The sequence below is a fragment of the Microtetraspora glauca genome, from assembly GCF_040656155.1.
Taxonomy (GTDB): Bacteria; Actinomycetota; Actinomycetes; order Streptosporangiales; family Streptosporangiaceae; genus Microtetraspora; species Microtetraspora glauca.
The window spans coordinates 204,991-262,661 of sequence record NZ_JBFALK010000001.1 but is presented as its reverse complement, the minus strand read 5'-3'; the positions used below and the strand labels follow the sequence as shown (position 1 = coordinate 262,661).

The following is a 57,671-nucleotide window of genomic DNA, read 5'->3' as shown; positions in this document are numbered from 1 at the left end:
CTGCGGCGGGTCAGGAGCAGGCCGAGCGAGCGGCCGACCGTGATGCCGCGCCCGACCACGACGACCTCCGCCCCCTTGAGCGGCACGCCGTACTCCTGCAGCAGGTGCACGATGCCGCGCGGCGTGCACGGCAGCGGGGCGTCGACCATGTGCACGAGGCGGCCGAGGTTGACCGGGTGCAGGCCGTCGGCGTCCTTGGCCGGGTCCATCCGCTCCAGCAGCGCCATCGTGTCGAGGTGACGCGGCAGCGGCAACTGCACGATGTAGCCGGTGCACTCCGCCGAGGCGTTGAGCTCGTCGATCGCGGCCTCCACCTCGGCCTGGGTCGCCGTCTCGGGAAGGTCCACGCGGATCGAGGCGATGCCGACCTCGGCACAGTCCCGGTGCTTGCCCGCGACATAGATCTGGCTGCCGGGGTCGTCGCCGACGAGGATCGTGCCCAGTCCGGGCCTGACCCCCTTGGCGGCCAGAGCCGACACCCGCTCGGCGAGATCGGCCTTGATCTTGGCGGCGGTCGCCTTGCCGTCCAGAGTCTGCGCGCTCATTGGTCTCCTAACGTGCCGATAACCGTGCCGATAACCGTGGCGGTCAGTGGAAGAAGTGGCGGGTGCCGGTGAAGTAGAGGCTGATGCCGGCCGCCTCGGCGGCCGCGACGACCTCCTCGTCCCGGATCGAACCGCCCGGCTCGACGATCGCCTTCACGCCCGCGTCCGCCAGCACCTGGAGGCCGTCGGCGAACGGGAAGAACGCGTCGGACGCGCCGACCGATCCCGCGGCGCGCTCGCCCGCGCGGGACACCGCGAGGCGGGCCGAGTCCACCCGGTTGACCTGGCCCATGCCGACGCCCACGGTGGCCCCTTCCGAGGCCAGCAGGATCGCGTTGGACTTCACCGAGCGGCACGCCTTCCAGGCGAAGGCGAGGTCCGCCAGCACCTCATCCGTCGCGGCGGCGCCCGCCTTGAGCTCCCACGTCGCCGGGTCGTCGCCGGGGGCGTTCACCCGGTCGACCGTCTGCACGAGCAGGCCGCCGTCGATCCGGCGGAACTCGGCCGCGTTGCCGGGGCCGGCCGGGCAGGCGAGCAGCCGGATGTTCTTCTTCCCCTTGAGGATGTCGAGCGCCTCGGGAGCGAAGGACGGCGCCACCACGACCTCGGTGAAGATCGGAGCGATCTGTTCGGCGAGTTCCCGCGTGACCTCGCCGTTCACCGCGATCACGCCGCCGTACGCCGAGACGGGGTCGCACGCGTGGGCCTTGCGGTGGGCCTCGGCGACGTCCGCGCCGATCGCCACGCCGCAGGGATTGGCGTGCTTGATGATCGCGACGCAGGGCTCGGCGAAGTCCCATGCCGCACGCCACGCCGCGTCGGCGTCCACGTAGTTGTTGTAGGACATCTCCTTGCCGTGCAGCTGCTCGGCGTTCGCCAGACCGGCCTCCTGGCCGGAGTAGAGCGCGGCCCCCTGATGCGGGTTCTCGCCGTAGCGCAGCGGCGTCTTCAGCTTCCAGGCGGCGCCCATGAAGGACGGCCACTCGCCGTCGGGCGCGTACACGCCCGCGAACCAGGAGGCCACCGCCACGTCATAGGCCGCGGTGTGCGCGTACGCCGCGGCGGCGAGCCGCCTCCGCTCGGTGACGGTGAAACCGCCCTCGGCCACGGCCGCGAGCACGCTGTCGTACGCGCGGGGGTCGACGACGACCGCGACCGTGCCGTGGTTCTTGGCCGCCGCGCGGATCATGGCGGGGCCGCCGATGTCGATCTGCTCGACGCACTCGGCGTCGGACGCGCCGGAGGCGACCGTCTCGGCGAACGGGTAGAGGTTGACCACCGCGAGCTGGAACGGCTCGATCTCCAGCTCGTCGAGCTGCTTGACGTGCGAGGGGTTCGCGCCGTCGGCCAGCAGCCCCGCGTGGACCCTCGGGTGCAGCGTCTTGACCCGGCCGTCCAGGCACTCCGGGAAGCCGGTCAGCGACTCGACCTTCGTCACGGGCACGCCGTACGACGCGATGGCGGCGGCGGTGCCGCCGGTTGAGACGATCTCGACGCCCGCCGCCTCCAGGCCCCGGGCCAGCTCTTCGAGCCCGGACTTGTCGTATACCGCGATCAGCGCGCGCCGGATGGCGATGCGGGTCACTTCGTGATCCTCTCTGTTCCGTTTTCGCCCAGCTCATCCACTGGGTCGTCGTGCCCGGAAACCGGTCAGGCACGCCCCAGGCGTACCCGCCGGCCGGAGACCGTCCAGCCCTCGCGTGCCATGCGCCCGACGATCTCGACGAGCAGCCTGCGCTCGACGGTCTTGATCCGCTCGTGCAGCGTGTCCTCGTCGTCCCCGTCGCGTACGGCCACCGCCTCCTGCGCGATCACGGGGCCGGTGTCGACTCCCGCGTCGACCAGGTGGACCGTGCAGCCGGTGACGCGGACGCCGTACGCGAGGGCGTCCCGTACGGCGTGGGCGCCCGGGAAGGAGGGCAGCAGCGCCGGATGCGTGTTGACCACCGGGAAGGAGCCGAGGACACGACGGCCGAGGATCTTCATGAAACCGGCGGAGACCACGAGGTCGGGCTTGTACGCGGCGATCTTCCCGGCGAGTGCCTCGTCCCACTCGTCGCGTGTGGCGTGGTCGCCCACCCGCTCGACGAACACGGGGATCCCGGCGCGCTCGGCACGGGCCAGTCCTTCGATGCCGTCACGGTCCGCGCCGACCGCGACGATCGCGGCGCCGAACGACGGGGCCGCCGCGGCGTCGAGAAGGGCTTGTAGGTTGGTCCCGGAACCGGAGACGAGAACCACGAGCCGGGCGGCCTCTGTCGGATGGTGCGGTCCGGATGGCACCGGGCGGACTCCTTCGGGAAGGCTGTGAGAGGGCGCAGGCAGCAGTCCCTCGCCGGTAGAAAGGTTATCGGGCTCCGGTCACCGGATTCGAAGGCGGCCCGGCGAAATGCCGGGGCGCGGTGGCGGGGAAAAGCGCGGAAGGCAAAGGTGGAGATCGTGACGGCACCACTGCAGACGCCGGCATCCGACCTGGGGGGCCGCCGGGCGTTGTTGCTCGCCCTCGCGGCGCTGATCTGCACGTTCATGCTGCCCGCCGCCGGATTGGCACTGTCGATCTTCGGTCTCGCGGTCGCGTTCCGTGACGTCAGGACGCTGAGCCGGGCACGCCGTCCCGTGGGCGCGGCGGCCTCCGGCCTCGTCATCGCGGTCGTCTCGTTCCTGTTCGGAGGGCTGCTGATGGCCACCCAGCTCTTCTTCTCCGCCGAGCTCAACGCGTACGTGGAGTGCGGGAAGGGCGCGGGGACGGTCACCGCGGCACACGACTGCCTGAACGAGCTCAAGAGCGCCGTGGAACGACGGCTCGGCGTCGCCTGGCCGGCGAACCTTCCCTTCCCGAACTAGGCCGCCCCTCCCGGCTCCTAGGAGTCGCGTTCCCAGGCGTAGGGGTCGACATAGATCACGTGGCCGCCGCGATCGTCGGACTCGTCCACGATGTCGTTGCGCGGCGGCCGTACCGGCTCTGAGCGGGCGGCCCGGATCGCGGCGAACGTCTCCGCCGCCGCGGCGGCGTGCTCGTCGGTCCAGTCATCCTTGATCACCGGGATGGGCTGGGTGTCGGCCTCGGTCGCGTCCAGCCAGTGGCCGGGAAGGGCGCGGGCCGCCTTGCCCTTCTCGGCGCGCCTGACCTTCCCCGCCGCCTTGGCGATCACGGCCCCCGCCTTGCGTACCGGCTCCGGGGTCGCCGGCCGGCGGGAGATCAGCCACCAGTTGGCGATGCCGGCGGAGATGCCCGCCGCCACGCCGACCTCGAGCGCCACCGACAGCGCCACCTCCCACGGTGACGGCCCGACGGCGGACAGCCGGGCGCCGCCGAGGGGGCCGCCGGAGAGCGCCGCGAGCAGCCCCGCCATCGCGCCCGAGGTCAGACCGCAGCCGAATCCCCAGAGCGGGGCGGCCTCGATCGTCGGCGTCGGGGCGACGCGGGCCACGACCACGCCGGCGACCGCCCCGGCCAGGAACGGCAGCGCGATCACCCCCATGATCCACGGCGGGGCGACGCCCGGCTCCGGCAGCGCGCCGAGCAGCGGCACGGTGGGGACGGCGCTCAGCTTCACTCCGGTCGGCGCGACGAGCGTGCCCGTGCCGATGGCGAACCCCGGCCCCGCGATGTACGACATGCCCCAGATCGCGGCGTTGACCAGGTAGAGCCCCTCGACCAGCAGCAGCAGGAGGCCGCCGACGAACCCGGGGCTGAGCATCTCCGACAGCCGCTGGATCTCCCCGAAGTTCACCGCGATGGCCCCGAGGACCAGCAGCATCCCGGTCACCAGCATGATCGACAGTGCGACGGCCGTACCGGCGACGACCGAGCGGGTGCGGTCGGGGAGCAGGCGCAGCATCGACTTCCACGGCCCGATCGTGCGGGCGGTGGCCAGCGAACCGGCCAGGAACGCGAGCACGAGGTGGCTGGCCAGCGCCTCTCCGAGGAACGGCTGGGTGACCTCGTTCTGGGCGACGAGCGCGATCATCCCGGCGAGCAGCGCGTACGGCGCGGCCAGCGAGATCCCGGCCTGGGCGACGAGCGCGAGCTGGGCCCGGCGCCTGGCGTTCTCGACGTCGCGCGGCGTCCCCTTGGGCAGCCGGGCCGGCATTCGCAGCCGGAGGTCGGCGTCACGGGCCATCCACAGCCCCGCCCGGTAGAGCAGCGCGCCGGGCAGGATCGTCAGGCCGAGCGGCAGCAGGCCGACCCGTCCCCCGGGGATCGCGAACCCGGCGTGGTGGGCGGCGAGCCAGAGCTGGCACGCGGCGCGGAAGACGCCGGGCAGCCCTTGTCCGAACGCGCCGCGCGGGGCGGCCGCCCAGCCGATCAGGGTGAGGGTGGTCAGTACGGCCAGGCCGACGCCGAGAGTGCCCGCTCCGGCGAGCATGCCCGACACGGGGAGCGGCCGGCGGGTCTCGTCGTCGTCGCCTTTGGGGAAGCGGCTGAGGACGGCACGGGGGGCTGTCCGTAGCTGGTCGAGAAAGGCCGTCACGCTACCCCATGGTCCCAGCCGGTACGGCTTTCGCCACGTCGCCACGCCCAGTCCCGCCCGATTTGGCATGATCATCCCCAGGCGGGCGATGCCCGGCCGCGAATCGGGGCGCGCGCCCATCCGGGCCCGTAAACGATCGTGACCTCGCACTCACGGCGGAGTACGAGGTCACGAATCGCGAGCCGGGATCGGCCCCCGCGAGGGACGCGCGGGCGATCCGGCGATCGGGCGATCGGGCGGAGGATCAGCGGGACTGCATGATCTCGCGCATGAGGCGTGCGGTCTCGCTGGGGGTCTTGCCGACGCGGACGCCGACCTTCTCCAGCGCTTCCTTCTTGGCCTGGGCCGTACCGGCGGAACCGGAGACGATCGCGCCCGCGTGGCCCATGGTCTTGCCCTCGGGGGCGGTGAAGCCCGCGACGTAGGCGACGACCGGCTTGGTGACGTGCTCCTCGATGTAGGCCGCGGCCCGCTCCTCGGCGTCGCCGCCGATCTCGCCGATCATCACGATCGCCTCGGTGGCGGGGTCGTCCTGGAACGCCTGGAGGGCGTCGATGTGCGTGGTGCCGATGACCGGGTCGCCGCCGATGCCCACGCACGTGGAGAAGCCGAAGTCACGCAGCTCGTACATGAGCTGGTAGGTCAGCGTGCCGGACTTCGAGACCAGGCCGACGCGGCCCGGGGTGGTGATGTCCGCCGGGATGATGCCCGCGTTGGACGCGCCGGGCGAGGCGATGCCGGGGCAGTTCGGCCCGATGATGCGGGTCTTGTTGCCCTTGGCGCCAGCGTAGGCCCAGAACTCGGTGGTGTCGTGGACCGGCACACCCTCGGTGATGACCACGCAGAGCGGGATCTCGGCGTCGATGGCCTCCTTGACGGCGTCCTTGGTGAACGCCGGGGGCACGAAGACGACCGACACGTCGGCGCCGGTCTGCTCCATGGCCTCCTTGACCGTGCCGAACACGGGCAGGCCCTCGTGGACGGTGCCGGCCTTGCGGGCGTTGACCCCGCCGACGACCTTGGCGCCGGAGGCGAGCATGCGGCGGGTGTGCTTGGTGCCCTCCCCGCCGGTCATGCCCTGCACGATGATCTTGCTGTTCTCGGTCAGCCAGATAGCCATTACGCACCTACCGCAGCGAGCTCGGCGGCGCGCTTGGCCGCGTCGTCCATGGTGTCCACCAGCTCGACGCGGGGCAGCCCGGCGTCGGCCAGAATCTGCCGCCCCAGAGCGGCGTTGTTGCCGTCCAGGCGCACCACCAGCGGGTGCGTCACTGCCTCGCCCCGGCTCTCCAGGAGCTGGAACGCGGAGACGATGCCGTTGGCGACCGCGTCGCACGCGGTGATGCCGCCGAAGACGTTCACGAAGACCGACTTCACCGACGGGTCGGAGAGGATGATCTCCAGACCGTTGGCCATGACCTCGGCCGAGGCGCCGCCGCCGATGTCGAGGAAGTTGGCGGGCTTGGGCGTGCCGGGGAACGCCTCGCCGGCGTAGGCGACCACGTCGAGCGTGGACATGACCAGGCCCGCGCCGTTGCCGATGATGCCGACGGTGCCGTCGAGCTTGACGTAGTTGAGGTGCTTCTCCTTGGCCCGCGCCTCGAGCGGGTCCTCGGCGGCCTTGTCGACGTAGGACGCGTGCTCCGCCTGGCGGAAGTTCGCGTTCTCATCGAGGGTGACCTTGCCGTCGAGGGCCTTGACCTGGCCGTCGGCCGACAGGATCATCGGGTTGACCTCGACGAGTGTGGCGTCCTCGTCGACGAATACGGCCCAGAGCTTCTCGATGAGAGCGGCCGCGCCGTCCAGCGACTGCTCGGGCAGGCCGCCGGCCTGCGCGATCTCGCGTGCCCTGGCGAGATCGACACCCTCGATGGGGTTGACCGGAACCTTGGCCACCTTCTCGGGTGCGGTGTGCGCGACCTCTTCGATGTCCATGCCGCCCGCCGCCGAGCAGATGGCCAGGAACGTACGGTTCGCACGGTCGAGGAGGAAGGAGAAGTAGTACTCCTCGGCGATCTGGCTGGCTTCCTCGATCAGGACCTTGTGGACCGTGTGGCCCTTGATGTCCATCCCGAGGATCTGCGTCGCCTTGTCGTGAGCGTCGCCCGCGTCATCCGCCACCTTGACGCCGCCGGCCTTGCCGCGGCCCCCGGTCTTGACCTGGGCCTTGACGACGACACGGCCGGTCAGCTGCTCGGCAGCCGCGCGCGCCTCGTCCGCGGTGTGCGCGACGACGCCGCGCGGCACCGGGATGCCGTACTCCGCGAAGAGCTCCTTCGCCTGATGTTCGAACAGGTCCACGAGGGTCCGTCCTTCGGCTGATCTTCTAAATGTCGAGGGCCAGGCCGGTTGACCTGCCTGGCATTTCCGCGCATGAAGCCTAGCCCTAGCGAGGACGTGAACACGTCATGGGGTCCCGGTAAGCCCTTGCCAAGGACCGGTGGATACGGCAAAGTTACGCAAAAGATCCTAAATCCCTGTAGGGATGGCGGAACGCACCCAATCCACAATCTCTTCCGTCGTCGCACCGGGTGTGAAGATCCCGGCGACGCCCATCTTCCGCAGCTCGGGAATGTCGGCCTCGGGGATGATCCCTCCGCCGAAAACCACGATGTCCTCGGCCTCCTGCTCCTTGAGGATCTCCATGAGCCGGGCGAAGAGGGTCATGTGCGCGCCCGACAGGATCGACAGGCCGATCGCCCCGGCATCCTCCTGGATCGCGGTCTGCACGATCTGCTCGGGAGTCTGGTGCAGGCCGGTGTAGACCACCTCCATGCCCGCGTCACGCAACGCCCGCGCGACGACCTTGACGCCACGGTCATGCCCGTCCAGCCCCGGCTTAGCAAGAACAACCCGAATTGCACCCATGCGACCTCCCCGCAACGCGACCGGTTTCACATCCTTGCCGACTCGGCCCCGTCGTCCAAGAGGCGGGGCCTCCGAGATGGCGTGCGGACCCCCCTCCCGCCGCCCCGGCGTTCCCCCGTACGGCTCTCCCGTGACGCTGCGACCAGGGAGCGGCGGACTCGACCGCGCAGCGGAACGGTCCACGACGCCACGGGAAAACCCTCAGGAAATCCACAGGAAATGTGGAATTTCGTGACTTCACCGTGATCATTACGCGGCAGGATGCACCATGATCACCTTATCTTGATCACCTTCTCCGCGAGAGGGGAAGGCACTTAACGGGAGGAACCCCCCTATGAGGCGAATTATCGCCACTTTGGCTTCCGTGGGCACCGCAGCACTTCTGGCTCCCGCGCTCGCCGCCCCCGCGCAGGCGCAGGCGCAGCCGCGCCCGGCCGACCCGGTCTCGGCGCTCACGAAGCAGTTCAAGGTCAAGCGCGGCGTCCACGTGACGTCGGCGGGGAAGGTCGCCATCGCCGGCACCACCGCGTTCAAGCTCCGGGCGGAGGGCGGCGTCCAGTTCGGGCGCTCGGGCGTCGCGGCGTCCGACATCACGACCAAGAACGACTTCGGCTCCCTCTTCGAGGACGAGGAGTCCCTCCAGGGGCTGAACGAGCCGACGCGGACGATCACCGTCGGCAGGACCGCCTACGTCAGCGGCGGTATCTACGACGACCTCATGCCCGCGGGCAAGAGCTGGCTCCGGGTGCCCGGCACCAACTCGCCGTCGGCGTTCGGCGGCGGCACGTTCATCGACGCGTTCGACGCGCGCAACCTGCGGGCCGTGCTCGCGACCACCAAGGCCAAGGGCAACGGCGGCACGGTCGACGGAACGCGGACCACCCTCTACCGCGGTTCCATCACGCTCAAGCAGCTCGCCGCGTCCTCGCCCCAGCTGAAGAAGCAGCTCGGGAACATGGACGCGAGCTACGGCAAGACCGTGGTCAACTGGAAGCTGTGGGTCGGCGCGGACCAGCTCATCCGCCGCGTGACCTCCTCGGCGACCTACACGATGAAGAGCAAGAAGATGTCCATCGCCATGGACATGACCAGCGACACCAAGTTCACCAAGTGGGGTTCGAAGGTCTCCATCACCGCTCCCCCGGCGAGCGAGGTCGCCACGACGGCCGACATCGACGGCTCCATGCCGGAGGTGCCCACCATCATCACGCCCGGCATGATGGCGGCCAGGAAGTAACCGCCGCCCAGCGGACGTAGCAGCAGGCAGGCGAGGGCCCCGCGGGACCGGAGACGGTTCCGCGGGGCCCTCCCGCGTCACGCCCGAGATCCGAGGGAGACGCGAGCGCTCGCGGGAGAACGCGCGCAGGAGGGCTCAGATCAAGGGACCCGGACCGGAGGTCGCCCGGCGCGGGCCCGCGTCAGAGCTTCTCGACCTTGGCGTAGGCCAGCATCAGGGTCTTCTCGCCGCCGGAGCCGAAGTCGATCTTGGCCCGGGTCTTCTCGGCCTCGCCCTCCACCGCCACGACCGTGCCCAGGCCGAAGCTGTCGTGGGTGACCCGGTCGCCGGGCGCCAGATGCGGGATGGCCCGCCCGCCCGCCTTGGCGGGAGCCGCGGTACGGCGGGGCTCGCGCGAGGTGGCCGCGCCCCATGCGGTCTTGGCCGGGTCGCTGCGCCACTCGACGAGGTCATTCGGCACTTCAGACAGGAACCGTGACGCCGGGTTGAACGCCGGCGACCCCCACGAGGACCGTACGGCCGCGCGGGACAGGTAGAGCCGGCGCTGGGCGCGGGTGATGCCGACGTAGGCGAGGCGCCGCTCCTCCTCCAGCTCCTTGGGGTCGCCCATGGACCGCATGTGCGGGAAGACGCCGTCCTCCATCGCGGTGAGGAACACCACGGGGAACTCCAGGCCCTTCGCGGTGTGCAGGGTCATCAGCGTGACGACGCCGCCGTGGTCCTCGCCCTCGGGGATCTGGTCGGCGTCGGCGACCAGCGAGACCTGCTCCAGGAAGTCGACCAGCGTGCCGTCCGGGTTGGCCTCCTCGAACTCCGCGGCCACCGCGATCAGCTCGTTGAGGTTCTCCAGGCGGCTCTCGTCCTGCGGGTCGCCCGAGGTCTCCAGCTCGGTGCGGTAGCCGGTGGCGCCCAGCACCTCCTCGGCGAGCTCGGACAGCGACAACTCCTTGGCCCGGAGATCGTCGAGCAGGGCGGTGAACTCCCTGATCGCGTTCAGCGAGCGGGTGGCCAGCCCGTGCGCCTCGTCGGCCCGCCGCAGGCCCTCCCAGAAGCTGATCCGCTCGCGGCTCGCGAACGCCTCGATCATCGCCTCGGCCCGGTCGCCGATGCCGCGCTTGGGCACGTTCAGCACCCGGCGCAGCGAGACGGTGTCGTACGGGTTGGCCAGCACGCGCAGATAGGCGAGCAGGTCCTTGACCTCCTTGCGCTCGTAGAAGCGCACCCCGCCCACCACTTTGTACGGCAGGCCGGTCCGGATGAAGACCTCCTCGAAGACGCGCGAGGCGGCGTTGGTCCGGTAGAAGACGGCCACCTGGCCCGGGGTGACGTCGTCCTCGTCGGAGAGCCGGTCGACCTCCTGGGCGACGAACATGGCCTCGTCGTGCTCGTTGTCCGCGACGTATCCGATGATCTTGGGGCCGGCGCCCTGGTCGGACCAGAGGTTCTTGGGCTTGCGGCTCTCGTTGCGCGCGATCACCGCGTTCGCGGCGTTGAGGATCGTCTGGGTGGAGCGGTAGTTCTGCTCCAGCAGGATCGTCTTCGCGTCCGGATAGTCGCGCTCGAACTCCAGGATGTTGCGGATCGACGCGCCGCGGAAGGCGTAGATCGACTGGTCGGCGTCGCCCACCACGACCAGCTCGGCGGGCTCGACCCGCTCCTCGCCCGAGTCCGACGGGCGGACCAGGTCGCCGTCGGCCGTCCTCAGCTCGGGCCGCCCGACCAGCTCGCGGACGAGGGCGTACTGCGCGTGGTTGGTGTCCTGGTACTCGTCGACCATCACGTGCCGGAAGCGGCGGCGGTAGTGCTCGGCCACCTCGGGGAAGAGCTGGAACAGCGTGACGGTGAGCATGATCAGGTCGTCGAAGTCCATCGCGCCGGCCTCGGTGAGCCGCGCCTGGTAGGTGCGGTACGCCTCGGCGAGCGTGCGCTCCAGATGCGTCTTCGCGTTGTCGGCCGCCGTCTCGTAGTCGATCAGCTCGTTCTTGAAGTTGCTGACCTGGGCGGAGAACGACTTGGGCGGGTATCGCTTGGGATCGAGGTCCAGCTCGCGGCAGACCATCGCCATGAGCCGCTGCGCGTCGGCCTGGTCGTAGATCGAGAAGCTGCTCGTGAAGCCGAGCCGCTTGGCCTCCCGGCGCAGGATGCGCACGCACGCGCTGTGGAAGGTCATCACCCACATGGCCTTGGACCGGGGACCGATGAGCCGGTCGACCCGCTCCTTCATCTCCTTGGCGGCCTTGTTGGTGAAGGTGATCGCCAGGATCTCGCCCGGCTGGACGCCCCGCTCCGACAGCAGGTACGCGATGCGATGGGTGAGCACCCGGGTCTTGCCCGAGCCGGCCCCGGCGACGATGAGCAGGGGGCTGCCCTGGTGGACGACGGCCTCCCGCTGGTGCGGGTTGAGACCGTCGAGCAAAGGATGGGTGATGGCTCGGGTGGACACGTCCCTAGGGTATGGCCGCCCACCGACATCCAGCACCCCGATCACGGGCCGTACCCGTACCTGTGTGCGAGCGTGAACCCGGGAACGGCAGGATCGGTCGGGTGAACACGCTGCTGCCGGTCACCCCCCAGCTCGGCGTCGTGATGGCGCTTCTCGCCCTCGCCGCCGCCGGGGTCGCCGTACTCGGGCGGCTCGGGCACTCGCGCGCGATCCTGACCGCGTCCGTCCGCGCCGCGGTCCAGCTCGCCGTGGTGTCCTTCGCCATCGTGTGGGCGATCATCTACCTGCCCGCCGTGGCGGCGTTCCTCGTCGTCATGTACCTCGTGGCGAGCGTCACCGCCGGTCGGCGGATCACCCGGGGAAGGGCCGTGTGGTGGGCCGCGCTGCCCGTCGCCGCGGGGACGGCGCCGGTGCTCGTTCTGATGATCGTCACCGGCGTGCTGCCGGTGCGGGGGATCGTGCTCGTGCCGGTCACCGGGATCCTGCTCGGCGGCTGCCTCACCGCGACGGCCCTGTCCGGGCGCAGGGCGCTCGACGAGTTGCGGCAGCGGCACGGCGAGGTGGAGGCCGCGCTGTCGCTGGGTTTCTCCGTCCGTGACGCGGCGCTGGAGATCTGCCGTCCCGCCGCCGCCCAGGCGCTCGTGCCCGCGCTGGACCAGACCAGGACCGTGGGCCTGGTGACCCTGCCCGGCGCGTTCGTCGGCATGATGCTGGCCGGATCGGGGCCGGTCCAGGCGGGAGCCGTACAGCTCGCGGTGCTGATCGCCCTTCTGGCCGCCGAGTCCCTGGCCGTCGTCGTGACGATCGAGCTCGCCGCGCGCGGGCGGTTCCCGGTCTGACCGTCTCCACCCGGGGGTGGAGATCGCGGTCTCCACCCGTGCGCCGATCCGGCGGTGACCCGCTTCTTCCTACCTTTGGCGCATGGAACCCCAGCAGATCGCCCTGATGAGCGTCGCCGTCGTCGTTTTCGTCGTCTACCGCCAGATGATGACGCGCCCCACCGAGAGGCGCGGGATCCTCTATTTCTCCGGGCTCATGATCCTGGCCGGACTGTCCGGTGGCGGCCTCGTCGACACCCGGCACCTCGCCCTCGGCGTGCTCATACTGATCGCGGAACTCGCCTTCGCCGTGGGCTTCGGCGTGCTCCGCGCCTCGACGGTGCGGGTGTGGCGGGACCCGGCGGGGACGGCCTGGTCCAAGGGCACCGGCTGGACACTGGTGGCCTGGCTGGCCTCGCTCGCCTCGCGGATCGCCCTGTTCGGCGCCGGATACGCCCTGGGGCTCGCCTCGGCCCCCACGACCGTACTTCTCTTCGTCGGCGTGACCATCGCCGTCCAGTCCCTCCTGGTGACCCGGCGGGGCCGCGCCCTGCCCGGCAGCGCCGTACGATCCTCGGCTGAGGCGCCGATAACGTCATGACGTGACGACCGGCAGGCAGACGACGATCAGCCCCATCGCCCTGCGCGGAGGACTCATCGTGCTGTTCGTGGTCGGGCAGGCCGCGACGCCGCCCGGTTTCGGCCTCTCCGGAGACGGGCTCGCCGTCACCGGCCTGACCCTGGCCGTCGCCGCCGCGCTGGTCTCCGCGATCCTGCTTCCCGCGCGGGAAGCAGGATCACCCGGGCCGGTGTTCCTGGGGATCCCTCTGAAGATCGCCGCCCTGTGCCTCTCCGCCATCGCGTCGATCGCCCTGATCGAGACGACGGACGCGGGCGGCCCGGCCATCGCCGCCCTGCTCTTCACCGTCGGGGCCGCCGCGGCGAGACACCCGCTGAGCCGCTCGTCGCCGGTCGGGATCGTCGCCCTGGCGGGGCTGCTCCTCGCCGGAGCGGCGGGCGGCGACATGCAGCGGGACCTGAGCCTCTGCTTCAGCGTCTGCGTCGCCTTCCTGATCACCTACTCGATCGCGCAGCGCCGGGCCACCAGGAAGGCCGAGGCGCGCGAGGCGGTGCTGGCCGAGCGCGCCCGCATCGCCAGGGAGATCCACGACATCCTCGCCCACTCGTTGTCCGCGCAGATCGTGCATCTGGAGGGCGCCCGACTGCTGCTGCGCGCCGACCGGACCCAGGACGCGCTGGAACGGGTCGAACGCGCCAGAGAGCTGGCCAAGAACGGCCTCGAAGAGGCCCGCAGAGCCGTGTCCGCCCTGCGCGAGGACCTGCCGCCGCTGCCCGTCGCGCTGCGTGCCCTGGCCGACGAGTTCCGTACGGCCACCGGCAGGGACTGCGCGGTCCTCGTGTCCGGCGCCGAACGCCGCCTCCCTCCGGAGACCGAGCTCGCGATGATCCGTACCGCCCAGGAGGCGATCACGAACGTGCGCCGCCACGCGCCCGGCTCACCCGCGAGCGTACGGCTCGGCTTCCACGACGGCGCGTGCGAGCTTGAGGTGAGCAACCCCGCCGCCGAGGCGCCGGGCACGCCTGGGGGAGGATACGGACTCGTGGGCATGCGGGAACGGGCCGAACTCCTCGGCGGAACACTGGACGCGGGCGAGACGGACGACGGTTTCCGCGTGCGGCTGCGGGTCCCGGCGTGACCGCCCGGGTGCTGGTCGCGGACGACCAGTCGGTGGTCCGCGAGGGGCTGGTGCTCCTGCTCGGCCTCCTCCCCGGGATCGAGGTCGTCGGGTCGGCGGGCGACGGCGCGGCCGCACTGCGCCTGGTCGCCTCCGAGCGGCCGGATGTGGTGCTGATGGACCTGCGGATGCCCCGGATGGACGGCGTCGAGGCCACCCGCCGGATCCGCGCGGAGTTCCCTGACACCCAGGTCGTCGTTCTCACCACGTACGCGGACGACGAGTCGGTCTTCGCCGCGCTCCGGGCCGGGGCGCGCGGGTTCCTCACCAAGAGCGCCGACGCCGACGAGATCGCGAGGGCCGTGGCGGCGGTCATGAACGGCGACGCCCAGCTCGACCCCGGCGTGCAACGCCGCTTGATCAGCACCGTGACGGCCCTTCCCGACGCCCCCGTGCCGTCCGCGCCGTCCCCCTCCGTGCCGTCCCCCTCCGGGTCGGCACCGCCCGCGCCCGTGTTCCCGTCACCGGCCCCGGAGCCCTCCCCGGCCGCCCCCGGGACGGCGGCTCACGACGGCCTGACCCCGCGCGAGCTGGAGGTCCTGCGGCTCATCGCCCACGGCCTGTCGAACGCGGAGATCTCCGCCCGGCTGTTCATCAGCGAGGCGACTGTGAAGACGCACATCAACAATCTCTTCGCCAAGGCCGGCCTGCGGGATCGGGCCCAGGCGGTCGCGTACGCGTACCGCAACGGGGTCGCCCACCCGAACGCCGCCCCCTGACAACCACCGTTCGCGGCCGGGCCGCGGACCTCGGAGGCCACCGCGTCCCCGGCCGTGTACCGCGGAACGCGGGGAGGGTGGAGAAGCGGGCCGATGCCGGCCCGATCTGCGGAGTTGCCGCCGATATCCTGCACGGCGTGATCAACTCATCCGCGAGCCCTGACGATGCCGAGGTCGCGATAGCCGCGGCACACGCCGGCGCGGACGTGGTGCGCACCATGTACGGCCGGCGGCTCCCCCGCATCGACAAGGGAGCGGGGGACTTCGCCACCGCCGCCGATGTCGAGGCCGAGAAGACGATCCTCGGCGTCATCCGTACCGCTCGACCCGAGGACGCGGTACTCGGCGAGGAGGGCGGGCAGCAGGGGGCCGCCGAGGCTGTGCGCCGGTGGCTGGTGGATCCCTTGTGCGGCACGCTGAACTACGCCGTCGGCAACATGCTGGTGGCCGTCAACGTGGCGCTGCGTGACGGGGCGGCGGCGGTGGCCGACCCGTTCAGTGGCGAGGTCTTCTTCACTGACGGTGAGGCCGCCTGGGTGCGGCAGGGCGGGGCCGACGCGCGGTTGGCACCCACGTCCGCCACCCGACTGGTGGACGTCAACCTGGACCCGCCGTTTCCGAACGCGCCTGGCTTCCGGGCCGTGGATCTGCTGGCCCACCCCAGGTTCGTCGAGCGATTCCGGCCGCGGGTCGTGTCCACGACGCTGGCGTTGGCCTGGGTCGCCGCCGGCAAGCGCGCCGCGTACGTCACCGATGGCGGCGACCTGTCCGGGAGCGTGCATTTCGCCGCCGGCATCGCTCTCTGCCGGGCCGCCGGCTGCGTGGTCACCGGGATCGACGGAGCCCCGATCGGGCAAGCGGGCCGCGGACTCGTTGTGGCCGCCGACGCCGAAACCCACGGGCTGCTGATGTCGATGATCCGCGATCGGAGTGAGAACCGCACCTGAAGGGCCGTCCTCGCGTCGGCCTTGACGGGACCGCGCTCCGCGGGGTGGAGAGCCGGAGTGGAAGCTGCGGCCCACCCCTGAGCGGCCGGTGGGAGATCCAAGGTGCTGAGTGGCGGGTTCAGCGGGCGATCGAACGTGGGCAGGACCCGTTCGTGGCATCAACGGGACCCAGGTACCGGGGACGCGCGCGGCGGCGCTACGACGTCTCGGCGGCGAGTCGGCGGGCCTGGTCACGGCCCGCTTCGGCGGCCTGGTGGAGAGCGAGGAGCGCGGGCCGGTCAGCAGCTCGCGACGCCCTTGTCGAAGCCCGTCGCGAAGGCCTCCTGGCGCTTCTCGGGAGTGCCGTGGGCGTCGGGCTCCCACCAGGCGTCGGTGGGGTCTCCCGCCGCTTCGAGGTTCGTGAGAAGCTCGGCGTCGTCGCCCTCCTCGGCCTGGATCAGGTCGGCGTTGATCAGCCCGCCGAGCGTGGCGCCGGCGTAGCAGTCGGCCTGGAGCTCCTGCTCCACGTTGTAGCTGAAGTCGTTCTCCAGCTGGGCCTGTACGGCATGGCCGAACTCATGCGGGATGACGACATAGACCGCCCCGTCCCCCATCTGGTCGTACATCGCCCGCAACCACGTCGCGTCATAGGCGATGAAGTGCCCGTCCGGGCAGTAGAAGGCGTTCTCCGGAAGGGCCTTCTCACCGCCGCAGACCGGCCCGCTCTTCGCGTCGTACGCGATGAAGTCCTGGACGGGTTGGTACGTTCCACCGGCGGCCTGGAACTCCTTCGCCCAGAACGACTCGGTGAGGCATCTGGCCAGTTCGACGTCACCCGCGAAGTCGTCGCCGGCGACGTCGCAGGCGGACGCGGACGTCGAGGCGGGCTTCTCCGGCTTCTTCGACGGCACCTCGGAGAGATCGCCGACCGCGCCGCAGGCAGCGGTCAGAATCATGGAAAACGTGAGGGCAAGCAACATACGGGGGGAAATCACTGCTTATCCGCCTATCAACTGAATGATCGGATAGCTGGATCATCGCGCACGTTGTCGTGGGTTCCAACCAGGGGGTGGGCCCGCAGGCGGCTTTCAACGATTCCCGGCGGGTTCCCGCGCCCTGGCGTCGAGCTTCCGTGCCGCACGGGCGGCGAGATAGCCGAACGAGTTCGTGGCCAGGTGCGTCAGCGAGGGGGCGAGCAGCCCGCCACGGCGACGCAACTCCTGGAAGGCCGTTCCGGCCAGCGCGGTCGAGGCCACAGTGCCCGCCACGAGACGAGCCGTCCCCCGCACCTCGTCCAGAGGCTCTCCGGCCGTCAGGCGGCCCAGCGCGGGGTTCGCCCGGGCCATGTCCACGGCGGGCAGAACGTGCCACAACCCGAACAGCGCGGCCGTCGCGGCGGTCGCCGTACGGGACGGGAACGGACCGGACGGGAGCGCACGGGACGGGAACGGACCGGACGGGAGCGCACGGGCGAGCAGCGCGGGCAGGACACCGCGGAAGGCGACCTCCTCGAGCAGGACCGTCCCCAGCGGCACCTGGAGCAGCACCTCCTCCAGCAGCCGGGCGCGGGACAGGGAGAGCGCGCGCTCGTCGAGGAACAGCGGGCGGGTCCGGGACGAGGCGACCCCGGCGGCGTAGACGGCGGCCACCCCGGCGGCGAGCGCCCCTCCGACGCGCGCTCCACGTTCCGCGCGTTGGAAGCCCAGATCAGCCCAGGTCAACCCGTCACGGCGGGCGATTCCGAGCAGGGCGGCGGTGGCCACGACCGACGTCGCGGGCGCCCAGCGCCTGGCGATCCGGTTGTTCGACACGTTCGCCAGAACCAGCACTCCCAGCGCGCACACCAGCGGCGCGACCCGCGCTTTTACACGTTCCGCCACGGATTCTCCCGTCGAGCCCCTCGCCCGGACACTCCCGCGCCGAACCTAACGCGAACGACGTCCTTTCGCGGTCCCTCGTACGACGGCATCCGGGCGCTGACATCCGGTCGACGTCCGGAAGCGGGCCACTAGCGGTCCCAGAGATGGACCGGCTCGTTGGCGCGCATGCGCTCGATGTAGCGCAGCGTCATCTCGCGCAGCGCCTCATAGTCCCCGCCGAGCGCCCGCGCGGTCTCCACCTGCCAGGTCGCGCCGTTCCGCGACGTCAGGCAGCGCTGCTCGATGATCCCGAGAAGCCGGTCACGGTACGACGCGCCGACGCCGCAGAGTTCGAGCCCCTGCTCGGCGAGCGGCAGCAGCCGCCGGCAGATGAGCTCGGCGGCGGGCACCTCGCCGAGGTCCGGCCAGTACAGGCGGGCGTCCAGGCCGTACTTGGCGGCGTTGCGGAAGTTCTCCTCGGCCGCGGCGAAGGACATCCGCGTCCAGACCGGGCGTTCCGCCGTGGGCAGCACCCGCATCAACCCGTAGAAGAAGGCGGCGTTGGCCGTGATGTCCGCGACCGACGGTCCCGCCGGCAGCACCCTGTTCTCCACCCGCAGGTGCGGCGTGCCGTCCACGACGGCGTAGACGGGCCGGTTCCAACGGTAGATCGTGCCGTTGTGCAGGGTCAGCTCGCCGAGCTCGGGCACGCCTCCCCTGTCGAGCACCTCACGCGGATCCTCCTCGTCGCACACCGGCAGCAGCGCGGGAAAGTAGCGGACGTTCTCCTCGAACAGGTCGAAGACCGAGGTGATCCATCGCTCGCCGAACCACACCCGAGGGCGTACGCCCTGGGCCTTGAGCTCCTCGGAGCGGGTGTCCGTCGCCTGCTCGAACAGGTTGATCCGCGTCTCCCGCCACAACTCCCTGCCGAAGAGGAACGGCGAGTTGGCCGCGACGGCGACCTGCGGCCCGGCGATGGCCTGCGCCGCGTTCCAGTGGTCGGCGAACGCGGACGGGCTGACCTGCAGATGGCATTGGAGGCTGGTGCAGGCCGCCTCCGGCGTGATGCTGTCGGCGTACGTGTCGAGCCGCTCGACGCCCTCGATCACGATGTGCAGATCCTCACCGCGAGCGGCGAAGATCTGCTCGTTCAGCAGCTGGTAGCGGGGATTCGACGACAGGGTCGCCTCGCAGACGTCGGTCTCCCGCAGCGTGGGCAGGATGCCGACGAGCATCAGGTGCCCGCCCACGGTTTCGGCCCGCTCCTGTGCCCGCTCCAGGCGCCGCAGGATGGTCTCCTCCAGCCGGAGCGACCCGTCGCGGTACAGGCCCTGCGGCTGGATGTTCATCTCCACGTTGAACCGGCCCAGCTCGGGGCCCCAGCCGGGCTCGGCGATGGCGGCGAGGACCTCGTTGTTCTTCATCGCCGGCTCTCCCCTGGAGTCGACGAGGTTGAGCTCTATCTCCAGGCCCGCGCGCGGCCGGTGCAGCTCGAAGCCCGACTCGCGCAACATCTGGGCGAGGACGTCGAGCGACCGCCGGATCTTGTCGCGGTACCGGCGGCGGTCGTCCCTGGTGAACGCCATGGCGGGTACGTCACGCCCCATTGACCCAGCGTACGCACCCCGAAGCGGGTCAGACCAGACGTCGGGCGGTGGCCCAGCGAGACAGTTCGTGCCGGTTGGAGAGCTGGAGCTTGCGCAGCACGCTCGACACGTGGGTCTCGACGGTCTTCACCGAGATGAACAGCTCCTTGGCGATCTCCTTGTACGCGTACCCTCGCGCGATCAGCCGAAGCACCTCGCGTTCGCGCTGGGTGAGCGAGTCGAGCTCGGGATCGATGGGCGGGGCCTCGGTGGAGGCGAACGCGTCCAGGACGAAGCCGGCGAGCCGCGGCGAGAAGACCGCGTCGCCGTCCGACACCCGGACGATCGCGTCGGTGAGCTCGGCGCCGCTGATCGTCTTGGTGACGTAGCCGCGGGCGCCGCCCCGGATGACGCCGATCACGTCCTCCGCCGCGTCGGACACCGACAGCGCGAGGAACCGCACCTGGGAACCCGCCCCGAGGACCCGCCTGAGGACCTCCTGGCCACCGCCGCCGGGCATGTGCACGTCGAGCAGCACGACGTCCGGCTGCAGCTCGGCGATCGACGCGACCGCGGTCTCGACGTCCTCGGCCTCCCCGATCACCTGGATGGACGGCCCCAGCTCCGCGCGGACGCCGGACCGGAACAACCGATGGTCATCGACGATCAGCACGCGTACGGTCTTCATCTGTTCTCCACCACTCCTCGCTCGTTCCGGGCGGCCGGACACCGCGCGGGTTCGTTCGCCGTTCCCGGCGGCCTCGTCACGACGTCCTCTTCATCGTCAGCATGACCTCGGTCCCGTCGCCGGGCGTCGTCCTGACCCGGGCGCTGCCGCCGTTGCGCTCCATCCTGCCGATGATCGACTGGCGGATGCCCATGCGGTCGGCGGGGACGCCGTCGAGGTCGAAACCCTGGCCCCGGTCCCGGACGAACACGGTGACCTCGTCGGGCTCCACCTCGGCGTACACCGAGATCACCGGGGCCCCAGAATATTTGGCCGCGTTCACCATCGCCTGCCGGGCCGCCTGCAACAGGGCTCCCAGCCTCTCGTCCAGCTCGCAGTCGCCCACGCAGACGATCTCGATCGGAACGCCGTGGGCGTCCTCCTCCTCGGCGGCGACCCTGCGTACGGCGGCGGCCAGGGTGGCGTCGGCGTCCTGCTTCGGCTGGTAGAGCCAGTTGCGCAGCTCACGCTCCTGGGAGCGGGCCAGCCGCGTCACCTCGCGGGAGTCGTGCGCGTTCCGCTGGATCAGCGTCAGCGTGTGGAGCACGGAGTCGTGGACGTGCGCGGCGACCTCGGCCCGCTCCTCCTGCCGGATGCGCTCGGTGCGCTCGCGCTGGAGCTCCTTGACCAGGGTGGCCAGCCACGGGGCGGCGATCATCAGCATGCCGCCCACGACGACGGCGGTGAACACCAGGCCGGTCTTCGCCTTGGCCAGTTCGCCGCTGGCGGCCAGGAAGCCGATGGCGCCGACGACGATGAGGAGCGCGCCGACGATGGTCCTGACCCAGCTCGCGTTGAACTTGCTGACCGCGCCGGACATCCAGCGCTGCCGCCTGCCGGGGTCGGCCTGCTGCCAGAGGATCAGCGCCCCGATGCCTCCCGCGGCGATCGGCCACGTGCCGATGCCGCCGTCGGAGGCGCCGGTGATCCAGCCGAACCCGGCGATGGCCATCCACAGCACGCCGTACGCGGCGAACTGCCCCCAGTCGCGGGCCGGCTGCGGGCCCTTGACCTGCTCTTTCGGTGTGAACATCCACAATGCCGCATAGGCGACGACGCCCAGCCCGTTGACGACGGTGAGCAGCACGAACCCCAGACGCAACACGGCGGGATCGAGCCGCAACTGGGCGGCGGCACCCTGCGCCACCCCGGCGACGACGCGGCCGGAGGCGGGCCGGACGAGGCGGGGTGCGGCGGCGGGGACAGTAGGCGTTTCAGACATCTCGCGCAGCATCGTCACATGACACGCGCCATGGTCGCATCAGGGCGTGCCCTGATGCGACCCCTGAGGGGTCGGGGGTGAGTCAGGGGTTCCCCCGATGGCCGCCGGGGCCGGTGACCCGCCACGATGGGACCATGACCGAAGCACCGCCCACCTCCACCGAGGAATCCGCACCCACCGACGAGCGGGTGCTGCACCGATCCGGCGAAGGCCGGATGATCACTGGAGTGTGCGCGGGCCTCGGACGGTACACCGGCATGGATCCCGTCCTGTTCCGCGTGGGTTTCGCGGTTCTCGTCCTTGGATCCGGCATCGGCATCATGCTGTACATCGCGGCCTTCCTGCTCATGAAGGACACCGAGGGCAGGCCCGGATACGTCGAGCAGTGGACCCGCCGCATCTTCGATACCGAGACGGTGCTGGCGCTGCTGGCCGCGGTCTTCGCGTTCGGCCTGATCATCAACGTCGCGTCCGGCGGGATCGGCATGGGCACGATCGTCGTCGGCACGCTCCTCGCCATCGCGCTGCTGGCCGCCCACGCCCGCGGCGTCGACCTGCTCGCACTGGCCAAGTCGCTCCCCGAGCGGATCCTCGGCCGTCGCGGCATGACCCCCGCCCAGGAGAGCGCCTTCTCCTCCTGGCCCGGCACCCGCCCCACCATGTCGAGCCCGTACGGCATGCCGCCGCAGGGGCCGGGCGGGCCGTACGGGGGTGGCCCGTATACGCAGAATCCGCACGCCCAGCCGTTCGGCACGCCCCCGTACGGCCAGGCGCCGGGGCAGTCGCCCTACGGCCAGGCGCAGGGCCAGGCGCCGTACGGGCAGACACAGTACGCGCAGGCGCCGCACGGGCAGGCTCCGTACGGCCCCGGCACGACCGGGACCACCGCGAGCCGGACTCCCGACCTCACCGAAACGCCCGGGAACGGGGGCACCGAGCCCGCCAAGGCCGCAGGCGAGACCGCTCAGGCTGCTCAGGCTGCCGCTGAGGCTGCTGAGAAGACCGATGGCGGGACGATCGAGCCCACCGCGAACGAGACGCGCGCGGAGAACGCCGCACAGCCGCAGAACGCCGGGCAGGCGGAGAACGACGAGCACGCCGGGAAGTCCGGGCAGGCCGTCGCGGCCGAGACGCCGGCGACCGGACGGGCGGGGGTCACGATGCCGCTGACCCCGCCGATGACCGCGACCGCCCCGGTTCCCCCGGTTCCCCCGGTCGCCGATGCGCCCCAAGCCGCGGAGGCGCCTCCGGCTCCCCCTGTGCCCCCCGTGACCGCCACACCGGCGGAGTCCGCGGAGCCGGGTTTCCGGCGGCTGTCCGACCTGGCCAGGGAAGCCCGCGGCAGCGCGTACGACTACGCGTCGGGCGAGCCGTTCGCCCCGCGCGGCCCCTACGCCGGGTATGGGCGCACGCCCTACCCGCCCGTGCGGCCCCCGTACCTCCAGGACGCGGAGGACGCGAAATCCCGCAAGCCGGCCCGGCAACCCAAGTCCAGGTCGTTCATCGGCGGATTGACCATCTGCCTCGCCCTGATCGTTGGAGGGATCATGGTCGCGGTGCAGCAGAGCACCGGTTCTGTCAGCATGCCGGTGATCGGCGGGGCGGTCCTCGTCACGATCGGTGCGGGCCTGCTCATCGCGACGTGGTGGGGACGGGGCGCGGGACTGGTCGCGGCCGGGATCATCGTGTCGGTCGCCCTCGTCGCGGGATCGACGTTGAACGGCCTCCCCAAGAACATCGGCAATTTCGCCTGGCACCCGAGCGACGTCTCCCAGGCGACCAGGGAGTACGCCGTGGGAATCGGCGAGGGCAAGCTCGACCTGAGCGACGTCAATCTGGCTCCCGGCTCGCGCACCCGCTTCGACGCGTCGGTGTCGATCGGGCAGATCACGGTGATCCTGCCGCCCACGGCGCGGGTCGAGGTCCACGGCTACGCCCGGGTGGGCGAGGTCAAGATCGACCACAAGGTCGAGGACGGCATGGACGTCCAGTTCAGCAAGGTCCTGGACCCCGAGGTCACCGGCACGGGTGACGCGCCCACGATCGAGCTGCACGTGAAGGCCGGCATCGGCGACGTGGCGGTGCGCCGTGGCGCGTGACCCGGAGCGGCGCCCCCGCCAGATCCATCGGACCGACTGGCTGGCCCTCCTGTGCGGCCTGTTGTTCGTCGGCGTCGGCATCCGCTATCTGATCCCGCCCACCCCCGACCCGGTGAGCATCCTGCTGATCCTGGTCATCGGCCTCGGCTTCTCCGCGTTCGTCGCCATCATCGCGAAGGCCGTGCGCCACCGCTGAGACGGCAGGACCGTCTCACGGGAACACACGTAACACCCCGTTAGACTGGAACGATGTTGGCCCTGGACCTCGTCAGCACCATCCGTGCGAGCCGTACGGGCCTGACGGACAGCCTGGCCGACGTCACGGGCATGACGGAGTGGGGGCGGGCGCACGCGGATCCGCTCGGACTCGACGCGACCGCCTTCGTCGCCACCGAAGCACTGCGGAACGAGGTCGTCGAGCTGCGCCAGGCGGTGCGCGCCCTCTTCGCCCGCGCGGTCTCACCCGGCCCGCCGAGCGGCGCGGACGCGCACCGGCTCCCCGGGTTCGCCGAGTCGCTCGACCTGGTGAACGCGACGGCGATGGCGGTGCCCCTCGCACCGCGGCTCGACTGGCCCTCCGACGGCCTCCCCGTCCGCACGACCGTTCCGGCGGAGCCGGTGAGCGAGTCCGCGCGCATCCGCGCCGCCCTCGCCGTCTCCGCGATCGAACTGCTCACCGGTCCACACCGGGAGCAGCTGCGCACCTGCCTCGCCCCGCGCTGCGTGCTCTATTTCGTCAAGGAGCACGCCCGGCAGGAGTGGTGCTCCGTCGCCTGCGGCAACCGCGCGCGGGCCGCGCGGCACTACCGGCAGCACAAGGCGCACTGACGTCCCGCGTCGCACGAAGGCGGCGTTCCCGCGGCCTCCCATGACGCGATGGTGCCGTGTACGCCGTGTACGCCGTGCCGCCGCCGCGGTCTGATCGTCCCCGGGCAGTGGACCCGGCCCAAGAAGCAACGGACATGGCCCAGGAAGACCGCGCGCGCATCCTCCTCAAATCACCCGATTGTGTGATTCATGCCATGCATTTATAACGGGATCAAGTCACAAAACCCGTTATAGTCTTCTAACGGAAGCATCCGTTAGAAGTGGTGAGGAGCAATCCCATGACCTTCAAGACCGGCCACGTCGGGCTCAACGTCTCCGACCTCGACGCGTCCACGGCCTTCTACGTGAAGGTGTTCGGCTTCGACGTCGTCGGTGAGTCCCAGGAGGAGGGGCGCCGCTTCGCCTTCCTCGGGCTCGACGGCACGCTGGTGCTGACCCTCTGGGAGCAGAGCGAGGGCAGGTTCGGCACCGGAACGCCCGGCCTGCACCACCTGGCCTTCGAGGTCCCGGACATCGAGGCGGTGCGCCGGGCCGAAGCCGCCGTCCGGGAGACCGGCGTCACCGTCTACCACGACGGCGTCGTACCGCACGGCGAGGGCGCCTCGTCGGGTGGCGTGTTCTTCGAGGACCCCGACGGCATCCGCCTGGAGATCTACGCCGCCGCGGGCGCCGACGAGCGGCCCGCCCCCACGCCCGGCGCCCCGACCTGCGGATTCTTCTAAACGGCAGCTGAACGACCGACGGAGAAGGAGACGAGGATGCGGCACACCGGGGAGGCCGCGGTCCAGCGCCGCGCGGGCGTGCGCGCGGAGAACTGGGGGTCGGCGGGCACCCGGCCGGACATCCCCGACGTCGCGGCAGGTTTCCTGGCCGATCAGCGCATGCTCGTCATCGGTACGGCCGGCCCCGGCGGGCGCGTCTGGGCCGGCCCGCTGACCGGGCCCGCCGGTTTCGCCACGGCGCGGGGACCGCGCACAGTGGTGATCGACGCGCTGCCCGGCGCGAACGACCCGCTGTCCGGCGTCTTCGACAGCGAACCGGCCACCGAACCGGCCACCGGGCGCGACACCGGACAGAGCACCGGGCAGAGCACCGGGCACGACATCGGCATGCTCGCCATCGAGCCCAGCACCCGGCGGCGCATGCGGATCAACGGCCGGGCCCGCCGAGAGGGGAACAGCCTGATCGTCACCACAGAACAGGTCTACGCGAACTGCCCGAAGTACCTCCAGACCCGCGATGTCGCGGAGGACCCGGCCACCTCGACGGCGGGCACGTACAGGACGGCGGTGCTCGCCCCCCGGCACCGGGAGTGGATCGAGGGCGCGGACACGTTCTTCGTCGCCACGCACGCGGACGGGTTTGGCTCGGACGTGTCCCACCGGGGCGGCAACCCCGGCTTCGTCCGGGTCGTGGACGAGCGCCGGCTCGTCTGGCCCGACTACGTCGGCAACTCCATGTACATGACGCTCGGCAACCTGGAGCTGAACCCCGCCGCCGGGCTGCTCTTCCTCGACTGGACCACCGGCGACGCGCTGCACCTGACCGGCCGGGCCCGGGTCGACTGGGATCCCGGCGACGTGCCGGGCGCGCAGCGGCTGGTCGGGTTCGACGTCGAGGAGGTGGTCCAGGTCGGCGGGGCGAGCCCGCTGCGCTGGACCTTCGAGAAGTACTCCCGTTTCAACCCCCCGGTGAGGAGCCGATGATGCGCGTCGACGTCGACAGGGAACTCTGCAGGGTGCACGCCCAGTGCGTCTTCGCGGCGCCCGACGTGTTCGAACTCGACGAGGACGACGAGCTGCGCTACGTGACCGAGCCTGACGGGTCGCTGCTGCCGGCCGTCGAGGAGGCCGCCCTGCTCTGCCCGGTGCAGGCGATCTCCTTCCAGAACTGAGACGACACGCCGGCGCCCACACAGGAAGGACATCACGATGAAGCCACCGGTTCCTCCGTTCACCGAGGAGACCGCCCGCACCAAGGTCCAGGCCGCCGAGGACGCCTGGAACACCCGCGATCCGAAGGTCGTCGCCCTCGCGTACACACCCGACTCGGTGTGGCGCAACCGCGACGAGTTCGTCACGGGCCGCGAGGAGATCGAGCGGTTCCTGGCCCGCAAATGGGACAGGGAGCTGGACTACGCGCTCCGCAAGGACCTGTGGTCGTTCAGCGGCGACCGGATCGCGGTGCGCTTCCAGTACGAGTGCCACGACGCCGGCGGCCAATGGTGGCGGAGTTACGGCAACGAACTGTGGGAATTCGACGCGGACGGGCTCATGCGCCGGAGGGAGGCGAGCATCAACGACCTGCGGATCGACGAGCGCGACCGGCGGATCTTCGGCTCCCGGCCCGCCGAGGAGCGGGGCCAAACTTTCCCCCTGGCCTGAGATTGGGGGGTTGACCGGGGCAAACAGCGGCGTACGTTCGCAAATATCCGGTCTCACTTCCTGTCCGGGAGGGATTTATGCCCCGAATCTCCGTCACCGTCGACGGCATCCGATACGACGAGGAGGTGGAACCGCGCCTTCTCCTCGTCCACCTCCTGAGAGATCGACTGGGGAAGACGGGCACACCCATCGGCTGCGACACGAGCAACTGCGGCGCCTGCACGGTGCTCCTCGACGGAAGGAGCGTCAAGAGCTGCTCGGTGCTCGCCGTCCAGGCGGACGGCGGCGACGTCGTCACGATCGAGGGCCTGGCCACCGGCGGCACGTGGCACCCCATGCAGAAGGCGTTCCACGAGGAGCACGCGCTCCAGTGCGGCTACTGCACCCCGGGCATGATCATGGCCGCGATCGACCTGCTGCACGACGACCCCGACCCCTCAGAAGAGGCCGTACGCGAAGGGCTGGAGGGCAACCTCTGCCGGTGCACCGGCTACTGCACCATCGTCCGCGCCGTACGGCGGGGCGCGCGGGAGATGTCGCAGGAGATGCCGCGGGAAGGGATGGCGACGCCATGACCGAGCAACTCGACGCCGGCGTGGTGGCGCGGCAGATCAAGGAGGGCGACCTGCTCGGCGGCCCCGGCGGCGGCCGCGAGGTCGGCCGGGCCCGGCGGCGCAAGGAAGACGCCCGCCTGGTCACGGGACGCACCCAGTGGACCGACAACATCCAGCTTCCCGGCATGCTGTACGTGGCGTTCCTGCGCAGCCCGATGGCGCACGCGCGGATCACCCGCGTCGACACGTCGGCGGCGCGCACCCAGCCGGGCGTGGTGGCGGTCTACAGCGGCCAGGACTTCGCCGCCGAGCAGGGCAGCCTGCCCTGCGCGTGGCCGGTCAGCGAGGACATCGTCATCCCCGACCACCCGCCGATGGCGGTGACGGAGGTCCGCTACGTCGGTGAGGCCGTCGCCTGCGTGGTCGCCACGGACCGCTACAAGGCGGCCGACGCCCTGGACGCCATCGAGATCGACTACGAGCCACTCGACGCGGTGACCGACATGACGGCGGCGCTCGACGAGGGCAGCCCCAAGGTCCATGAGGCCGGCAACAAGGCGTTCACCTGGAAGTTCGCCCAAGGCGACATCGACGCGGCGTTCCGCGACGCCGCGGTGGTGATCGACCGCACCTACGTCCAGCAGCGGCTGATCCCGTCGGCGATGGAGCCTCGGGCGGTCGTGGCGCAGACCGACGGCGACTCCTTCACCCTGCACTCGGCGACCCAGATCCCGCATGTGCTGCGGGTGATGCTGGCGCTGACCACCGGGATCCCCGAGCACAAGCTGCGCGTCATCGCCCCCGACGTGGGCGGCGGCTTCGGCTCCAAGCTCCAGGTGACCGCCGAGGAGGTGCTCTGCCTGCTGATCACCCGTCGCCTCGGCAAACCGGTCAAGTGGACGGAGTCCCGTTCCGAGGGCAACCTGACCGTCCACCACGGCCGCGACCAGCTCCAGCGGATCAGCGTCGCCGCCGACGCCGACGGCCGGATCCGGGGCGTCAAGGTGGACCTGCTGGCCGACATGGGCGCCTACCTCATGCTGGTCACGCCCGGCGTTCCACTGCTCGGCGCGTTCATGTACTCCGGCATCTACAAGATGGACGCCTACGACTTCACCTGTACGGGCGTCTTCACCACCAAGATGCCGACCGACGCGTACCGCGGGGCGGGCCGGCCGGAGGCCACGTTCGCGATCGAGCGGGCCGTGGACGAGCTCGCGGCCGAGCTGGGCATGGACCCGATCGAGCTCAGACGGCGCAACTGGATCCGGCACTCCGAGTTCCCGTACACCACGATCTGCGGGCTGACCTACGACTCGGGCAACTACGAGGCGGCCACCGACCGGGCGCTCGCGCTGTTCGGCTACGACAAGCTGCGCGCCGAACAGGCCGACCGGCGGGAGCGCGACGACCCCGTCCAGCTCGGCATCGGCGTCTCGACGTACACCGAGATGTGCGGGCTCGCGCCGAGCCGCGTCCTCGGCAGCCTCGCGTACGGCGCGGGCGGCTGGGAGCACGCCGGAGTGCGCGTGCTGCCCACCGGCAAGGTCGAGGTGGTCACCGGGACCAGCCCGCACGGCCAGGGCCACGAGACGGCGTGGAGCCAGATCGTCGCCGACGCCCTGGGGGTGCCGTTCGAGGACGTCGCGGTGATCCACGGCGACACGTCCTCCTCGCACAAGGGCATGGACACCTACGGCTCGCGCTCGCTCGTCGTGGGCGGCGTCGCGGTCGTCCAGGCGTGCGAGAAGGTCAAGGAGAACGCCAAGCAGGTCGCGGCGCACCTGATGGAGGCGTCGCCCGACGACATCGAGTTCTCCCGGGGCGAGTTCCGGGTGCGCGGAACGGGCGCCTCGCGGACGATCCAGGAGATCGCGCTCGCCACGTTCGCGGCGCACAACCTCCCGGACGGCTTCGAGCCGCGCCTGGACGCGGACGCGACCTTCGACCCGGACAACTTCTCGTTCCCGCACGGGACGCACCTGTGCGCGGTCGAGGTGGACACCGAGACGGGCGCGACGAAGATCCGCTCCTATGTGGCGGTGGACGACGTCGGCAGCGTCGTCAACCCGCTCATCGTCGAAGGCCAGGTCCACGGAGGCATCGCGCAGGGCATCGCCCAGGCGCTGTTCGAGGAGGCGGTGCACGACGCGGACGGCAACCTGCTGACCACGACCATGGCCGACTACCTGCTGCCGTCGGCGGCCGACCTGCCCGACTACATCACCGACCGCACCGAGACGCCGGCCACCACCAACCCGCTCGGCGTCAAGGGCGTCGGCGAGGCCGGAACGATCGCCTCGACCCCCGCCGTCGTCAACGCGATCGTCGACGCGCTTCGGCCGCGCGGCGTACAGGACGTGGCGATGCCCTGCACCCCGGAACGCGTCTGGCGGGTGCTCGACCAGGCCGGTACGGCTCCCCGGGCGGGAGCGCAGACCACGGAAGGAGGTCCGGCGTGATCCCCGCGTCGTTCGACTACGTGCGGCCGTCGTCGCTGGACGAGGCCCTGGAGACGCTCCACGACCAGGGCGAGGAGGCCAAGGTCCTCGCCGGGGGCCAGTCGTTGCTGCCGCTGCTGCGGCTGCGGCTCGCCTATCCCGGCACGCTCGTCGACCTGGGCCGCGTCGAGGAGCTGCGGGGCGTCGCCGACCGGGGCGACCACGTCCTGATCGGCGCCATGACGACGCACTACGACGTCGTCACCTCGCCGATCGTGCGGGAGCACTGCCCGCTGGTCGCGCTCGCGACGGCGACCGTCGCCGACCCCGCCGTACGGCATCGCGGCACGCTCGGCGGCTCGCTGGCGCACGCCGATCCGGCCGGGGACCTCCCGGCCGTGGCGCGTGCGCTGGACATGGAGTTCGTGGCCAGGTCGGCCGGCGGGGAACGCGTGATCCCCGCGGCGGACTTCTTCCTCGACTATCTGGAGACCGCGCTCGACCCCGGGGAGATCCTCACCGGGATCAGGGTGCCCAAGCTCGGCCCGGGATGGGGCTTCCACTACGAGAAGTTCCACCGTACGGCCCAGGCGTGGGCGATCGTCGGCGTCGCGGCGGCGGTACGCCGGTCGAACGGCACCATCGAGGAGGCGCGGGTCGCGCTGACCAACATGGGGGCGACACCCGTCCGCGCGACCGGGGTGGAGGAGTCCGCGCGCGGCGCCGAAGTCGGCGCGAACGGAGCACTTCGCGCGGCGGCCTCGCGGGCGGACGAGGACACCGAGCCGCCGGCCGATCTCCACGCGCGGCCGGACTACCGCAGGCACCTGGCCCGGGTGCTCACCCACCGGGCGCTCCTCGCCGCGGCGGGCACCGGCTGACCCGGCGCGGTGCCCGCGCGAGCGGGCCGGGGGCGCCGCGTGCCGACGCCCCCGGGTGCCCCGGCACCGCCGTCCCGTTCATCCTGTGGCGGCGACGGGCACCCGGGTCGTACTGTCGCAGATGGAAGGGCTGGCGCAGCCGACGGAACGGAGTCGTCCCATGGCAATGCGGTTCGAGCACGAGTTCACGGTGCCGGTCCCGGTCGAGCGGGCGTGGCCGGTGCTGCTGGACGTCGAGCGGGTCGCGCCGTGCCTGCCGGGAGCGACGCTCCAGTCCGTCGAGGGCGACAGTTTCACCGGCGGCATGCGGGTCAAGGTCGGCCCGATAACCGTGACCTACCAGGGCAGGGCGTCGTTCGAGGACGTCGACCAGGACGCGCGCACGCTGACGCTCAAGGCGTCCGGCAAGGAGGCTCGCGGAGCCGGTACGGCGGGAGCCACGGTCCACGCGAAGCTGATCCCCGAGGGCGACCACACCCGGGTGCGGGTGGAGACGTCGTTCAACGTCACCGGGCGGCCCGCCCAGTTCGGCCGGGGTGTCATGGCGGAGGTCGGCGCCAAGCTGATCGACCGCTTCGCCGGGAACCTCGCCGCCCTCCTGGAGGAGGGAGCTGGAGCCCGGGGGGTGGTCGCGGCCGTTCCCGTCGCGTCCACCAGACCCGCGCCTGTCCAGGGCGACGGCGGCGCGGCGCGGCCCGAGGAGACCGGTTCCGAGGAGACCGGCGCTCCCGAGGCGGCTCTGGAAGCGGAAGGCGCCACCCTTGAGGAAACCGGTGAACCCGGCAGGAGCGGCGAGCCCGGCGGGCGCGGCGAGCCCGCCCCGGCCGCCGCGCCGACGCCGCACCGGCACCTGGCGGCGGTGCCGTCCCCGCCCGAGCCTCCGGCCGGGACGCGTACGGCGCGGGCGGCGAAGGCGTCGAGGACGGCCGATGAGGAGGCACTCGACCTGCTGCGTGTCGCCGGAGCACCGCTGCTCAAGCGGCTGGTCCCCGTGGTGGGCGCGCTGGCCGGCGTCGCACTCGTGATCTATCTGATCCGCCGCCGCTTCTCCCGCTAAACCAGCAAAAATCCCGTCATCTTCTCTCGAGCCGGGACAAGCCACTAAGACGTGAGGGAACACCCCGAGTGTCAGAACCGGCGTTCGGGGGGTTCGCATGGCGGTGCGGCCGGATGTGACCGTGGTCGTGATCACCTACAACGACGCCGCCAGGCTCCCCAGAGCGGTCGACTCGCTCGTCCACCAGTCGCTGCGCAACCTTGAGATCATCGTCGTGGACGACGCGAGCACCGACGGCACCGACCGGGCGGTCCGCGACATGCCCCGGGTCAGGTACATCCGCCGCAGGTCCAACAGCGGCGGCTGCGGGGCTCCGCGCAACGCCGGAATGGCCGCGGCCCGCGCGCCGTACATCATGTTCCTGGACAGCGACGACGAGCTGCCGCGGCACGCCTGCAAGAGCCTGCTCGCCGAGATCGAGCGGACCGGCGCCGACTTCGTCACCGGCCAGATCTCGCGCCTGTTCGAGGAGACCGGGAGGACGGCGCCCTACTATCCCTCGCTCTTCCGCAGGCGGCGGGTCGTCCCCGGGATCGCCGCCGACCCCGCGATGTTCTTCGACGGGTTCTCCACCAACAAGCTCTACCGGCTCGACTTCCTGCGCGAGCACGGCCTGCGGTTCCGCGAGGACGTGCTCTACGAGGACCACATCTTCACTGCCGCCCTCTACCGCGCGGCGAGGCTGTTCGCCGTCGTACCGTGGCCGGTCTATCTGTGGCACCGCGCGCCCGGCGGCGACGCGTCCATCTCGCTCCGCCTCGGCGCGATCGAGAACGCGCGGCATCGGGTGGTCGCGGCGGAGGCCGCCGACCGGATACTCCGGCGCGGCGGCCTGGACTGTCTCGTGCCCGAGCGGCAGCACCGGTTCGTCACCCAGGACCTCCGGGTCTACCTCAACGCGCTGCCGAGGTTCGACGCGGTGTGGGCCAAGGAGTTCGCCGCCGTGGTCCGTCCGTACCTCGCGGCACTCGAACCCGGGGTCCTGGACCGGGCGGAACCGATGGTCCGGGTGTGCGCCGCGCTCATCCTCGCGGACCGGGTCGACGACCTGCGCGTGGCGGCGCGCTCGCTCACCGGCGCGCGGGCCGCCCCCCGCGAGGCGCTCACGCGGGACGGCCGGACCTACTGGGGACGCGAGGCCGACCCCGCCCTCGACATCACGGCCATGCGGCTCGCCGAACTGCCGTTCACCGCCACCCGGATCAGGCACGAGGTCACCGAGGCGTCCGTGAAGGGTTCCGTCCTCTCCCTCACGATCCGCACCTACGACCCGTTCTCGGTGCTCGACCGCCACCCGTCGGTGGCCCACCTCGTCTTCGGCCCCCATCGTGTACGGCTCTCGCCACACGAGCACGCGGACGGCGGGTACCTCATCCGGGCCGACGTGGATCTGTCGGGGGCGAACCCCCGCGCGTTCTGGTGGGCCGGTGCCCATGACCCGAAGGTGTCCTTCACCAGGGCGGACGGGCACACCACCGGCGACCCCCTCCTCGCCGACCCCTCGATGCCGCCGCTCACGGCGTCCACGGCGACGCACCGCGTGACCGTACGGCCGGCGGGCGACAGCGCCCTGCTGCGCACGGTGTGGGAGCGGCGCGGCCCGCTCCGGCACGTGGTGCCGCGGCTGCTCGCCCTGCGCAGAAGGATCATCGGGCATCCGGGGTACCGGAACCTCAAGCTGCGGATCTACAGGGGACTGATCCGGGTCGTCCCCCGGCGGCGTGACCTCGTGCTGTTCGAGTCCGACTGCGGCAGGGGCTACACCGGGCATCCCCGGTACGTCCACGAGGAGGTCCGCCGCAGGAAGCTGCCGCTCAAGGCGGTCTGGTCGGTGTCCGCGAACCGGCGCAACTTCCCCGGCGACGTGACCAAGGTCCGGCGGATGAGCTGGCGTTACCTGTGGACGATGGCGCGGGCCGGCTGGTGGGTGGACAGCCACGGCATGCCGCTGGGCTTCCCCAAGCCGCCCGGCACCCGCTACCTGCAGACCTGGCACGGTCAGGGCTCCAAGTCGGTCGGGCTGAACTCGCCGGACCTCAGGGGAGACTTCCCCGGCCCGCGCGAGGAGTGGCGGGCGAACGTAGCCCGCTGGGACGCCCTGGTCGCCCCCAGCGCGGAGTTCGAGCGGATCTTCCTGCCCGCCAACGAGTACTCCGGCCCGCTGCTGCGGTACGGCTCGCCGCGCTGCGACGTGCTGGTACGCGGGGACGCCGCGGCGGCGGCGCGGGCCAGGAAACGACTGGAGATCGGTGAGGGGGCCCGGATCCTGCTGTACGCGCCGACCTACCGGGACCGCGCGAAGCTCTCCGGCCGGTCGGTCCGGGCGGACCTCGACCGGCTGGCGGCCGAGCTGTACCCGGAATGGGTGCTGGTCCTGCGTACCCACCCGGTGGAGCGGTTCGCGGTGCCCGAGCGGCTGCGCCATTTCGTCCGGCCCGCGGGCGGCTATCCCGAGATCAACGATCTGATCCTGGCCGCGGACGTGCTGCTGACGGACTACTCGTCGGTGATGTGCGATTTCGCGGTCACCGGCAAGCCGATCGTGCTCTTCGCCGACGACTGGGAGGAGTACCGCCGGGCCGAGCGCGGTGTCCACCACGACCTGCCCGAGATCGCCCCCGGCCCGTGCGTCACCACCACGGATGAGCTCGTCCGCGTGCTGCGCGACCTCGGGCCGCCACCACACGCGGCACCACACGGCGCACAGCACGCGGCGCCACACGCGGCCTGGCACGCCCGGTACGCGGAGCGATACGCGGCCTTCCGCCGGATGTGGTGCGCCCGGGAGACGGGAGAGGCGGCGGCCCGCGTCGTCGACGCGTTCTTCGCCGGGGCCGTGGTCCCGCGGCCGTCGTTCGCCCGGTCCCTCGTCGCGGCGATCCTGGCCCCGGCCTTCCCCGACCGCAGGCGCCGGAAGCGGCCGGTCCGGAAATGGGCGGCCCGGTGAGAACCGTCCTGTTCACCTGCATGGACGCCGACACCCTGGGCGGGATCCAGCGTGTCACGCACACCGTCGCGCAGGGCCTGGCCGAGCGCGGCTACGAGGTCCACGTGGCCGGCCTGCACCGGTCAGCCGACCCCGTCCGCTACGTGGAGCGGCCCGCGTACGACCACCACGTGATCGGCGCCACGCCGCCAGAACGGGCCTGGCGCCGGTCCGACCGGCGCGCCGTCACGCGGCTCCTGTCCGGCGTCGGCCCCTGCTACGTCGTGATGACCTCACCCGCGGTGGTCACCAGGATGCGGGACCTGCTGGCGCCGCACCGCCACCTCGGCATCGGGCAGTATCACGGCTCGTTCGACCACGCCCTCGGCTCGTGGCACTTCCGCTCGGTCCGGGCGCACTACGGCGCGCTCGACCAGGCGGTCTTCCTCAGCGCCGACGACGCCAGGCGCTTCTCCGAGGCGGCGCTGCTGCCCAACACCTGCCACCTGCCGAACCCGCTCCCCGGCTGGCCGCAGACGGTGGCGTCCGTCGGCGGCCGTCGGATCCTGGGCGTGGGGAGGCTGGCCGGGGTCAAGCGGTTCGACCGGCTGATCTCGGCCTTCGCGGCGGCACGCCGTACAGGAGGGGCCCCGGGCTGGGAGCTGCACCTGATCGGGGACGGGCCCGAGGAGGAGCGGCTCCGGCTGCACGCGACGGCGGAGGGTGTCGCGAGCAGCGTCGTCTTCAGGGGGCGGATACCGGCGGCGGGGATGCCGGCCGAATACCTCAAGGCGTCGGTGGTGGGGCTGTCGAGCGAGCACGAGGGGCTGCCGCTGGTCATCGGGGAGGCGGCGTCGTACGGGGTGCCGTGCGCCGCGTTCGACGTGTCCGGAGGCGTACGCGCGCTGGTGGTGCCGGGACGCACCGGCCTGCTCGTCCCCCCGGCGGACGTCCCGGCCCTCGCCGCGGCGCTGTCACGGCTGATGGGCTCGGCGGACGAGCGGCGGCGGCTGGGTGCCGCCGCCCGCCTGCACGCGGAGCGGTTCCGGCTGGAACACGTGCTCGACCGCTGGACGTCGCTGTTCGAGCACGTCAGCCGTTGACGAGCTCGCGGGGACGCTGCGCGGGGAGGCCGGCGCGGGTGCGCTGACCGTCGGTCAGGAGGGCCGCGATCGGGCCGGGCTCACGCAGCCGGACCAGCAGGTCGCGGTTGCCCTTGCGCCAGCGCGCGGCCTTCCGCTTGCCCGCGGCGGCCTTGTACGCGGAGAGGTGCCGGCGCTCCGCCTTGGGGGCGCCGCTCAGCTCGTACCCGCAGGCCGCGAGCCGCTCACCGAGCACGTCCTCGCAGAGAGAGATCTCCCATGGCTCCAGCCGGGAGGACCAGCTGCCCGAGCGCGCGGTGGTGACGTCGCCGTGCGTGTTGCTGTGCCAGACCTTGTGCGCGGGCACCGCCACGCGGGCCACGTGCCTGGGCTCGCACATCGCCGGGTCGTACTCCTCGCCGATGAACGTGCACAGCTTCCTGAGCTCGTGCTCGGGGTCGGCCGTCAGGTCCTCGTACCGGAGCTGGTAGAAGGTGTCCGCGGGGAGCTTGCGGGCGTTGCGCCGGCCGAAGTCGATGGCCTCGGCCCAGTTGGACACGGCGTGGAAGCTGTCCAGGGTGTACCAGGGCATCTCCTTCAGGGAGGCGACGCAGTCACGCCCGTCCCTGACCAGATGGATGAACTGGGCGTCGGGGAACATGCGCGTCAGCATGTCCACGTGCTTGAAGTAGCTGGGCCGCTTGTCGCCCCAGCGGGGCTTGCCGAAACGCTCGGCGTAGCTCTTGAAGACCGTCCCGATGACCGAGCCGAAGCTGCCCGGTCCCATCATCGCCGTCTGGATGAACTCGGCCTTGTCCAGGCCCAGCTCGCGGAACTTGGTGTTCCTGCCGTTCGCGATCCACTCGGCGAGCCTGCGGCGGTTCTCCGCCTGCCGCATGTCCCCGTACGACTTGCGCGAGAAGTAGGCCGGGACCAGGAACCGCGTCTCCGGCGGAACCGCGATGCGCGGGTGGGAGTGCAACATGAGCTGCAGCATCGTCGTGCCCGAGCGCGGGCAGCCGACGACGAAGATCGGCCTGTCCGACTGCATGTGAATCAATCCCCCTGTGTTGGTAACTCAGCGTGCGGCGACTCGGTGCGCCGGCCGATGGCTCGGCCGCTCCGGAAGTCCCGCGATCGCGCGCTGCCCTTCGGTCAGCAGCGCCGCCACGGGGCCGGGCTCGCGCATCCGGTCGAACCGCTCGGTGACGCCCTTCTGCCACCGCTTCCTGCGGAAACGCGACGCCACCTTCCGGTAGGCCGCCAGGTGCTCGCGGGCCGGCTGCGGCGCCCCGCTGAGCGTGTAACCCTGGTCGAGAAGGCGCTCCCCAAGCACCGCCTCGCACAGTCCGATCTCCCACGGCTCCAGCCGCTCCGCCCAGGTGCCCGACCGTTCGGTCGTCACCTCCGAGCGGGTGTTGACGTGCCAGGTCTTGCGCTCCGGCACGACGTCCGCGACCCGGTACGGCTCCCGCATCGCGGGGTGGTACTCCTCGCCGATGAACGCGCACAGCCGGGTCAGCTCGTGCTCGGGGTCGGCGGTCAGGTCCTCGTACCGCAGCTCGTGGTAGCTGTCGGGCGAGAACTTGCGTGCCGCGCGCCGGCCCAGGTCGATCGCCTCGGCCCAGCGGTGCGCCGCGTGGTAGATGTCCTCGCCGAACCACGGCATCTCCTTGAGCGAGGACACGCAGTCCCGGCCGTCCCTGATCAGATGGATGATCTGGGCGTCGGGGAACATGGCCAGGATCTCGTCGAGATGGCGGATGTACGGCGGCCGCTTGTCGCCCCATCGGGGCTTGTCGAACCGCTCGGCGAACATCTGGTAGACGAGGCCGACGACGGAGCCGAGGCTGCCCGGTCCCTCGACGGCCCTCGTGACGTAGTCGTCGCGGTCGACGCCGAGGTCGGCGAACTGGGTGCGGCTGCCGTCGGCGATCCATTCGGCGAGCCTGCGCCTGTTCGCCGCCTGCCGCATGTCGCCGTACTTGTGCCGCTTGTTGTACGCGTGCACGACGATGCGGGTCTCCGGCGGCACGGCCAGCCGCGGATGGGCGTGCAACATGAGCTGGAGGAGGGTGGTACCCGAGCGCGGGCACCCCACGACGAAGATCGGCCGTTCAGACAAGAACCTTCTCCCTTTCCCTTACCGGCACGGCGCGGGTCACCTCTCTGGTCGCCAGCCAGGCCCGGTAGACGAGGACGCACTCGAACGCGAGCAGCAACGCGCCCGTCACCGCGGAACTCCAGAGCCAGCCCACGGCACCGAGGACCGGTCCGATCACGAAGACCGCGGCGTGGAACTCGATGCCGCTGATCACGTGCGAGCGGACGCGGTGCGCCACGAGGAACATGCGGACGCGGTCGTACCAGGGGAACTGCGCCCGGAAGCCCCTCTGCAGGTCCACCAGCGCACGGCCGTCCTCGTCGCCGACGCGCTCGAAGTCGCGCCGTACCTGCTCGGTGCTGCTCCCGGGGGCGGCGCCGAGCAGCTCGTCCATGAAGACGCACTCGGCTCCCGCGCTCTCCCTGGCGGCCGCCCTCGTGCTGTCCCGGACCCGCTTGAGCTGCGGGCCGTTGATGTAGCGGAACAGGTCGAGCACGACGATCGCGGCGCCGGCCACCACGTAGACGAGGTCACCGGTCCGCGCGTACAGCGCGGAGGCGATGCCGAACGCGCAGCACAGGACTCGGATGCGGTCGCCCACATAGTCCAGCCAGAGACCGAACGGCGTCCCGTTGCCCTTGAGTCGCGCGATCTTCCCGTCCATGCAGTCGACGGTGAAGCTCACGAAGAACAGAACCGCTCCCGCGATCAGCAACTCCTGGGCGAAGCACACGGCCGAGGTGAGGCCGAGCACCATGGACAACCGGGTCAGCCCGTTGGGGGTGATCGAGGTGTGATTGGCCACCAGCAGCGCGAGTCGGCAGGCGATCGGATCGACCAGGAAGACGGTCCACCACGAGTCCCTGGGCTTTCGCACCGCCAGAACATCGTCCAGCGTGAAGCTTCCCATGCACGCCAGCATGACTACGTTGAGTAGCCATCTACATGCGAATCGGTGCTAGGAAGGTCAACTCGTTGCCAGTTCTTGACTCTCCCCCCGACCTCGTCAAAGCGTCCCGCGAGCGTGACGGTCATCGGTTACAGTCCTGTCCCGGGGGGAGATCATGCCGGTTGGAACGTTGTATCGACGGCTGCGAACGCGCCTGCTCGCCGGGGGGACCACGCCGGGCACCGCACTGATCAGGAAAGACGCGAGCCCGTTGCAGGCGCAACGGGAGACCTTCGGGCTGGTGTGCTCGGCGCTCGCGAGCGCCGGCGTGCCGTACTTCTGCGTCCGTCCACCGCGGGGCAGGCCGCCCGCCGTGGCGGTCGCGACGACCCACCGGTCAGAGGCGTTGTCAGCTCTGGCCCAATGCGGACAACCGTTCCTCGCCGGGCGGCAGCCGTACGGCAGGCGGGGCGAGCGGTCGACGGAGGTGGGCGAGATGCTCCCGCTCCGGCGCGCGGGAACGCTGGAGAACGCCCGCGTGGTGCGGGTCGCGCTCTACTTCACCAGCCCGTCGCACACCCTCACCCTGGGCGCCGAGCACGGCTGCGACCTGGAGTTCTGGGCGCCCGAGGGAGACATGCTGGTGGCGCCGCGCCCCAACCGGTCCTGCGACATCGTGCCCGCGCACGGGGAGACCGTCCAGGGCGGCGAGGAGCTGTTCAACAACCTGGTGTCGCCGTCGCGGAGCATCGGCGGCTATCCCACACGGCCCGAGTTCACCCGCCGCCTGATCGACGACATCGACTTCCCGATCGACGCGGTCTACACCTGGGTCGACGGCTCCGATCCGGCCTGGCGCGCCCGCAGGGACCTGGCGCTGACCGGCGGGCTCAGCGAGCTCGCCACGACCGACGCCCGTTTCGTCAGCAGGGACGAGTTGCGTTACTCGCTGCGATCGCTCCTGACGTACGCGCCCTGGGTCAATCGGGTGTGGGTGGTCACCGACGGTCAGCGGCCTCCGTGGCTGGACACCTCCGACCCGCTCGTCTCGGTCGTGGACCACAAGGAGATCTTCGGCGACCCGTCCGTGCTGCCGGTGTTCAACTCGCACGCGATCGAGACGCAGTTGCACCACATCGACGGGCTGTCCGAGCAGTTCCTTTACCTCAACGACGACTTCTTCCTCGGACGGCCGCTGCCCGCGCACACGTTCTTCGAGGGGAACGGGATGCCGCACTTCTTCCCGAGCATCGTGCACGTGCCGTTCGGCTCCCCCGCGGACGAGGAGTCGCCGGTCCACGCGGCCGGCATGAACAACCGGCGGATACTCGAAGCCCTGGCCGGGCGGACGCTCACCCAGAAGATGAAGCATGTCCCCTACGCCCTGCGCCGGTCCCTCCTGTACGAGGTCGAGGAGCGGTTCGCCGAGGACTTCGCGGCGACGGCGCGCGGCGCCTTCCGCGAGTCCAGCGACATCTCGGTGGTGTCGTCGCTGGTCCACTACTACGCGTATCTGACCGGGCGCGCGGCGCCCGGCATGATCGACTACACGTACGTCGATCTGGCGCTGGAGGAGACTCCGGCCAAGCTGCGCCGTATGCTGGCCAAACGCAAGCACGACGCCTTCTGCCTGAACGACACGGCGCCGACGACCGAGGAGCAGGACGCGCTGCTGATGCGCTTCCTGGAGGCCTACTATCCGACGCCCAACGCGTTCGAGCTGTCCTGATTCGTGCCGTCTTGATGCGTGCTGTTCTGATTCGTGCAGCGGGCCATCGCGAAGCCGCCGGAGATCCAGTGTCCGGTGCATTCGAAGGATTCGGGGAACAGGTCGTCTCCCCAGTCGGTGGCCCGCATCTTCCTCGCGTAGCCGACCACCCACAGCGTCCGCACGTCGTCCAGGCGCCTCGCCTGGGCGCGGCGGCGCACGTCCCGCCCGGAGAAGCTGCCGTCCCGCTCGGGTGACCTGCGCAGCAGCACGTCGTCCAGGCGGTCGAAGATCCCGGGATAGACAACGGCGTACTTCCTGGTCAGCCCGGGGGCGAAGGCGACCGCGTCGCCGGGCCGCGCCGCGCTCGCCAGCACCGACATGAGCGGCTCGGGGTTGTCCTGCCGTCCGTCCGGTCCCCGCGTCGCGAGATGACCGGGGACGGCCAGCCCGATCCCGACCGCGAGCAGCGGAACCGCGAGCCGGCAGGGCAGCGCCGCGAGCCCCGCCCCCGCCAGCAGAGCGGCCGCGGGCACGCAACACAGCACATAGCGGAAGACGAAGACCGGGTGGACCGCCCACGACACGGCCAGCAGCGCGAGCGGGGCCACCAGCAGCCACGGCAGCGCCGGCCGGGCGACCGCCCCGCACCGGGTGAGACCGTACAGCGCGAGCGCGAGGACCAGCGGCGCGATGCCCGCCCACGCCGAGTTCGTCGTGCCGAGGTCACCGAAGATCCGGATGGCGAGCAGCCGCAGTTCTTCCGGGCCGGGAGACCGGATCCAGCCGACCTGCCCGCTCTGACCCGACGAGATCCACGCCAGCGGCAGGACGGCCGCCATCGCCAGTGCCGCGGCTCCGCACCAGCGTGTGACCGTGCGCCGCGTATCCGGGTGCGAGGACCCGCGCCCCCGCCACGCCTCCGCCAGGACGTACACGCCGTGCCCGCCGGCGACCAGGAAGGCGAACAGGTTCAGGTAGGCGAGCCCCGCCACGGCCGCGCCGTACAGGAGGAAGCGCCGCCAGGAGGGCGCGCGGAGCGCGCGCACGAGCAGGAGGGCCACCCCGACTGCTCCGGCCATCGTGATCCCGTACGGCCGGCCTTCCTGGACGTAGCGCGAGAAGATCGGCATCACGGCCAGGAGCAGCCCGCCGTACAGGCCGGCGCGGGCGTTGCCCAGGGCGCGCCCGAGTGCGGCGAGCCCGCTCGCGGCCAGCACGCCGGCGAGCACCGAGGGCAGGCGCAGCGCCATGTCACCCGTGCCGAACACACCGGCCACGACGTGCATGAACGCGTAGTAGACGCCGTGGACGGCGTCCACCCGGCTCAGCAGGTCCAGCAGCTCGGACGGCGTACGGACGACCGCGCTGACGGTGGCGGCCTCGTCCCGCCAGATGGGCGGGCCGTCCAGGCCCCACAGTCCGGCGGCCAGGGCGACCAGACCGGGCGGCAGGAGCGTCGCGCCGCTCCTCCGGCGGGGAAGCGCGAGAGGCCACGCGAGCGCGCCGGCCGGGAAATGGCTCATCGAGACTCCTGAAGCGAGGAACCCCGGGTTTCGGCCGCGGGGAGAGGTCAGGACAACATGCGATCGACGACGCGTTCGGAGGCGTGGCCGTCGTCGAAGGGGCAGAACCGCACCGCGAAGTCCCGGTAGCGCGCCGCACGGCCGAGTCGCTCTCCGTGCCGCAACGCCTCGCCGACCGCGTCGGCGACCTCGTCCGACGTACGGACGATCGGGCCGGGGGCCTCCTTCTCGAAGTCGAAGTAGAAGCCCCGGATCTGGTCGCGGTACCGCTCCAGGTCGTAGGCGAAGAAGACCATCGGCCGTCCCGTGCAGGCGAAGTCGAACATCGCCGACGAGTAGTCGGTGACGAGGACGTCGGTGACGGCCAGCAGGTCCGCCATGTCGGGAAATCTCGATACATCGAGGGCGAGTCCGCCGGGTGATCCCCCGCCGGCCCCGGGGACGACCGTGGGCATCGCTGTCCGCCCGGCCATCAGATAGTGGGCGCGGACCAGCAGGACGGTGTCCTCACCGAGCGCCTTGGCGACCCGGCCGGCCTCCAGCTCCAGGTCGACGCGCCCCCGGCGGGAGTGCTCGTCGTCGCGCCAGGTCGGCGCGTAGAGGACCACGCGCGTCCCGTCCGGAAGGCCGAGATCCCCGCGCACCCGGTGCGCCCGTCCAGGCCGCAGCAGCACGTCGTTGCGGGGGTACCCGGACTCCAGGACCTCGCCCTCGTAGCCGAAGGCGCGCCGCAGGATCGGCGTGGAGAACGGGTTGGGCGACACGAGCACGTCCCACATGGTGGAGTAGCGGTCGAGTCCCTCGTAGATGTCGCGGCTGGCCAGCGGCTTGCCCCTGACGTCGCGGCCCAGGCACTTGAGCGGGGTGCCGTGCCAGGTCTGCACGAACGTCTGGTCCGGCCGATCGACGTACCAGGACGGCTGGGTGCGCCGGTTCGCGACGACGAAGCGGCTGGTCCCGAGCGCCTCCTCGTGCTCGCGGGAGCCGTACAGGACGGTGCGGACCCCCTCGGGGACCGCGAACTGGCCGTCCCTGGTGACCCAGATCAGGTCGGTGCCGAGATCGCGACGCTGGAACTCCTCCGAGATCGCCCGGGGGTTGCACGAGTACTGGCTCCCGCCGTAGCTGTCGAAGAGCACCGCGTCCCTGATCCGCGCGCGATGGTGGCGCCGCGTGCCGCGGAGCCTGCGCAGGGCGTACCTGCCGCGCTCGTCCGGGCGCAGCGCCGGCCTGACCAGGAGCGCGAGCTCGCCGCCGAGGCCGGGCAGGAAGGAGATCCGGTGCACGGACGTCGTGTGCGGCTCCGGCGGGGCGGCGAGCAGTTCCGGGCCGAGCGCGAGCGGGCCGTCCCCGAGAAGGACACGCCATCGCCCGCCGCGCACGGGCAACCCGTCCGCGGTCGCGCCGATCGTCGCGGTGAAGCGCCCGCCCGACCACCTGACCGGCCATTCGTGCCGCTCTCCCGGATTGTCCGGGTCCCCCGCGTCCGTTGAGCCCCCGGAGCCCCCGGAGCTCCCGAGCAGGAGGGCGATCCGGTCCGTACGGCTCTCGCCCTCCCCGGTCAGGACCAGCTCGTGGTCCTCCGTCCACCGGACGCCGGTGATCCTGCCCGCCACGGGGACGGCGGCGGGGTGGAGCACGGCGGTGTCCCCGGAGCCGCGGGCCGCGAGGACCAGCCCGCCTTCACGGGTGAGGGACACCTCGACGCCGCCCACGTGGAAGCCCCGTCGGCCCGCGTCCCGGTGGCCGGCCGCGCGTGCGTCGCGGGTGATGCCGCGCGTGGACACGCGGGTATGCAGCGTCCACGTCCCTTCGGTGATCCGAACTGGGTCGAGCTGGACGACAAAGCCGGATCTGTCGTGAGAGACGGCGGACTGCCGGGACTCGGCGGTCACGTCCGGCCGCTCAGCGCGGCCCGCCTTCAGCGGCATCCGCCGGTCACCGGATTCGAGCCAGACCTCGACGTCGCAGAGCTTGCTGTCCACGCGGCAGAGGTAGGCGTGCCCGGTGATCCGCAGCAGCCGGCCCGTCCACCGTACGTCGTCGACCATGGCGTGGGCCCGCAGTTCCGGCCCCGCCTCGTAGATCGCGTCGGGGACGCGGGGATCACCGCGGAAGGGATAGTCGAAGTACCAGCGCGGGTCGCGCAGACCGCTCCGCACCACGCCGTGATCGTCGATCTCCGTACGCGCGAACCGCTGGACGACCGCCAGTTCCTTGACCATGCCTTCGCGCAGGAGGTGGATCTGGAGGCGCTGGAGCGCCGGCAACTCGTCGGCCGCGGCGGGGTGGAGCGCTTGGAGGGACGCCCGCGCGCGGTCGGACAGCCTCCTCGCGACCCCCGCCCGCGCCGTGGCGAGCATGTCGAGGAGGAGGGGGAACTCCGTCTCCGCGATGTGCTGGTCGTGCCGTCGCCGCAGCTTGCGGGCGCGCTCGGCCAGGAACGCCGACACCGTCGCGGCCGACGCCAGCGACCGGGCGACGCGGTCCGGGTCTCCCCTGCGATCGCGCGCCGAGCCCGGCCTGGAACGCCACAGGTACACGGCGTCGCTGAGCACGTCGGTCGCGGCGGACAGGACGTGCGCCGGGATCGCGACCGGCGCGTCCTCGTACAACCCCTCGGGGAAGACGAAGCCGTGCGCGTCCCAGAAGGACCGGCGGAACACCTTGTTCGTCACGTGCCGGTCCTGGAGCAGGTCCCGGTTCACCCTGACGTGGGTACGCGGCACGGTCGTCGCGAACCCGGGCGGGACGACGCGCGACTTCACCGACCCGTCCTGCCGCAGCCGGGTCACCGCGCCACAGGCCAGGTCGGATCCGGTCTCGTCGAGCGACTCCACCATGGTCCGGTAGGCGTCCTCCGGGACCATGTCGTCACCGTCCGCGAAGGCGAGGTACGCGCCGGTCGCGTGCGCGATCCCGGCGTCACGCGCCGGGCCCGCGCCGCGTTTCGGCCCGCCGACGATCGTGAACCTGGAGTCGGCGGCGGCGTACGCCCTGGCGATGGACGGCCCGGCGTCGGTGGAACCGTCGTCCACGAGGATGAACTCGACGTCCGTGAGCGTCTGCGCGCGCAGCGAGCCGAGGCAGTCCTCGAAATGCTCCTCCACGTCACAGAACGGAACGATCACCGAGAGTCTGGGAGCCGTACGCACGCGGCCAGAATGCCCGCGATCACCTGTCGGGATCGGGCGGACGTCGTACCCTTACCGCGCCTTGGGCGATCCTTGACCAGGGCTACGCCCGCTCCGCCGCCGTCCCGAAGACCCGGTCGACCACCCGGCGGGCGGCCAGGCCGTCGTCCAGCGGGCAGAACTTCGCCACGAAGTCGTGGCGAAGCCTCGCGTACTTGGCGGCGACCTCGCCCGCGTGCGCGACCGCCTCGATCACCTCGTCGGTGGTGCGCAGCAGCGGCCCGGGCACCTCCGCCTCGTAGTCGAAGGGGAACCGGCCCGCCCACTCCTCGACGTCGTACGCGAAGAACAGCATGGGGCGTCCGGTCGGCGCGAAGTCGAACATGGCCGACGAGTAGTCCGTGACCAGGACGTCCGCGAGCGGATAGAGCTCGCGGACGTCGGGATGGGCGGACACGTCGCGGACGAAGTTCCCGATGTCCCCGATGTCCCCAATATCCCCGGCGTCCCCGGTGTGGCCGGTGCCCCCGGCCGCGACCACGGGAGGCTGACCGGCGAGCGAGGGGTGCCTGCGCACCAGGACGACGTGGTCCTCCCCCAGCGCCGCCCGCATCCGTTCCAGGTCGAGCCGCGTCTTCTCGCCCGCGGCCCGCCGGGCCGGGACGTACAGGATCACCTTCCTGCCGTCGGGCAGGCCGATCCGGCGCCCGGCCTCGGCGGCGATCCGGTCCCGGCCGGCGCTCCGGAGGAAGTCGTTGCGCGGCAGGCCGGTCTCCAGGATCTCCCCGCCGAAGCCGAAGGCGGCCCGCAGCAGGGGTGTGCAGCGCGGTCCGGGCGAGAGCAGGTGGCTCCACCGGCCCGCCTCGTGCTCGCCGCGCACGGGGACGCACCCGTGCCGGGTCTGCAGCACCGTCTGACCGGGACGCGGCTCGAACCACGAGGGCAGGTGGTCGTCCACGACGATGTACCGGCAGCGCGCCAGCGCCTCGTAGTACTCACGCCCGGCCGTCCGTACCGGCTCCACCCCGGCGGGCAGCGCGACCTGCCCGTCCCTCACGTTCCACAGGAACGTGAGGTCCGCGCCCCGGTCGCGCAACTCCTCGTAGACGGCCCTCGGGCTGCCGGAGAACCGCCTCCCCGCGTGGCTGCTGAAGAAGACCTCGGGCCGGAGCGGCCGGTCCCGCATCCCGGGATACACCTCCTGGCGCAGCGTGCGCTGCGCCTTCTTGCCCCGCTCACTCGCGGCCAGGTCACCGCCCACCGTCAGCACGGCGCGGCCCGCGCCGTCCGCGGTGAGCTCGAACCTGCGCCGCGCCGTCTCCAGCGCCATCGGGAAGTCCGGCTCGAACTCCACCGGAAGGTCCCGCCCGCCGACCCGTACGGCCAGGCCGTACCGGCCCTTGGGCAGCGGCAACGGGCCGGCCGGGGTGTCCAGGCCCTCGGGCGCGAGCAGGCCCCCGAACCGGGTGCCCGCCCCGTCCATCGGGACGAGCCGCTCCACGGAGCGGTCCTGGGAGGTGATCACGAGGGTCCGCGCCCCGTCGTACGGCTCGGCGAACCCACCCTCGACCAGGAGCTCGCCACCCGCCAGCCACTCGGCGTACTCGGCGAACGCGGCGGCGGCCTGGTCCCTGAGCACCAGCTCGCCGGACGGGTCGCGCGTCACGACGATCTCCCGCCCGGAGCGGCCGAACCTCTGCGGGGTCAGGCCCTCGGCGACGGTCACCGGCGTCACTGCCCCGCCCGCGCGGTCCGTCGTGGCCCGCCACTCCACGGGCAGGTCGAGCAGCCGTGCCTCGGCTCCGCCGAGTTCGAGTCTGCGCGTCGGGAGGAGGCCGGCCAGGTCCAGCTCGACCTCGAAGGTCCGGCCGTCCGTGGTGACGGGACAGACCAGCGGCATCCCGCCCGGCGCGCGCGTCAGGCGCAGCACCGGCTGCGGGCCCAGCTCGCCCACCACCTCTCCGTGCAGGAGCAGGCGACCGTCCCGTACGGCCTGGCCGGTCACCCGGGCCGTCTCGGTCTCGACCCGCAGCGTGAGCGCGCCCGCCTCGGTCAGCGACGGCGTGACGTATCCGCCGGATTCCAGGCTCCTGGCGCCCACCTGCGCGACGAAGGCGGCGCCGGGATCGGCCAGCGGGCCGCGCCGCATGAGGCCCCGGTGGATCAGGTGCAGCTCCACCCGCCACAGCGCCGTGCCGTCGCCCGGGTCGCCGAGGCGCCGGGGATCGATCACGAGCCGGAACCCGCCCCAGTCGCGCGGCCCGCGCGGCCTGCCCTGCTTGAGGAAGACGCTCGTACGGGTGACGGTGGCGGGGACGCGGACCCGGCGGCCGGTCCCCGCCTGGACCAGGGTCGCGAAGACCTGCTGATGGAAGCGCCTGGTCGGCCGGAGGTGGCGGAGGGTCGCCCGCCCCTCGACGGCCAGCTTCCCGTCCTCCCACTGGACCCGGTCGATCCTGGTCGTCGGCGACAGTTCGCCGCGCAGTCGCGAGATCTCGGCCGGGATGTCGCGGCCGGCCAGGAGCGGGGTGTCGAGGTAGTGGCCGCGCAGCCGCCGTACGACCTGCTTGCCGGGCCCTACCCGCTTCTCCCAGGCCATGACCTCGAGCAGGTCGGCCAGCCGCCGCTCGCCGACCAGGTGCCACTTGAGCCGCCGCGCGGCGGGCAGCGCGTCCATGACGGACGGCGCGACACCCTCCAGGTACGCGCCCGCGAGATCGAGGAACCTGGCCCGGAAGGCGTCCGTGGCCGTGTCCATGACGTCGAGGAAGTTGACCATGTCGTGGTCGAGCACGACGTGATCCCAGGCGGGGACGTGCTTCTCCAGGCCGTTCTCCGCCAGGAAGCACCGGACCGACGCCGCCGCCGCGAAGCGGTCCTCGACTCCCTTGACGTGGGTCTTGTCCTGGGTGATCGACGGCTTGTCGCCGTGGCGCTCGCGCCACAGGTAGACCGGCGCGGGCAGCATGTCCACGGCCCCGGCCAGGAAGTGGCCGCTCAGCGCCACCGAGACGTCCTCGTACAGCACGCCTTCGGGGAAGCCGAGGCCGTGCGCGTCCCAGAACGAGCGGCGCCACAGCTTGTTCGTCACCAGCCGGTCTTTCAGCAGCGCGGGCCGCGCGCTGACGTGGGTCGCCGACGCGGGATCAGCGAAGATCTCCCGGTGCATCGCGGACGGCCGGGCCCCGCGCGCGCCGAACCGCCGGACGTTCCCCGTGGCCAGGTCGGACCCGGTCCTGCGCAGTTCGGCCAGCGGGTACTCGACGGCGTGCAGCGGCAGCAGGTCGTCGCTGTCCAGGAAGCAGACGAACTCGCCGGTCGCGTGCCGCAGCCCGGTGTTGCGCGCCGCGCCCAGCCCCGCGTTGGCCTGCCGTACCAGCCGGAACCGGGGGTCGCGTTCGGCGAAGCGCCGGGCGATCTCGGCGCTGCCGTCGCTGGAGCCGTCGTCCACCATGACGGCTTCTAGGTCGTGCCACGTCTGCGCGGCGACCGACTCCAGACAGGCCGCCAGGTACTGTTCCACGTCGTAGATCGGGATGATGACGCTCACGCGAGGCACGGACGGGTCCTTTGAAATCGTCGGGAATCGCCGGGCAGTGACCGGAAATATCGGGATAAGGCCAATGGCGGCTCAGCCAATGCGCGCCCTCTTCCGCATGGCGGTGCCGAGCCGCCGGAGCACGGTCCCCCGGTCCGCCGCCACCGAGAGCGTCACGGACGCCGTCGCGTTCTCCGCGACCGTCAGCGGGATCGCCGTCTCGGAGCCGAACCGGTCACGGGCGATCAGCCGCAGCACGCTGTTACCCGGGGGCAGGTCGTCGCCCGCGATGTCGCAGGACCAGGCGAAGCGTCCGGGCTTGGCCCTGGTGATCCGGATCCGCCGCCGCAGGACCGTGTCGCCGAGCTCCAGCAGCAGGTCCTGCCGGACCTCTCCGGGTACGGCGAGCAGCCCCGGGGCGTTGACGTGCCCGTCCACCCTGATCAGCGCCCCTTCCCCGGCCGCCCCGATCCTGGAGACCACCGCGGAGAGTGGCCGGACCATGAGCAGGTCGCCGAACCGGTCGAGTTCGGGGACGTCGAGGTAGACACGCCCCGAGAGCACCCGCAGCGCGGCGGACGACACCGGTCTCCTGATCAGTTCGGGGTCGCCGCGGTACGCCCCGACCGCGCGCAGCCCACCGCCGAGGCCGGTGACGAACTCGGCCACCACCTCGGGCGCGATCTCCTTGAGCAGGATCGACATCCGGTGCGCGAACCCGGCCAGCTCCTCGTCGCCGAGCGCGGACGCCGCCCTCCTGGTGTAGTGGAGCTGCATGTAGCCCGCCCAGCGCACGACCGCCCGGTGCACGGCGGGCGGCTGGTCGGTCAGGCCGCCGACGAGCCGCTCGACGACCGCGAGGTGCTGCATGATCCGGTCCGGACGGCCGCGCGAGTCCATGATCGACGAGCCGTCGTCCCGGGTGCGGTAGCGATAGCAGGGACGGTCGGTCAGGACCATGCGCCGGGCGCCGAGCAGCAGCGGAAGCGTGAAGAGCACGTCCTCGAACGCCGTGCCCTCGGAGAATCTCGCCCCCGTGGCGGCCGCCAGCTCCCTGCGGACGATCTTGTTGCACGCGGACGGGTTGCCGACGATGTCCGGGGCCTCGGCCACCGAGCCGACGACCCGCTCGCCGACGACCAGTTCGCGCCGCCACGCCGGGCACGATCGGGGCGGCATGCCTCGCATGTCGCCCACCACCACGTCCGCGTCGTACCGCACGGCCGCCCTGAGCAACGCGTCCAGACCGCCTTCGGCGTACAGGTCGTCGGAGTCGAGGAAGGCGAGGTAGCGGCCGGAGGCCAGGCCCACGCCCCGGTTGCGCGCCGCGCCCAGCCCCGCGTTCTCCTGCCTGACGAGGCGGACGGAGGGGCGCGTCCGGGCGTACGCCTCGGCGATCTCGCCCGAGCCGTCGGCCGACCCGTCGTCGACGATGACGACCTCGACGCGGTCGCGGCACTCCTGGGCGTCGAGCGAGGCGAGGGCGTCCGGCAGCCACCTGGCCGTGTCGTGCACCGGCACGATGACGGTGATCTCTGGGACGGTGATCTCTGGGGCGGTGCTCCCGGGCAGGCCGGTCTCCGGGACGCCAGCCGGGCGTGCCGTCACAGCCGCCCCCTCCCCGGCGCGGCCCACGGCATCCGGAGCCCGACCGGCCGGGCGACCCGGCGCATCACGGGGCGGGCCACGCGCCGCATCAGGACCCTCGCGACGCGGCGGCTCGCGTGCCGCCATCTCCTGCGCGTCGCGTGACCGCGCGTCGCCTGCCTGCGCCATCGGTTCGCGCGGTCCTGCAGCACGAGCGACCTCGCGCGGCACTTCTCCAGCTCGGCCTGCAGCGTCTCCGGGCTGACCGTCGTGGCGGACTCGGACCGCACGACACCCCACTTCTCGCCGACGTCCCAGAGCGTGCCGAACACCTCGTGGACCACGTCGTCGAGATCCTCGCCGGGGTCGGCCACCAGGCGCGCCCGGCTCAGCGCCGCCGTACGCTCCAGCCGCGCGTGGACGACCTCGTCCCGCTCCTCCAGGGCGAGCGAGAGCACGCCGAGGGCGTTCCTGTCGGCGAAGGCGATCAGGCGGCCCAGGGCGTCCTGTCCGGGCACCCAGCCCGCCGGGCAGTGGAACCGGAACGGGATCGGGAAGCAGGACGCGGGCAGATCCTCGGTGAACGTGACCCGGGCGTCCCCTTCGTAGCCGGCGCTGATCAGCCGCAGGTCCAGATCCGGGTCGTCGAGCGGCGCGCGGCGGCCGTCGCCGAGCCGGCTCCACGGCCCCGTTATCCGTACGGACACGTCCGGGGTCCAGCTTCCCAGCGCGCCGTCGACCGTCGCCCTGACCTCTTCGAGGGACGCGCCCCGCGCGTCGACGACGACCTCGACGTACGGCACGCGGTAGCCGCGGCCGGGAGTCTTGCGCAACCACCGGAAGGTCGGCACGCGTTCGCCGAGGTAGGGCCAGTTGTGCCGCTTCACCTCGGGCTCGCGGCCCACGACGGTGGAGCGGCCGAGGTGCCAGGCGCGCGCGGCCCGGTCCGGGACGAAGACGGCGCCGGCCTGGGCCAGCCGATAGCCGAGCTCGGTGTCCTCGCCGAGCATCAGCGACTCGTCCATGCCGCCCGCGGCCCGGAACAACGCGGCCGGGAGCGACGAGGTGGCGCCCACGTGGACCGAGAAGGCGTCCACCCCGGCGGTCCGCAGGTCGGAGGTGCGGTTCCAGCGCTTCTCCGTCCACTGCGGCGTGCTGTCCTCCTCGTGGAACAGCTTGGCCACCGCCCCGGCCTCGGCGGCGGCGAGGACCTCGTTCGGCGACAGCTCGGACGGATCCGGCTGCACGGACCTCGGGTGGCCGAGCACCACGAGGTAGTCGGCGAGGTGGTGCCAGCGCATCTGCGCCTCGACGTGATCGGGGAAGAGCACCAGGTCGTCGTCGAGCCAGTGGACGACGTCGCCCTCCGCGGTGGACGCGCCCAGGTTGCAGGCGTGCGGCTTACCCCAGCGCCCGTCCTTCGGGCGGATCAGCCGCGTGCGCTCGGGCCGGATCTCGGGGAGCCGGAGCATCGGCTGCTCGCCGTCGTCCACGACGATCACTTCGAGCAGGTGGCGGGGGTAGGTCTGGGCGGCCAGTCCGGCCAGTGCCAGCGGCAGCGTCCCGCGCGAGCCGCTGGTCGGGATCACCACGCTCACCGAGAGGCGGGGCGTCCACTCGCCCAGCGCGGGGACGCCCTCGATGACGCCGTGGTCGTTGGCCGGGATGCGCGGTTGCCGGGTCGGGGATGTCACTGTTCCTGCCTCCAGTAGCCCGCATGGGGCGTCGAAGCGCTTTCCATCAGCTGGTTGAAGTGGAGCCCGCGCCACTGCTCCTGGTACGACTTCAGGAACGCCTGGACGGGGTGCCTCCAGGTGTGCGCCCGGGAATGGCGCCGGCGCAGTACGTAGTTGAGCCCGTGCGTCCGGTAGATCCGCCCTCCGGCGGCCTCCACCGACTCGATGAGCTGGCCGTCCACCGTCTGGGGGATGGGCCGGAAACCGCCGAGGGTCTCGAACATCTCGCGGGCGACGAGCATGGTCCCGCCGGCCACCAACGGCGTGAACCGCTCGGTGCCGAGACGGCGGCGGACGGTGGTGTTGATCGGCTCCAGGTAGACGAACTCCGCGGCGGCCCCGACCAGCTCGGCCCCCGAGTAGAGCTGGGCGAGCAGGAGGTCGGCCAGATGGTCCGGGCCGTACCAGTCGTCGTCGTCCACCTTGGCGAGGAACGAACCGGAGGCGACGGCGGCCATGCGGTTCAGCAGCTCTCCGAGCGGCGCCCCGGCCGCCGCCTCGACGACCGTGATCCGCAGCGACGAGTCGGCGATCGCCCCCTGGACACCCGCCTCCCTGGCGGAGAAGCCGTGCAGCCCCAGGATGATCTCGGCCCGTACGCCGCGCTGCCGCTCCATCTGCTCCAGGGCGAAGGGGACCATGTCCTTGCGGCAGGTGCTCAGCAGTACGGAGACGGGCGGCTCGTACGGCAGGGCCAGGCCGGCGGAGACGGCGATGTTCCGCCACCGGGGGATCGCGCCATGCGTCCGCAGCGCGGCCCGGCGCAGGCGCACGCTGATCTCCTCGCGCCGCAGCTCCGACGTCAGCTCGTCCTCGTCCACGGTCGCGAGCGCGTCGGAGAGATCCGCGCCCAGGGCCGGGTCGCCGATGCCCTCGGCACTCATGATCACGGGGATTCCCGCGGCGGCGAGCCCTGTCACGATCCGCGCCCGGACCAGGCCGTACGCGTCCACGTCCTGGACGGCCACACCGACGACGTCGCGGAGCCGGGCGACGTCGACGTCCGTCAGCTCGCCGGACGCGGGCAGGCGGACGAGCTCGTCCAGCCCGCTCGTGATCGAGAAGCCTCCCGCCCTGCTGGTCAGCGCGGCGACCGGGCCCCTGGCGTTCTGCCGGAAGCCGATCGGGTTGACGACGCTCTCATCCACCGGAGGGAGCAGGTCGGGGTGGGCGGCGCCGTCGAGAGCGGCCGACAGCGGCGGGCGGTCCGCCACGGGGATGCGCCCGTCCGGCCACGGGCACGCGGGGCTTTCGGTGACGCGGAGCACCAGATCGCAGCCCGGCGCGTCGCGGCGGTCGGCGACCGGCCCTCCCACGCTGGTCAGTGCCACGTTGGGATCGCCGGGCCGCCAGCCCGAAGCGCCCTGGCCGGCCAGGCCGATCACCGGCTGGGCCATGTGCCGCCGTCCTCCGAGCAGGCCGTACAAGACGTGGGAGAGGACCTCGCCGCCCGCCACCGGCCCGGAGAACGACGCCTCGATGTGCCATCCGCGCCTTCTCCGTGCGATCCTCAGGTCGGCCAGGAGGTGCCAGGCGGCGCCCTGCCCCGCGACGGGCAGCGGCTGGGCGGCCCACGGCGGCGCCTCCGCGATGATGACGCACACGCGGGTGGCGGCCGGGATCAGCGCGCCGAACGGCACCGCCCTGCGCAGGTCCGCCGGGCTCCTGGCCGCGATGACGGCGCGCTCCACGGCTTCGTCCGGTGGGGGCTCACCGGGGTCGGCGCCGTCCAGGATCGTCCATGGCCCGTCGAAGTCCTCGCAGACGCGGTCGAGCAGGGCGGGATGGGACCCGAACCCGACGCAGCCTCCCCAGGTAGCGCTCACCCGGCCCTCCTCAGCAGGTCGGCCCCCTTCTCCGCCCTCACGTGGGTGCGGGCGAGCTCGGGGAAGTCGTCCAGCCGGCGGTCGCCGGCGGCCCGCTCCTCCGCACGGCCGGCGTCGCCGAGGATCTCGCCGATCGCCGACCGCAGCACGTCCGGGGAGGCGGCCCGGCCGCGCATCGGCGGAAGCGGGACACCGGGATCGAGCGGCATCCGGATATCGACGAACGATTCGAGCTGGTAATACGAATTCTCTATCGCCTCGCTCGACGCGGTGATTCTCCGGTCCATCCGCGGCAGATCGCACAGGCGCGCTCCGGACGCGGAAATCAGATCTCGCGTTCTTTTCAGATCCGCCGACATCGTGTCGAGCCGGGTATTCACCCGGGCGAGCGACCGCTGAATCTCGCGGTCCTTCCGCCGCCGCGACCTTTCCCGGGTCCGCTCCCGCTTTTCCGTCAGCTGCAGGGAGCTTCGCCGTTCCCTGGCGTGCCGTTCCCTGACATACGCGATGCCCTGGACGGCCATGCACGACATGCTCGCGAGGCCGGTCAGGGCGCCGGTCATGAGTGCGCCCGCTCCGGGCTGGAGGACGACCAGCGACACCGCTCCGACGGGCGGGACCGCGAGTCCGGCGGGCACGACCACCGTCCACCGTCGATTCAGGACCACGGGTGCCCACCTCCAGGAGTGCCGCATTTGTCATCGTGACGCCGAGCCAGCATTGCGAAACGAACTCCGAGATCAGCCGCTTACCCCTCATCCTTGGGGCAACATTTACCGCCGCAAGGGATGTGGAATAGCAAGGGAATTACCCGCACACCATGGCCGGACGGCGGGAAATGTCGGGATATTCGCGAACCTGCGGCCGGCGGCATCTCACGGCGTCCGGCAAGACGTCCGCAGTCGTCCGGCAAGACGTCCGCAGCTGAGGCGGACGATCGTCACCGCGTCCGGCGACGGCGTTCACGGCCTGTGGCGGCGGCCTTCCCGGTGTGCGCGTCGCGGTGCCGGGACTCCTGGGCTCGCGCCCCGCGTTTCCGGCCGGGCGCCGCGCCACGCCACGCCACGCCACGCCGGGCACCGTGCCACGCCGGGCGACGCGCCAGGCCACCGCGTCGTCATGGGTCGCGTCGTCCTGATCGCGTGGTGGTATCTCCCCAGTCGGGCGCGTCCTGGATTTGGGGGATTTCGCATGTGAAACGAGGTTGTACGGGGATCCGGACCTTCGCCCGCATGATCCCGTTCAGGGGTATTCCCAGCTGGACACGTTACGATGCCGCCTACAAACCCCCGAGGAGCACCACCATGGCATTGCATCGTTTTGTCCCTCTAGCCGCCATTTGTGCGCTGGCCCTGTCCGCCTCCCTCGCCTCCCCCGCGCAGGCCCACCAGCAGCGGGCCGCCGAGCCGTACTGCGTGACGCACAAATGCATCGCGCTGACCTTCGACGACGGTCCGGCGGAGTACACGAACGACCTGTTGAAGGTCCTGAAGAAATACAAGGCGAAGGCGACGTTCTTCCTCATCGGCAACCGGGTGAAGAAGCACCCCAAGCTGACCAAGAACATCGCCACGGGCGGCCACGAGCTGGGCAACCACACCTGGGACCACAAGTACCTGACTGACCTCGAGTACAAGGCCATTTACGACGAGGTGAAGAAGACCCAGGACATCATCAAGAAGACGACCGGCAAGACACCGGTCCTCTTCCGCGCTCCCGGCGGGCTGACCAACGAGGGCGTGCGCACGATCACCGCGAAGTTCAAGCTGCTCCAGATCCCCGGAACGGTCTCCACGCAGGACTACATCAAGGACTACCGTGACGTCGAGTTCCTGACCGGCCGGGCGCTCGACATCGCGGACCAGGACGAGGTCATGCTGATGCACGAGACCGTCAAGCAGACCGTCGAGTCGCTGCCCGCGGTGCTGGAGGACCTGACCAGCCAGGGCTACTCGTTCGTGACGGTCTCCAAGCTACTCGAAGGCCAGGAGCTCATCCCGGGAGAGATCTACCCGGAGCAGCTTCCGCTGAGCGGCGACTGACACGCCTGCCGAGGCGCTGCGTCGGGGACTCCACGAAACGGTACGTCAGCCAGCTCAGGCCGAGCACCACCCCGACGTAGCCCACGGCCGTCGCCACCCGGACACCCTGCGACAGCAGGCGCAGGTCGTCCACGGCGGCGCCGAGCAGCCGCAGCAGCGGATGATGCAGCAGGTAGACCGAATAGCTGACCAGGCCGAGCCAGGTCAGCGCCCGCGGCAGTGAACGGCCGCGCAGCACCATCCCCACCGCGAACGTCGCCCCCGCGAGCGCCATCGTGGTGATCCACACGTCCGGTCGCACCCACCACCAGCCCGCCTGGATCGACCACACCGGGGCCACGGCCACCAGAGCCGCCGCGACGATCACCGGCGTCAGGCCGCCCGATCCGCGTTCCCACCGGTTGAGCGCCGTCCCGACGAACATGACCGCGAGGATCGCCGCGCCGAACCACGGGACGAAGCTGCCGAAGAGCATCAGGACGAGCGCCATCGCCCCGAGGGCGTACGCGGCGGCGGTCCGGAACCGGCCCGAGATCAGGCAAGTCACGCCGACGACGAAGGCGACGCCCGAGACGATCGCGGGCCACGGGCCGGGCAACAGCGGCGCGGACAGCACCAGACCGGCGCCGACCGCCACCAGCCCGAACACGACGGCGAGGACGCCGCTGCGCCGGTGCGCCCCGCGCACGAAGAGCGCGGTGACGACCAGGTAGAACACCATCTCGTACGACAGGGTCCACATCGGATCGGCCAGGCCGCCGGTATGGACGACGTCGAGCAGCATCGAGGCGTGGGCCGCCACCGCCGAGAGATCGCGCGGCACCTGCTCGCGGACCGGCACCCAGATCGCGGCCACCAGGACCAACGCGATCACCAGCAGATAGAGCGGGTAGAGCCGGAACAGCCGGCTGATCCAGAAGGCCCGGACGTCGCCCCGCCGCTCCAGCGACGACGGGATGATGTATCCGCTGACCAGGAAGAACACCAGCACGCCGTACATGCCGAGGTTGAACCAGTACGGCCGGAGGGCGGGCAGCAGCCAGGGCAGCATGTGCTCGGCCACCACGGCGAGCGCGCCGAGACCCCGCAGGGCGTCCAGCCAGGCCATGCGGCTGGAGACGGCCTGCGGGACGGCGAGAGCCGGGGTGGCGGTCACGCGCGCCAACCTACCGTCCCAATCGCCGCGAAATAGCCCTGATTCCCACTTCGCGGATGAATCCGGACTACTACCGCATCAGGTCACATCTCACGGAAGAGATTGATCTGCGCGACGATGAAATCACCAGGAGTGTCGCGTTGCTCTCATGTGGTGACGGCGCGGAGTCACTCCCACTCGATGGTGCCGGGGGGCTTGCTGGTGATGTCGACGGTGACGCGGTTGATCTCGCGGACCTCGTTGGTGATCCGGGTGGAGATCCGCCCGAGCACGTCGTACGGCACGCGCGCCCAGTCAGCGGTCATCGCGTCCTCCGAGGTGACCGGCCGGAGCACGATGGGGTGGCCGTACGTGCGGCCGTCGCCCTGGACGCCGACGGAACGGACGTCGGCGAGCAGCACGACCGGGCACTGCCAGATGTCGCGGTCGAGCCCGGCGCGGGTCAGCTCCTCACGGGCGATCGCGTCGGCCTCGCGCAGGATGTCGAGCCGCTCGCCGGTGACCTCGCCGATGATCCGGATGCCCAGCCCGGGACCGGGGAACGGCTGCCGCCACACCATCGCGGCGGGCAGGCCGAGCTCCTCTCCGGCCCGCCTGACCTCGTCCTTGAACAACGTCCGCAACGGCTCGACCAGGTCGAACCGCAGGTCGTCGGGGAGGCCGCCCACGTTGTGGTGGGACTTGATGTTGGCCGTACCGGTGCCGCCGCCGGACTCGACGACGTCGGGGTACAGCGTGCCCTGGACGAGGAAGTCGACCGGGCCGTCGGCGAGGATCGCCCGCTGCTCGTCCTCGAAGACCCGGATGAACTCGCGGCCGATGATCTTCCGCTTCTCCTCGGGGTCGACGACCCCGGTCAGCGCCTTGAGGAAGCGCTCCTGCGCGTCCACGACGCGCAACTTCACACCGGTCACGGCGACGAAGTCGCGCTCGACCTGCTCGGCCTCCCCCTTGCGCAGCAGCCCGTGGTCGACGAACACGCAGGTCA

At 71.5% G+C, this 57,671-nt stretch carries 47 protein-coding genes (2 of these 47 only partly in view); 22 read left to right on the top strand and 25 right to left on the bottom strand.

Features of this window, described 5'->3' with window-relative positions; genetic code table 11:
- From AB0I59_RS01310 to purN, 3 genes are all read right to left on the bottom strand, one after another.
- A protein-coding gene (locus AB0I59_RS01310) for a bifunctional methylenetetrahydrofolate dehydrogenase/methenyltetrahydrofolate cyclohydrolase (protein WP_061253313.1) crosses the window boundary here: on the bottom strand, positions 1–545 show its 5' portion. It extends 307 nt beyond the left edge of the window; the window shows 545 of its 852 coding nt (coding positions 1–545); the start codon lies at positions 543–545; its stop codon lies off the left edge, out of view.
- A 43-nt stretch (positions 546–588) separates the two neighbouring features.
- Positions 589–2,130 (bottom strand): bifunctional phosphoribosylaminoimidazolecarboxamide formyltransferase/IMP cyclohydrolase, encoded by a 1,542-nt coding sequence (gene purH / locus AB0I59_RS01305; RefSeq protein ID WP_228646900.1) that lies wholly within the window; start codon positions 2,128–2,130, stop codon positions 589–591.
- Between the two features lie 65 nt (positions 2,131–2,195).
- Complete coding sequence (purN, locus tag AB0I59_RS01300) at positions 2,196–2,828, bottom strand: phosphoribosylglycinamide formyltransferase (RefSeq protein WP_061253311.1); 633 nt, start codon at positions 2,826–2,828, stop codon at positions 2,196–2,198.
- 156 nt (positions 2,829–2,984) lie between these two features.
- Here purN and AB0I59_RS01295 point away from each other — a divergent pair, with 156 nt between their 5' ends.
- Positions 2,985–3,389, top strand: coding sequence for a hypothetical protein (locus AB0I59_RS01295; protein WP_063818640.1), 405 nt, complete (start codon positions 2,985–2,987; stop codon positions 3,387–3,389).
- A 17-nt stretch (positions 3,390–3,406) separates the two neighbouring features.
- Here AB0I59_RS01295 and AB0I59_RS01290 read toward each other — a convergent pair whose 3' ends face one another.
- The 4 genes from AB0I59_RS01290 to icmB all read right to left on the bottom strand — a co-directional run bounded on the left by AB0I59_RS01290 (position 3,407) and on the right by icmB (position 7,888).
- Positions 3,407–5,020: a cell division protein PerM gene (locus tag AB0I59_RS01290; protein WP_061253309.1), complete on the bottom strand. Its 1,614-nt coding sequence runs from the start codon at positions 5,018–5,020 to the stop codon at positions 3,407–3,409.
- A gap of 244 nt (positions 5,021–5,264) precedes the next feature.
- Positions 5,265–6,140: a succinate--CoA ligase subunit alpha gene (gene sucD / locus AB0I59_RS01285; RefSeq protein ID WP_061253308.1), complete on the bottom strand. Its 876-nt coding sequence runs from the start codon at positions 6,138–6,140 to the stop codon at positions 5,265–5,267.
- Complete coding sequence (sucC, locus tag AB0I59_RS01280; RefSeq protein ID WP_358128863.1) at positions 6,140–7,321, bottom strand: ADP-forming succinate--CoA ligase subunit beta; 1,182 nt, start codon at positions 7,319–7,321, stop codon at positions 6,140–6,142. Before sucC ends, sucD begins: the two co-directional genes overlap by 1 nt.
- A gap of 168 nt (positions 7,322–7,489) precedes the next feature.
- Entirely contained in the window at positions 7,490–7,888 is a 399-nt protein-coding gene (gene icmB / locus AB0I59_RS01275; RefSeq protein ID WP_061253306.1) for a coenzyme B12-dependent isobutyryl CoA mutase small subunit, read from the bottom strand.
- A gap of 364 nt (positions 7,889–8,252) precedes the next feature.
- Between icmB and AB0I59_RS01270 the strand changes: the two genes are divergently transcribed.
- Positions 8,253–9,125 (top strand): SCO4651 family lipoprotein, encoded by an 873-nt coding sequence (locus AB0I59_RS01270; protein ID WP_358128861.1) that lies wholly within the window; start codon positions 8,253–8,255, stop codon positions 9,123–9,125.
- Between the two features lie 181 nt (positions 9,126–9,306).
- Here AB0I59_RS01270 and pcrA read toward each other — a convergent pair whose 3' ends face one another.
- Positions 9,307–11,541 (bottom strand): DNA helicase PcrA, encoded by a 2,235-nt coding sequence (pcrA, locus tag AB0I59_RS01265; protein WP_358129508.1) that lies wholly within the window; start codon positions 11,539–11,541, stop codon positions 9,307–9,309.
- A 128-nt stretch (positions 11,542–11,669) separates the two neighbouring features.
- Between pcrA and AB0I59_RS01260 the strand changes: the two genes are divergently transcribed.
- The 5 genes from AB0I59_RS01260 to AB0I59_RS01240 all read left to right on the top strand — a co-directional run bounded on the left by AB0I59_RS01260 (position 11,670) and on the right by AB0I59_RS01240 (position 15,809).
- A complete protein-coding gene (locus AB0I59_RS01260) occupies positions 11,670–12,407 on the top strand; it encodes an ABC transporter permease (RefSeq protein WP_358128858.1) in 738 nt (245 codons plus the stop codon).
- 82 nt (positions 12,408–12,489) lie between these two features.
- Positions 12,490–12,987 carry a hypothetical protein gene (locus AB0I59_RS01255; protein WP_358128855.1) on the top strand — a complete coding sequence of 166 codons (498 nt, stop codon included), beginning with the start codon at positions 12,490–12,492 and terminating at the stop codon, positions 12,985–12,987.
- Position 12,988: 1 nt separating this feature from the next.
- On the top strand, positions 12,989–14,104 hold the full coding sequence (locus AB0I59_RS01250; RefSeq protein WP_061253303.1) for a sensor histidine kinase: 1,116 nt from the start codon (positions 12,989–12,991) through the stop codon (positions 14,102–14,104).
- Positions 14,101–14,862, top strand: coding sequence for a response regulator (locus AB0I59_RS01245; protein WP_358128852.1), 762 nt, complete (start codon positions 14,101–14,103; stop codon positions 14,860–14,862). Before AB0I59_RS01250 ends, AB0I59_RS01245 begins: the two co-directional genes overlap by 4 nt.
- A 137-nt stretch (positions 14,863–14,999) precedes the next feature.
- Positions 15,000–15,809 (top strand): inositol monophosphatase family protein, encoded by an 810-nt coding sequence (locus tag AB0I59_RS01240; RefSeq protein ID WP_358128849.1) that lies wholly within the window; start codon positions 15,000–15,002, stop codon positions 15,807–15,809.
- Positions 15,810–16,087: 278 nt separating this feature from the next.
- Here the strand turns inward: AB0I59_RS01240 and AB0I59_RS01235 are convergent, their stop codons facing one another.
- From AB0I59_RS01235 to AB0I59_RS01215, 5 genes are all read right to left on the bottom strand, one after another.
- On the bottom strand, positions 16,088–16,744 hold the full coding sequence (locus AB0I59_RS01235; protein WP_358128847.1) for a neutral zinc metallopeptidase: 657 nt from the start codon (positions 16,742–16,744) through the stop codon (positions 16,088–16,090).
- Positions 16,745–16,876: 132 nt separating this feature from the next.
- Positions 16,877–17,668: a CPBP family glutamic-type intramembrane protease gene (locus AB0I59_RS01230; protein ID WP_358128844.1), complete on the bottom strand. Its 792-nt coding sequence runs from the start codon at positions 17,666–17,668 to the stop codon at positions 16,877–16,879.
- A gap of 128 nt (positions 17,669–17,796) precedes the next feature.
- The gene (locus AB0I59_RS01225) at positions 17,797–19,257 is read right to left on the bottom strand and encodes a glutamate-cysteine ligase family protein (protein ID WP_358128841.1); all 1,461 of its coding nucleotides are present in this window, start codon (positions 19,255–19,257) and stop codon (positions 17,797–17,799) included.
- Positions 19,258–19,285: 28 nt separating this feature from the next.
- The gene (locus AB0I59_RS01220) at positions 19,286–19,924 is read right to left on the bottom strand and encodes a response regulator (RefSeq protein ID WP_061253298.1); all 639 of its coding nucleotides are present in this window, start codon (positions 19,922–19,924) and stop codon (positions 19,286–19,288) included.
- Positions 19,925–20,000: 76 nt separating this feature from the next.
- A complete protein-coding gene (locus tag AB0I59_RS01215) occupies positions 20,001–21,185 on the bottom strand; it encodes an ATP-binding protein (RefSeq protein ID WP_061253684.1) in 1,185 nt (394 codons plus the stop codon).
- 134 nt (positions 21,186–21,319) lie between these two features.
- Here AB0I59_RS01215 and AB0I59_RS01210 point away from each other — a divergent pair, with 134 nt between their 5' ends.
- The 13 genes from AB0I59_RS01210 (at position 21,320) to AB0I59_RS01150 (ending at position 35,458) form a co-directional block, all read left to right on the top strand.
- Positions 21,320–23,284: a PspC domain-containing protein gene (locus tag AB0I59_RS01210; RefSeq protein ID WP_358128838.1), complete on the top strand. Its 1,965-nt coding sequence runs from the start codon at positions 21,320–21,322 to the stop codon at positions 23,282–23,284.
- Entirely contained in the window at positions 23,274–23,480 is a 207-nt protein-coding gene (locus tag AB0I59_RS01205) for a hypothetical protein (RefSeq protein WP_061253296.1), read from the top strand. The genes AB0I59_RS01210 and AB0I59_RS01205 overlap by 11 nt, the downstream gene beginning before the upstream one ends.
- A gap of 53 nt (positions 23,481–23,533) precedes the next feature.
- Positions 23,534–24,112: a CGNR zinc finger domain-containing protein gene (locus AB0I59_RS01200; RefSeq protein WP_061253295.1), complete on the top strand. Its 579-nt coding sequence runs from the start codon at positions 23,534–23,536 to the stop codon at positions 24,110–24,112.
- Between the two features lie 278 nt (positions 24,113–24,390).
- Positions 24,391–24,834, top strand: a complete 444-nt coding sequence (locus AB0I59_RS01195; protein ID WP_061253294.1) for a VOC family protein — start codon at positions 24,391–24,393, stop codon at positions 24,832–24,834.
- 36 nt (positions 24,835–24,870) lie between these two features.
- Positions 24,871–25,818, top strand: coding sequence for a pyridoxamine 5'-phosphate oxidase family protein (locus AB0I59_RS01190; RefSeq protein WP_358128834.1), 948 nt, complete (start codon positions 24,871–24,873; stop codon positions 25,816–25,818).
- Positions 25,815–26,006 (top strand): ferredoxin, encoded by a 192-nt coding sequence (locus AB0I59_RS01185; RefSeq protein WP_358128831.1) that lies wholly within the window; start codon positions 25,815–25,817, stop codon positions 26,004–26,006. Before AB0I59_RS01190 ends, AB0I59_RS01185 begins: the two co-directional genes overlap by 4 nt.
- A gap of 37 nt (positions 26,007–26,043) precedes the next feature.
- Positions 26,044–26,496 (top strand): nuclear transport factor 2 family protein, encoded by a 453-nt coding sequence (locus tag AB0I59_RS01180; RefSeq protein WP_061253291.1) that lies wholly within the window; start codon positions 26,044–26,046, stop codon positions 26,494–26,496.
- 77 nt (positions 26,497–26,573) lie between these two features.
- The gene (locus tag AB0I59_RS01175) at positions 26,574–27,071 is read left to right on the top strand and encodes a (2Fe-2S)-binding protein (protein ID WP_061253290.1); all 498 of its coding nucleotides are present in this window, start codon (positions 26,574–26,576) and stop codon (positions 27,069–27,071) included.
- Positions 27,068–29,512, top strand: coding sequence for a xanthine dehydrogenase family protein molybdopterin-binding subunit (locus AB0I59_RS01170; protein WP_358128827.1), 2,445 nt, complete (start codon positions 27,068–27,070; stop codon positions 29,510–29,512). Before AB0I59_RS01175 ends, AB0I59_RS01170 begins: the two co-directional genes overlap by 4 nt.
- The gene (locus AB0I59_RS01165; RefSeq protein WP_358128824.1) at positions 29,509–30,372 is read left to right on the top strand and encodes an FAD binding domain-containing protein; all 864 of its coding nucleotides are present in this window, start codon (positions 29,509–29,511) and stop codon (positions 30,370–30,372) included. Before AB0I59_RS01170 ends, AB0I59_RS01165 begins: the two co-directional genes overlap by 4 nt.
- A gap of 160 nt (positions 30,373–30,532) precedes the next feature.
- Positions 30,533–31,429 carry an SRPBCC family protein gene (locus tag AB0I59_RS01160; protein ID WP_358128821.1) on the top strand — a complete coding sequence of 299 codons (897 nt, stop codon included), beginning with the start codon at positions 30,533–30,535 and terminating at the stop codon, positions 31,427–31,429.
- A gap of 97 nt (positions 31,430–31,526) precedes the next feature.
- On the top strand, positions 31,527–34,376 hold the full coding sequence (locus tag AB0I59_RS01155; RefSeq protein WP_358128818.1) for a bifunctional glycosyltransferase/CDP-glycerol:glycerophosphate glycerophosphotransferase: 2,850 nt from the start codon (positions 31,527–31,529) through the stop codon (positions 34,374–34,376).
- Entirely contained in the window at positions 34,373–35,458 is a 1,086-nt protein-coding gene (locus AB0I59_RS01150) for a glycosyltransferase (RefSeq protein ID WP_358128815.1), read from the top strand. Before AB0I59_RS01155 ends, AB0I59_RS01150 begins: the two co-directional genes overlap by 4 nt.
- On the opposite strand, the gene AB0I59_RS01145 is transcribed toward AB0I59_RS01150, so the two are convergent.
- From AB0I59_RS01145 to AB0I59_RS01135, 3 genes are read right to left on the bottom strand one after another with little or no spacing between them, the layout of a single operon-like run.
- On the bottom strand, positions 35,448–36,488 hold the full coding sequence (locus tag AB0I59_RS01145) for a sulfotransferase family protein (protein WP_061253287.1): 1,041 nt from the start codon (positions 36,486–36,488) through the stop codon (positions 35,448–35,450). The two genes, AB0I59_RS01150 and AB0I59_RS01145, sit on opposite strands and share 11 nt — an antisense overlap.
- Before the next feature lie 27 nt (positions 36,489–36,515).
- Positions 36,516–37,562, bottom strand: coding sequence for a sulfotransferase family protein (locus AB0I59_RS01140; protein ID WP_358128812.1), 1,047 nt, complete (start codon positions 37,560–37,562; stop codon positions 36,516–36,518).
- Positions 37,555–38,451, bottom strand: coding sequence for a CDP-alcohol phosphatidyltransferase family protein (locus AB0I59_RS01135; RefSeq protein WP_358128809.1), 897 nt, complete (start codon positions 38,449–38,451; stop codon positions 37,555–37,557). Before AB0I59_RS01135 ends, AB0I59_RS01140 begins: the two co-directional genes overlap by 8 nt.
- A 154-nt stretch (positions 38,452–38,605) precedes the next feature.
- Here AB0I59_RS01135 and AB0I59_RS01130 point away from each other — a divergent pair, with 154 nt between their 5' ends.
- Positions 38,606–40,159: a stealth family protein gene (locus tag AB0I59_RS01130; protein WP_082776541.1), complete on the top strand. Its 1,554-nt coding sequence runs from the start codon at positions 38,606–38,608 to the stop codon at positions 40,157–40,159.
- On the opposite strand, the gene AB0I59_RS01125 is transcribed toward AB0I59_RS01130, so the two are convergent.
- The 7 genes from AB0I59_RS01125 to AB0I59_RS01095 form a co-directional block, all read right to left on the bottom strand.
- Positions 40,126–41,664, bottom strand: a complete 1,539-nt coding sequence (locus AB0I59_RS01125) for a glycosyltransferase family 39 protein (RefSeq protein WP_358128806.1) — start codon at positions 41,662–41,664, stop codon at positions 40,126–40,128. The two genes, AB0I59_RS01130 and AB0I59_RS01125, sit on opposite strands and share 34 nt — an antisense overlap.
- A 47-nt stretch (positions 41,665–41,711) precedes the next feature.
- The gene (locus AB0I59_RS01120; RefSeq protein ID WP_358128803.1) at positions 41,712–44,819 is read right to left on the bottom strand and encodes a bifunctional glycosyltransferase/CDP-glycerol:glycerophosphate glycerophosphotransferase; all 3,108 of its coding nucleotides are present in this window, start codon (positions 44,817–44,819) and stop codon (positions 41,712–41,714) included.
- Positions 44,820–44,901: 82 nt separating this feature from the next.
- The gene (locus AB0I59_RS01115; protein ID WP_358128800.1) at positions 44,902–48,357 is read right to left on the bottom strand and encodes a bifunctional glycosyltransferase/CDP-glycerol:glycerophosphate glycerophosphotransferase; all 3,456 of its coding nucleotides are present in this window, start codon (positions 48,355–48,357) and stop codon (positions 44,902–44,904) included.
- A gap of 72 nt (positions 48,358–48,429) precedes the next feature.
- Positions 48,430–49,944, bottom strand: a complete 1,515-nt coding sequence (locus tag AB0I59_RS01110; protein WP_358128798.1) for a glycosyltransferase family 2 protein — start codon at positions 49,942–49,944, stop codon at positions 48,430–48,432.
- The gene (locus tag AB0I59_RS01105) at positions 49,941–51,617 is read right to left on the bottom strand and encodes a glycosyltransferase family 2 protein (RefSeq protein ID WP_061253279.1); all 1,677 of its coding nucleotides are present in this window, start codon (positions 51,615–51,617) and stop codon (positions 49,941–49,943) included. Before AB0I59_RS01105 ends, AB0I59_RS01110 begins: the two co-directional genes overlap by 4 nt.
- Positions 51,614–53,485: a glycosyltransferase family 2 protein gene (locus AB0I59_RS01100; RefSeq protein WP_061253278.1), complete on the bottom strand. Its 1,872-nt coding sequence runs from the start codon at positions 53,483–53,485 to the stop codon at positions 51,614–51,616. The genes AB0I59_RS01105 and AB0I59_RS01100 overlap by 4 nt, the downstream gene beginning before the upstream one ends.
- On the bottom strand, positions 53,482–54,153 hold the full coding sequence (locus AB0I59_RS01095) for a hypothetical protein (RefSeq protein WP_358128795.1): 672 nt from the start codon (positions 54,151–54,153) through the stop codon (positions 53,482–53,484). The genes AB0I59_RS01100 and AB0I59_RS01095 overlap by 4 nt, the downstream gene beginning before the upstream one ends.
- A 636-nt stretch (positions 54,154–54,789) precedes the next feature.
- Between AB0I59_RS01095 and AB0I59_RS01090 the strand changes: the two genes are divergently transcribed.
- Positions 54,790–55,527: a polysaccharide deacetylase family protein gene (locus AB0I59_RS01090; protein ID WP_358128792.1), complete on the top strand. Its 738-nt coding sequence runs from the start codon at positions 54,790–54,792 to the stop codon at positions 55,525–55,527.
- On the opposite strand, the gene AB0I59_RS01085 is transcribed toward AB0I59_RS01090, so the two are convergent.
- Together AB0I59_RS01085 and guaA are read right to left on the bottom strand one after the other, a co-directional pair.
- Positions 55,478–56,683, bottom strand: coding sequence for an acyltransferase family protein (locus tag AB0I59_RS01085; protein ID WP_358128789.1), 1,206 nt, complete (start codon positions 56,681–56,683; stop codon positions 55,478–55,480). The two genes, AB0I59_RS01090 and AB0I59_RS01085, sit on opposite strands and share 50 nt — an antisense overlap.
- 167 nt (positions 56,684–56,850) lie before the next feature.
- A protein-coding gene (gene guaA, locus AB0I59_RS01080) for a glutamine-hydrolyzing GMP synthase (RefSeq protein ID WP_061253275.1) crosses the window boundary here: on the bottom strand, positions 56,851–57,671 show its 3' portion. 742 nt of this gene lie beyond the right edge of the window; the window shows 821 of its 1,563 coding nt (coding positions 743–1,563); the start codon falls outside the window, past its right edge; it ends in the stop codon at positions 56,851–56,853.

Bases quoted from the DNA above. Each gene is read 5' to 3' on its own strand.
- sucD (WP_061253308.1), bottom strand. From the start codon at position 6,140: ATGGCTATCTGGCTGACCGAGAACAGCAAGATCATCGTGCAGGGCATG.
- icmB (WP_061253306.1), bottom strand. From the start codon at position 7,888: ATGGGTGCAATTCGGGTTGTTCTTGCTAAGCCGGGGCTGGACGGGCAT.
- AB0I59_RS01255 (WP_358128855.1), top strand. From the start codon at position 12,490: ATGGAACCCCAGCAGATCGCCCTGATGAGCGTCGCCGTCGTCGTTTTC.
- AB0I59_RS01235 (WP_358128847.1), bottom strand. From the start codon at position 16,744: ATGATTCTGACCGCTGCCTGCGGCGCGGTCGGCGATCTCTCCGAGGTG.
- AB0I59_RS01225 (WP_358128841.1), bottom strand. From the start codon at position 19,257: ATGGGGCGTGACGTACCCGCCATGGCGTTCACCAGGGACGACCGCCGC.
- AB0I59_RS01220 (WP_061253298.1), bottom strand. From the start codon at position 19,924: ATGAAGACCGTACGCGTGCTGATCGTCGATGACCATCGGTTGTTCCGG.
- AB0I59_RS01215 (WP_061253684.1), bottom strand. From the start codon at position 21,185: ATGTCTGAAACGCCTACTGTCCCCGCCGCCGCACCCCGCCTCGTCCGG.
- AB0I59_RS01210 (WP_358128838.1), top strand. From the start codon at position 21,320: ATGACCGAAGCACCGCCCACCTCCACCGAGGAATCCGCACCCACCGAC.
- AB0I59_RS01200 (WP_061253295.1), top strand. From the start codon at position 23,534: ATGTTGGCCCTGGACCTCGTCAGCACCATCCGTGCGAGCCGTACGGGC.
- AB0I59_RS01195 (WP_061253294.1), top strand. From the start codon at position 24,391: ATGACCTTCAAGACCGGCCACGTCGGGCTCAACGTCTCCGACCTCGAC.
- AB0I59_RS01190 (WP_358128834.1), top strand. From the start codon at position 24,871: ATGCGGCACACCGGGGAGGCCGCGGTCCAGCGCCGCGCGGGCGTGCGC.
- AB0I59_RS01185 (WP_358128831.1), top strand. From the start codon at position 25,815: ATGATGCGCGTCGACGTCGACAGGGAACTCTGCAGGGTGCACGCCCAG.
- AB0I59_RS01180 (WP_061253291.1), top strand. From the start codon at position 26,044: ATGAAGCCACCGGTTCCTCCGTTCACCGAGGAGACCGCCCGCACCAAG.
- AB0I59_RS01175 (WP_061253290.1), top strand. From the start codon at position 26,574: ATGCCCCGAATCTCCGTCACCGTCGACGGCATCCGATACGACGAGGAG.
- AB0I59_RS01170 (WP_358128827.1), top strand. From the start codon at position 27,068: ATGACCGAGCAACTCGACGCCGGCGTGGTGGCGCGGCAGATCAAGGAG.
- AB0I59_RS01160 (WP_358128821.1), top strand. From the start codon at position 30,533: ATGGCAATGCGGTTCGAGCACGAGTTCACGGTGCCGGTCCCGGTCGAG.
- AB0I59_RS01155 (WP_358128818.1), top strand. From the start codon at position 31,527: ATGGCGGTGCGGCCGGATGTGACCGTGGTCGTGATCACCTACAACGAC.
- AB0I59_RS01145 (WP_061253287.1), bottom strand. From the start codon at position 36,488: ATGCAGTCGGACAGGCCGATCTTCGTCGTCGGCTGCCCGCGCTCGGGC.
- AB0I59_RS01135 (WP_358128809.1), bottom strand. From the start codon at position 38,451: ATGGGAAGCTTCACGCTGGACGATGTTCTGGCGGTGCGAAAGCCCAGG.
- AB0I59_RS01130 (WP_082776541.1), top strand. From the start codon at position 38,606: ATGCCGGTTGGAACGTTGTATCGACGGCTGCGAACGCGCCTGCTCGCC.
- AB0I59_RS01125 (WP_358128806.1), bottom strand. From the start codon at position 41,664: ATGAGCCATTTCCCGGCCGGCGCGCTCGCGTGGCCTCTCGCGCTTCCC.
- AB0I59_RS01090 (WP_358128792.1), top strand. From the start codon at position 54,790: ATGGCATTGCATCGTTTTGTCCCTCTAGCCGCCATTTGTGCGCTGGCC.